This window comes from Kribbella sp. WER1, from assembly GCF_054189145.1.
The window spans coordinates 8,419,435-8,476,848 of sequence record NZ_CM135186.1; the positions used below are offsets into that span (position 1 = coordinate 8,419,435).

A 57,414-nucleotide genomic window follows, 5' to 3' on the forward strand; every position below is an offset into this window, starting at 1 on the left:
GCCCGATCCACGCCGGCCTGATCGAACCCGGGCATTTCCGGTTCTCTGTCGTCGGCGAGACCGTCCTGAAACTCAAGGCCCGCCTGTGGTTCGTCCACAAGGGCATCGAGAAACTTGCCGAGGGCAATCTACCGGCGGACGTACTGCCGCTCGCCGAACGGATCTCCGGCGACACCACCGTCGGCCACGCGCTCGCGTTCTGCCTGGCGGTCGAGGAGGCCCACGGCTGGGCCGTCCCGCCCGAGGCGCAGACCGTCCGCGCCGTCCTCCTGGAACTCGAACGCCTCTACAACCACGTCACCGATATCGGTGCCCTGTGCAACGACGTCGGCCACGGCATCGCGAACGCCCACGCGCAACGCATCCGCGAGCAGCTCCTCCGGCTGAACAAGACCACCACCGGCCACCGCCTGCTCCGCGGCGCGATCACGCCCGGCGCCGTCCGCGTCGACAGCCTGCCCGCGATCGACGAACTCACCGCGATCACCGCCGACATCCAGGAGGTCGTGGACCTCGCGCTCGCCAACAGTGTTGTCCGCGACCGGATGACCGGTACCGCGATCCTGACGCCGGACCAGGCCCGCGACCTCGGCACCCTCGGGTACGTCGCCCGCGCCAGCGGACTGGACCACGACGCGCGCCGCGAGCACCCGTTCACCCCACTGACCACCGGCGTACGACCGGCCGCCCAGACCGGCGGTGACGTCCTCGCGCGGCTCCTGAGCCGCGTGGACGAGATCCACGCGTCCGTGGCTCTCATCGAAGAGCTGCTGGCCACCGGCCCACAGCTGAACGCCGAAGTCGCGACTACCCGGCGCGACGCCGGACGATCGTCCGGCGTCGGGCTGGTCGAAGGCTGGCGCGGCACGATCGCGCACCGCGTCGAGTTCGCCCCGGACGGTACCGTGTCCCGGCTGAAGATCGTCGACCCGTCGTTCTTCAATTGGCCGGCACTCCCGGTTGCGCTCGCGGACACGATCGTCCCGGACTTCCCGCTGACCAACAAGAGCTTCAACCTCTCCTACGCAGGGAACGACCTATGAAACGCCGCCAGCCCAGGCCGATGAAGATCGAGACCGTCCAGAAGTGGGTCGCGTCGGTGATCCTGTTCCACGTCGGCAGCGTCCCGGCCGTATCGCTCGCCGTCTACAGCATCGGTTTCGCCCGGCACGACCGCGGCCGGGGGATCGGCCTCTGGCTGATGTCCGCGGTCATCGGGCTGGTCACGATCGCCGGTATGCGGTTGATCCACCGGCGCAACCCGCTCTCGCTGTGGCTGCTCGTCGGCATCCTCCCGACCGTGGTCACCGGTTTCTGGATCTTCTGACGCTCAGGCGAACGCGGACAGCCCGGTGATCGAGCGGCCGACGATCAGCGTGTTCATCTCGCGGGTGCCTTCGTAGGAGTAGATGGCCTCGGCGTCGGCGACGTACCGGCCGACGTTGTGTTCGAGGAGGATGCCGTTGCCGCCGAGGAGTTCGCGCGCGTAGCCGACGGTCTCGCGCATCCGGGTGGTGCAGAACGCCTTCGCGAGCGACGCGTGTTCGTCGTACGCGACGCCGCCGTCCTGCAGCTGCGAGAGTCGCGCGCAGAGGGTCGCGGAGGCGGTGGTGTTGGCGAGCATCCGGACCAGCAGGTCCTGGACGAGCTGGAAGCCGGCGATCGGGCGGCCGAACTGCTGCCGGTCGCGCGCGTACGCCAAGGCGTGCCGGTACGCACCGCGCGCGCAGCCGACCGACATCCACGCGACCCCGGCGCGCGTCATCAGCAGTACCTTCGCGGTGTCGCGGAACGAGTTCGCCCGAGCCAACCGGTTCGCCTCCGGGACGCGTACGTCGTCCAGCGTGATCAGCGCGTTCTGTACGACGCGGAGCGCCATCTTGTCCTCGAGCTTCGACGTACTGAAGCCAGGCGTGTCCTTCTCGACCACGAACCCCTTCACCTGACCGTCCTCGACGTCGCGCGCCCAGATCACGGTGAGGTCGGCGAACGTCGCGTTCCCGATCCACTTCTTCTGCCCGTTCAGCACCCACGTGCCGCCGTCGCGCCGGGCCGTGGTCTGCAGCCCGCGGGACGCGCCGGACCCGACCTCGGGTTCGGTCAGCCCGAACGCGCCGATCAGCTCCAGCCGGGCCATTGCCGGCAGCCAGCGCTGCTTCTGCTGCTCGGATCCGCACAGGTAGATCGACCCCATCGACAGCCCGCTGTGGACGCCGAAGAACGTCGCGATCGACGGGTCCGCGGTGCTGAGCTCCATCGCGATCAGCCCGTCCAGCAGGAAGCTCCGCCCGGGGCAGCCGTACCCTTCGTACGGCGTACCGACGATGCGGAGGTCGCGCAGCGCCGGGATCAGCTCGAACGGGAACGCGGCCCGGCTCCAGTAGTCGTTGATGATCGGCGCGACCTGCTTGTCGCCGAACTCGCGGACCGCGTGCAGCCGCTCGCGGTCGCGCTGGTCGAGCAGCAGCTCGAGGCCGTAGAAGTCGATCGGGTCGGTGGTCATGAGCTGTCCTATCGGTCCAGGAAGTCGGTGATGATCGGCACCAGCGCGGGTGCCTCGGTGACGAGCTCGACGTGCCCGCCGCGGTACACGTGCAGTTCGGCGCGCGGGATCAGGCCGGCCAGGATGCGGCCGTTGACGACCGGGACGATCGGGTCGTCGTCGCCGGTGAGGACCAGCGTGGGCTGCCGGATCAGCGGCAGGAACGGCAGACTCGTCCAGCACGCCCCCGCGGCCAGCTGGTAGAGGTACCCGCGCCGCGACCCGGCCCTTACCTGCCGCCCGAACGCGGTCCGGATCGCGTCCGAGTGCTGCCGCGCACTTCCGCCGTACAGGTACGCCGCCATCCCGGCCGCGTACGACGGATCGCCGAAGCGCCGCGGTGTCACCATCTTGAACAGCGTGCTCGGCCGCCCGGGCACCATCAGCACGCCGGTCCCGGTGCTGACGAGCACGAGCCGCCGCGCCAGCCGCCGATGCTGGAACGCCAACTGCTGCGCGAGCGCCCCGCCCCAGGACAGCCCGAGTACGTCGACCTCCCGGTACCCGAGCTCGGCCAGCATCCGGTCGACGATCCACGCGAGCCGCGGGATCCCGTCCGGCAACAACCCCGCCGGCGACCCGCCGACCCCCGGTACGTCGAACCGGATCACGGTCCGGTCGAGCTCGTCCACGACCGGCTCCAGTACTTCGAGTCCCGCCCCGATCCCGCAACAGAGCACGAGCGGGGTACGCCGGGGATCGCCGACGCGCACGTCGTACCGGATCAGCCGTCCCGCGACGGCCAGCCGCTCCACGTCAGGACTCCCGCACATAGGTGCCCGGGGCATCGTCCAGCGGCTCCAGCCCCGCCCCACCGGGCGTCTTCGGCGCCTCCTTCATCCGCCCACTCCGCTCGTTCAGCCACCCCATGTAGTCGACCCACCATGACCCCTGCTCCGTAGTTGCCGTCCGCAACCACTCGTCAGGGTCCTGGGGATTCGAATGGTTCACCTGGTACGTCGCCTTCGGGTTCCCCGGCGGATTGACCATGGACGCGATGTGCCCCGCCGTGGACAGGACGAACCGGCTGTCGCTGCCGAGCAGTTGCGTACTGCGGTAGCACGACTGCCACGGGCAGATGTGGTCCGTGATGCCCGCGACCACGTACGAGGGAGTGGTGATCTTGCTCAGGTCGACGGGTGAGCCGAGCATCGTCGCGGCGCCCGGTTCGGTCAGCGCGTTCGTCATCGCCTGCTCGACGAAGCCGCGATGCAGCGCCGCCGTCATCCGCGTGGTGTCGGCGTTCCAGAACAGCACGTCGAAGGCCGCCGGCGTCCGGCCCTGCAGGTAGTTGTTCACCCAGTAGTTCCAGATCAGGTCGGACGGCCGCAGCCACGCGAACACCTCGGCCAGCGCGCGCCCGTCCAGGAACCCCTTCGACGCCGACGACGCGATCGCGGCCGCCGCCATCCGCTCGTCGAGCGCCGCCGACGCGAACCCGGCGCGGCTCTGGTCGAGCACCGAGACGGCGAGCGTGAACGTCGCGACCCGGTCGAGTTCGCCGCGGTCGGCGAGGTACCCGAGCAGCATCGACGCGAGGATCCCGCCCGAGCAGGTCGCGAACAGGTGCGTCGCCTCCGTCCGCGTGATCCGCCGTACGGCGTCCATCGCGTCGAGGATCGCGGCGCCGTACGTGTCGAAGTCCCAGCCCCGGTGCCGGGCGTCGGGGTTCCGCCAGGAGATCGTGAACACCTGCTGGCCCTGCTGGACGAAGTACTCGACCATGCTGCGGCGCGGGGCGAGGTCGACCACGTAGTACTTGTTGATCACCGGCGGGACGATCAGCAGTGGCACGGTGCGGACCTTGGCCGTCTGCGGGGTGTACTGGATCAGCTCCAGGACCTCGTTGCGGAACACGACCGCGCCGGGCGTGACGGCGAGCGTGCTGCCGACCTCGAAGGCGCCCGGGTCGACCATACTCGGGACGCGCGGTGCGGTGGACAGATCGCGGACGAGGTTCCGGGCGCCGGCGACCGTACTCAGGCCGGCCGTGTCGATCAGGGCCTTCCAGGTGGAAGGGTTGATCACCGGGTTGTTGCTCGGGGCAAGGGCCTCGACGAGGTTGTCGACGACGAAGGTCATCCGTTGCTCGTCCCGCCAATCGAGTTCGGCGTCGGACGGGAGGGCTTCGGCGGTTTCGGCGGCGGCCAGGTAGGCCTGGACGATGCGGCGCAGGACCGGGTTCTGGGTCCAGGCCGGGTCGGTGAAGCGGCGGTCGCGGTGGGACGGGGTGCGGTCGGAGTGGCCGATCGCGATCTGCCCGAGTTCGCCGGCCAGGTGGGTCGCCCGGTGGCCGAGAGTGCGCGGCCGGGCGGCCAGGCGGGTCACCATCCGCGCCCACGCCGCGTTCGGCGCGAACCGCCGCAACGGCCCGACCGCCGCGCTGGTGAGCAGCAGGTCGAGTGGCGCAGCCAGTTCGTCGGCGGCGGCACTCATTGGAGGGCTCCTTCCGGGACCACCACGTCGCGGCGCTGGATCTTGCCGGTCGGGCCTTTCGGCAGGCCGTCGACGATCCAGACGGCGCGCGGGTACTTGTACGCCGCGATCCGGCCCCTCACGAAGTCGCGCAGCTCCTCGGGCGTCGCCGTGGCGCCGTCCTTCAGCGCGACCGCGGCGCCGATCTCCTCGCCGAGCGACGGATGCGGGATCCCGACCACCGCGGCCTCGGCGACCGCCGGGTGCTCGTACAGCACCTCCTCGACCTCGCGCGGGTACACGTTGTAGCCGCCGCGGATCAGCAGGTCCTTCTTCCGGTCGACGATGTAGAAGTACCCGTCGTCGTCCTGGCGGGCCAGGTCGCCGGTGCTCAGCCAGCCGTCCGCGTCGATGGTGGCCGCGGTCTCCGCGGGCTTGTTCCAGTAGGACTTCATCACGTTGTGGCCGCCGATCTGGATCTCCCCGATGTCACCAGGCTGCACCGGCTTGCGCTCCTCGTCGACGACTCGCATCCGGACGCCCTCGATCGGGGTCCCGATCGACCCGGGCTTGCGGACCGCGTTCGGTTGGTTGAACGACGCGACCGGCGAGCTCTCGGACAGCCCGTAGCCCTCGAGGATGATGCAGCCGAACGCCGCCTCGAACCCGCGCAGTACCTCCACCGGGAGCGCCGCGCCCCCGGAGATACACGTGCGCAACGTACTCATGTCGTACTTCCCTGGGGCGCTCAGCATCGCGGCGTACATCGTGGGTACGCCCTCGAAGATCGTCACCTTGTCGCGCTGGATCACCTCCAGCGCCTTGGCGGGGGAGAAGCGCGGGATCAGCGTGAGCGTGGCGCCGTTCGCGATCGACGCGTTCAGCCCGCAGGTCAGGCCGAACACGTGGAACAGCGGGAGGCAGCCCATCACCACGTCGTCCGGTCCGACCATGATCAACGTGCGCGCGGTGACGGCCTGGTTCGTGTTCAGGCCGGCGTGCGTGAGTTCGGCGCCCTTCGGACGGCCGGTCGTGCCGGAGGTGTAGAGGATGACCGCCGTGTCGTCGCCGTCGCGGCTGGCCGGGTTCGCGAGCGGGCGGCGTTCGGCGACCTGGGCGCGGAACTCGCCGGGTGCGACCGGGATCAGCTGCGCGCCGGCGTCCGTGGCCTCACCGGTGACCTCGTGCCAGGCGAACAGCACCTTCGCGCCGGAGTCGCCGAGGTAGTACTCGACCTCGCGGCGCTTCAGCAATGGGTTCATCGGTACGGCGACCGCGCCGGCCCGGAGAATGCCGTAGAAGATCATCGCGAACTCCGGCAGGTTCGGCAGCATCAGCCCGACCCGGTCGCCGGGCCGGACGCCGTACTCCTGCAGGAGCGTGGCCACGCGGGAGGCCGCGTCGTCGAGGGCGGTGTAGGTCAGGACGTCGTCGTCCAGGCGGATCGCGGGGTGGTCCGGGTACATGGCGGCGGACTCGGACAGATTCAGGCTCAGGTTGGTCATCGCGTACTCCGGGTGGTCGGCTTGCTGTACGTCCACGATCGGGCGGTTGTCGCGGGCAGGCGATGGGGCGGCGGCCAACGTCACGGCGCTGCGGGTGTGCGCACGGACAACGGGGCTCTTATGCTCCGAAGATGAGTGCACTCGACGGGCTGGTGGACCGGATGACTGCGCAGGCCGACGAGCTGAGCGAGGCGATGGCCTCCCGGATCGAGGCCGAGATCGAGTTCTACCGGACGGGCGGCCTGGTGCCGCACGAGGCGCTGCGGGCTTCCTGCGCGGCGAACTTCCGGTACATGCTCGAGTCGCTGGGCGGTGCCAGTTCCGATCCGGTGTCGGCGCGCGAGACGGGCCGGTTGCGGGCCGAGCAGGGTGCTCCGCTGGCCGACGTGATGGCGGCGTACCGGGTCGGCACGCGGTACTTGTGGGACGCGGTGCTCGCGGAGGCGGCATCGGCCGGGCTGTCGGACCAGATCGTCGTGGAGGCGTCGAGCCGGCTGTGGCAGGTGCAGTCGTCGTACACGGATGCGATGACGGATGCCTACCGCGACGTCCAGTCGCGACGATTGCTCGCGCAGGACCAGGAGCGGTCGGCGCTCGTCGAGGCGCTGCTCGAAGGGCGGATGCCGGGTGGCGGGACGGTCTGGGAGGCGGCCGAGTTGTTGCGGCTCCCGTACAAGGGGCCGTTCGTCGTCGTCGCGGCCGCGGTACCGGAGGTCGGGCGGCAGGCGCTGCCGGCGGCGGAGGAGCGGTTGCGGTCGCTCGGGCTCGCGTCGGCGTGGCGGCTGCTGCCCGAGCTGCAGATCGGCGTCGTCGCGGTCCCGTCCGGGCGGCTCGGCGTACTCGTGGAGCTGCTCGAGAAGTCGGCGACCGGACGCGTCGGGATCAGCCCGCCGTACGACGAACTCGACGGCACCGGCCAGGCCGTACGGTTCGCCCGGGTCGCGCTTGCGGGATCGACGGCCGTCACGTTGTTCGACGAGTCGCCGTTGACGATGGTGGCCGCCGCGGCGCCGGACGTCATGCAGTACTTCGTCCACAAGGTGCTCGGCGGGCTCGACGACCTCGCGCCCGACGACCGCGAAGTACTGCTCGAAACCCTCTCGTCGTGGTCGACGCACAACGGTTCCGCGACCGAGACCGGCGAACACCTGTACTGCCACCCGAACACGGTCCGGCACCGCCTGCACCGGATCGAGGAACGCACCGGCCGGTCGCTCACCGACCCGCGCGCCGTCGCCGAACTCCTGCTCGCGCTGGAGGCGTCCAAGGCCACGCCGTGATCGCGCTCCGCATCAGCTGCGCGGCCGTCGACAGGTTCGCGTCCGCGCTCCACAGCAGTGACAGCGTACGGCGGCACTCCGGGTGGTCGACCGGGATCGCCGCCACCGGGTAGTCGGGCATCGATCGGCGCGCGAAGTCCGGGTTGAAGCCGATGCCGAGACCGGAGCGGATCAGCTCCTGGATGGCCGCGGCCTCGTCGCTCTCGCAGACGATCCGCGGCGTCAGGCCGGTCTCCGCGAACAGCCGATCCAGCAACCACCGCTGCCACTGTCCCTTGCGCGCGATCACGAACGGCTCGTCGGCCAGGTCCTCGACCCGCAGCGACGTGCGCTGCGCGAACGGATGATCGAGCGGCGTCACCACCAGCACCGGCTCGTCGAGCAGTACGGCGGACTCCAGGCCGGCGTTCGGGATCGGCTGGGAGGCGACGCACAGGTCGACGTCCTGCGCGCGCAGCCGGCGTGGCATGTCCTCGGCGGGCAGCTGCTGCAGCTCGATCTCGATCCTGGGGTGCTCGCGTTTGAACGCTGCGATCGGCTCGGTCAGCGCCAGGAAGGTCTCGGCCGCCAGGCGGACGCTGCCTGCTCCTTGCTCGGTGGCCTCGGCGACGGCGCGTTGCCCGGCGTCGAGTTCGCCGAGCGCGCGTTCGGCGTACCCGCGGAAGAGGGCGCCGGCCTGGTTCAGCCGGAGGCGGTTCGTGCGGTCGAAGAGCGGCGTACCGAGTTCGTTCTCCAGGCGGGCGATGCTTCGGCTCAGGGACGGCTGGGCGACGTGCAGTTCGTCGGCGGCGCGGCTGAGGTGTTCGAGGCGCGCGACGACGACGAACTGGCGGAGCGTGGTGAGGTCCATCATGCGTCCCCGGTCATAACGAGATAGCGATATTGGTCTTGGACTCTCATAACTCCAGAATCATAGTGTCGAACCATGATCAGTGGGTGGGTGTTACGTGGACTCGTCGCCGCGCATCTGGTGGCGATCTTCGCTCAGCCGGTGTTCGCCGGCGTCTATCTGAGCGGCGACTTCGACGGGCTCCGGATGCACGCGATGGGCGCGAACATCGCGACGTCGATCGGCTATCTGCAGCTGATCGCGGCCGTGGTGGTGTGGGTGCGGTTGCGGCAGGTGTGGCCGTTCGTCGCGACGCTCGGCGTGGTGGCCGCGGAGACCGTGCAGTACTTCGCGGGGCAGGACGGGGCGCTGTGGCTGCACATCCCGCTCGGGGTGGTGACCATCGCGGCGGTCGTGCTGATGTTCGTCGCGATCTGGCGGCAGCCGGTGAAGGCGGTCGAACATGCCTGAGCGGATGAGTCGCAGACAGATGCTCGGGATCGGCGGAGCGCTCGGCGTGGTCGCGGCCGGCGGGTTGTCGAGCGCCGCCGCGCTGGCACGGCGACCGGCGATGACGGGGGCCGTACTGCGGAGCGGCGTACCGTTGCCGCCGGCGTACCAGGTGCCGCTGCCGATGCCGCCGGTACTGTCGGGCTCGGATCGGTACGAGGTCGTCCAGCGGGTGGTGGACGCGGAGATCCTGCCCGGCGTGAAGACCCGGCTGTGGACGTACGGCGGGACGTTCCCGGGGCCGACGATCGAGTCGCGGCGCGGGCACGCGATCACGGTTGCCCACCGCAACGAACTGCCGGTGCCGTCGGTGGTGCACCTGCACGGCGGGCGGACACCGGCCGCGTCCGACGGGTACCCGACCGATCTGGTCAACCCGGCCGGCTGGTCCGGCATGGGGCACGGAATGGGGCAGGGAATGCACGATCCGCGCGCGGTCACCAGCGAAGTGAGCCGTGTGTATACGTATCCACTCGACCAGCGGCCGACGCTGCTCTGGTACCACGACCACCGGATGGACTTCACCGCACCGGCCGTCTGGCGCGGGCTGGCCGGGATGCACATCGTCCGCGACGACGCCGAGGACGCGCTCGGGCTGCCGTACGGCGTCCGCGAGCTGCCGCTGATGATCGCGGACCGGGCGTTCGCCGCGGACGGTTCGTTGGACTACCCGTCGATCGATCCGTCGTTGATGATGCAGCCCGGGGTCAAGGAGCCTTATATTGCGGGCGTTCTGGGTGATGTCGTGCTCGTCAACGGCGCGCCCTGGCCGGTGCACGAGGTCGACGCGGTCCGGTACCGGCTGCGGATCCTGAACGCGTCGAACGCCCGGCACTACGACCTCGAGGCGGTCCTCGACGACGGGCGCCGCCTCGACCTGATCCAGATCGGCGCCGACCAGGGACTACTCGGTCAACCGGTCACGCATCGGAACCTGCCGATCGCGCCGGCCGAGCGGTACGACGTGATCGTGGACTTCGGCCGGGTCCCGGTCGGCAGCCGGGTACGGATCATGAACCGGCTGGGCTCCGCGCGGACGCGGGACGTGCTCGCGTTCCACGTCGTACGGAAGGCTGCTGACCCGAGCCGGATCCCCGACGTACTGTCCGACGACCTGCCGGAGTGGAAACGGTCGGAGGCCGTGCGGGTGCGGGACTTCTCGTTCCGGGCCGGGCAGATGGGAGACGGGCACGGGTGGCTGATCGGCGGGCAGCCGTTCGCGCCGGACCGCACCGACGTCACCACGCGGCTCGGCGATGTGGAGGTGTGGCGGCTGGTCGCGGACGTGCATCATCCCGTGCACCTGCATCTGGTCGGATTCCGGATCCTGTCCCGCGGCGGCGGCGACCCGCTGCCGCACGACGCCGGGCTGAAGGACACGGTGTCGTTGCGGCCGGGGGAGTCCGCCGAACTCATCACCCGCTTCGACGGCTACCGCGGCCGGTACCTCTTCCACTGCCACAACGCCGAACACGAAGACATGGGCATGATGGCCAACCTCGAGGTCACGTGATCACTCGCGCCAGCCGGTGAGGTCGACGGCCTTTGCCGTGTCGACGCGGAAGCCGAGTTTGACGACCGACTCGGCGCCGGGCTCGAGGTCGAGTTTCCAGGTCAGGACGCCGAGGTCGGTGCTCTCGGCCGGCTGCGGGTCGGCGGTCACCGGCTTCACGCTGATCTCGTGGTCACGGGCCACCGGGAGCTGGTCGAGGACCGTGATCTTGGCACGGCGGGGCGTGTGGTTCTCGATGCGGGTCTCGTACTCGACCTGCCGCCGCCGCGTGGAACCGAGCGTCGCCTTGGACGCTTCCCGGCGGACGAGTTTGCGCTCGACGCGAATGCGGTCGTCGAGGCCGAGTGCGAGTTCGACGTCCTCGCCCGGCGCCCACAGCGGCAGCGCCGCCGAGCCGACGAAGTCCGCGTCGTGGAAGACCGCGGCCTTGCCGCCCGGGAGTGTGTGGTCCGACGAGTTCACCACGGTCGCCCGGAGGTGGACGTCGGTGGAGCGAACCGGCGCGGTGACGTAGTCCAGGTCGGCGTCGAGGTCGAACGCGGCGATCGTCGCGCGGTGCAGCCCGCCGTCGGCAGGGACAGCGACCGGACGCGGCGGGGTGTACGTCGCCGCGGTCACGCCCTGCTCGACCGTCGCGGTGAGGTCGGCCAGCAGGGCCGACTGCTCGTGGACCGCCATCGGATCCTCATCGAAAACCGCGCGGTCACGTCGATCCGCCTGCATGCCGTAGCTCGCGACCGCGCCCGGCGCTCGCGGCGCCGCGACCACCGGCACCGGCGGGCGGAAGCGGTCGAGGTACCACGGGTCCAGCTCCGGCACCTTCGCCGTCACGGTCGGCCGGGCTGTCGACAGCGTGAGGTCGCACTCCGGCCAGTCCTCCCCGGAGTACTGGTTGATCATCGCGAACCACGTCAACGTCAACCGATCGCCCTGCAGCCGCACGTCGTACGAACTCGTCCAGCCGGCCAGCGGGACGACGTACGACAGCTCGATCTCGACCTCCGCCTCCGCGGGCAGCTCAAGTGCGACGGCGGCCGCCTGCCGGTCCGGGACCCGCTGCTCGCGCAGGGCCGCGAGCCGCCGGTCCACCGCCGCGAACTCCTGCTCGGCCTCGCGGCGTTGCGCGGCCAGCTCCCGGCGCTTCGCCCGTACGGCGGACAACCGGCCGGCGAGCGACTCCGTGAACCCGCCGAGCTCCGGGTCCGACTCACCCGCGGCCAGCGCCCGCGCGAAACTCCCACCGGCCCGCTTCGCCAACTGCCCGAGGAACGTGTCCAGCTGCGCCTGCACGTCGTCCGCGTCGGCGAGCGCCGCGACCGCGTCCTGCGCCTCGTACCACGACCGCTCCACCGCCGCGACCGACTCGTCCGGCGCCTGCGCATGATGCTGCATCGTCAGGTCCACCCCGAGCACAGTCGCCGAACCGCGCCCCGACACCCGCACACTGTCCGGCTCCAACTCCATCGGCAGCGGCCCGACGTACACGGTCCGATCCCCACCCGGCACGGTAACCACACCACGCCGAGTCACCCGCGCCCGCTCCGGATAGACGGTCACGGCCACAATCGGAGCATCCACGACAAGTTCAGTCATGCCTTCGACAGTAGGACATACCACCCAGCCCCACGCCTACTGCGCGACGCTCGCTACGGCGTGGGGCCGGGCGGTATGTCCTAGCCCTGTGGTGAGGGCTCCAGCTTGTACTTCGGTGGTGTGACGCGGGCCGTCGCGGCCGACGTGTTCGCCGGGACGCTGATGGTGCCGCGCGACACCCATTCGGTGACGTTCGCGATCATCGTCGCGACGGCCTGCTGCGACGCGGCGTCCGGCTCGGGGACGGTCCAGTTGGACGGGCAACGCCGTACCAGGAAGCAGCCGAACGCGAAGGTGGACGCGTTCAGGACCCGGGCACCGGACGGCGCGGTGTAGACGGTGGTGTCCATCGGCGCGGCGCGGCCGTTCGTGTGACAGGTCGCGGTGCCGCTCACCAGCGTCGTCTGCCCGGGCTGCTTGTAGAGACCGGCCCAGACGTTGTCGACCTCGCCGGCGATGAACCCGGGCAGCTTGGAGCCGACCGGGAGGCCCTTGAACAGCCAGTTGCTCGTCGTGGTCAGCGTCCCGGCGTTCACCGCACACAAGTAGTCCGCGCCGAGCAGCGGCTGCGACGCGTACGCGTCACCCTGATACCGCCAGGTGGTGGAGTTGTACCCGTCGGTGTACCGGTCGATGTCCCACGACCGCCGGCTCTCGTCGGTGAAGGTGATCAGCCGGTACGCCGTGTTCGCGCCGAGGTTGGCGACGTTCACGCCCTGCTTGATGCCCTGGCTGATCGCGGCGCGCATCCGCGTCGAGTAGTACTCGTCGTGGCCCGGCAGGAACAACGTCCCCGCACGGTCCTTCAACTGGCCGCCGTACAGGTCGAGGTCGTTGTCGGTCCAGTAGGTGACGTCCAGGCCCTTCGACTCGGCCCAGAAGATCAAGCCCTGCTCGAGCGTGAGGTACTGGCCGGAGCCCTGGCCCTCGTCGTACGGACGGTCGAAGGTGAGACGGCCCGAGCCCGCCGACAGGCTGGTGTAGAAGCTCCTGCCGCCGTAGGCGTTGTACGCCTGCCAGGTCGCGGTCGCCTGCTGGATCAGCAGGTCGTGCTTCGCGCCGGTGTCGTCCCGGACGGTCAGCGGCACGTACGTCGCGAGGGTGCCGTCGCTGATCTTGATCAGGTACGTTCCGGGCACCCAGTCCTTGTCGACCGGGATGCTGAGCGTCTTGGTCCAGTCCGCCGCCGACACCATGTTGAGCGGCTTGCCGGCCGCCGTCGTACCGCCGATGGTCGCCTTCGGCTGCACCACGGTCGGTACGTCGTCCTGCCGCCAGACCTCGCGTGCGCCGAGACCGGCGTAGTACCCCATCCGGTACGCCACGACGCTGACGTTGTTGCCGGACGTGACCTTGAGGTCGACGGTGTCACCGCAGGTCGCCGAGACCTTCGTCAGGTACGCGGCGAAGTCCGGGCTGGTCGCGGTCGCCGGGATGACCCAGTCGCCGGTGCCGGTCTTCGCGTTCTCGGCCGTGGTGGCCGGCCAGGTCTGGGGGCATCCGGCCGGAACACCGGCGAACGCTTCGGCTTCCAGCATCGGCATGTCGGCCGGCGGCGCGATGAAGGTCCGCGTGGTCGTGCCCGAGGTGAGCACGGTTCCGGTCGAGGTGGTCGCGGACACGCTGAACGTCACCGTCCCGCCGAACCTGGACAGCTTCACACCGTTGACCGGGATCCCGAGCCGGGCGCCGGCCGCGACATTGATCGGCGCCTTCGGCGTCCAGGTCGCGTACCCGGCGCTGACGGCGAGCGTGCCGTTGACGGTCGTGTACGGACCGGTCGCGTCGGTCGGCAGCTGCAGCCGTACGGCGGCCAGCGTTCCGGCGCGGGTGACGGTCGCCTGGTAGACCAGGTTCGTCGTCTGGGCCGGGATCGGGTTGGACGCGACCACGGCGACCTGCGGCGTGTAGGTCCGGATCGGCTGCAGGACGCCGGCGCCGGAGGTGATCACCTGGTTCGCCGTACCCAGCGACTTGAAGCCGAGCGTCCACGGACCGCCGGCGGGCAGCTTGATGCCGTACATCGGGATCGCCAGCTTGGCGCCGACGGCGACGTTCGTGACCCGGGCCGGGCGCCAGCGCAGCACGGTCCGGGTCACCGAGCTGACGGTGCCGTTGACCGACGTGATGTGCCCGCTGGTCCCGTCCGGGATCGCGACCGTGATCTCGCGGATCGTGCCGGCCTTCAGCACGGTGGCGCGGTAGGTGAGTGTGGTGGTCCCGTTCGTGGCTTGAGTCGCGGTGACCGAGACACCGGCCGCGGCCGCATCGGCGGCCCGGTCGACGAAGACGAAAGCGACGACGGCGAGAACGAGAGCGAGCGCTGCCACAAGCAGCTTGCGGAACATTTGTTTCCCCCAGGGAAGGGCGGACGGCGGATTCCCCCAGGCGGAAGAGTAGAGAACAAAACGATTTCGGTCCAGACCGTAACCGGCCGTGCTGATGCCACTGCGGAGAGCGCTGGAATTCCCTTGTATTGCAGGTTGTTGCAGCGGTTTCGCACTAGCGGGGGAACGGCGGCTGTGGCAAGCGGAAACTGTCGGTGGACGTCCTCATACTGGAAACCGTGAAGACACTCGAGCGTGTCATCGTCGGACTGCTGTCCACGTTCGTGCTGCTCGTGACGGCGGTCGCCGTGACCGGCACCGCCCAGGCGTGGCGGCTGCACGACCGGCCGCTGCCGTTCTCGGACGTCCGGGTCCCACACGGCGGTGACGCGGTGCTGCCCCCGGCGGACTCGTCGGCCGGCAGCACCCTCGCCGTCGTACTCATCGTCGCGATCTGGATCGGCTGGTGCGTGCTGCTGCTCGGCGCCGTCGGCGGCGGCCGCTACCTGGTCAGGAAGCTCGCCCGATAGGCGCGCGGGCTGCTGCCTTTCCACCGACGGAAGGCCTGCGAGAAGCTCGACAGCTCCACATAGCCAAGGCTTTGGGCGATCTCGGTGACCGGCACGCCCTTGAGCAGCAGCTCCTCGGCAAGCCGCTCGCGGATCTCGTCGAGGAGCCCGCGGAACGACGTACCCTCGGCGGCCAGGCGTTCGCGGAGGGTCCGGTCGCTCAGGTACAGCCGGGCGGCGACCTGGCCGGCGTTCGGCGGGTGGGCGATCTCGGCGAGGAGCAGGTCGCGGACCCGGCCCGCGAGGCCGGCCCGGGCGCGGCGCGACTGGACGAGCTCCCGGCATTGCGCGGTCGCCATCGCGAGGGTCGCCGCGTTGGCCTGGGGGAGTGCGGCGTCGAGCAGGGCCGCGTCCCAGGCGATGACGTTCTGCGCCGCGCCGAACTGCGGAGTACCGCCGAACACCTCGCGGTACGGCGCGATCTCGGCCGGCGCCGGGAACGCGAACGTCACCCGCGCCAACGGCAGCGGGGTGGCGAACAGGTCCCGCTGGATCGTCTGCACGCCCGCCATGTCCCGCTCGACCAGGAACCGCTCGGCTCCGTCGACCACCAGCTGCATCTCGCCCGCCGTCCGCCGCGCGGTGATCTCGCAGAACGCGAACGTCAGCTCGAGGAACTGCAGCGCCACATCGATTGCCGAGCGCAACGTTCTGCTGCTGAGCAGCGCGAAGCCCCAGATCCCGTACGACGTCAGCCGGAACCTCGCGCCGGCCTGCAACGCGAGCCCCGGCACGTCTCCGGCCGCGGCGAGCAGGTTGTGCACGATCCGCAGCTCCTGCTCCGCCCGGACGACGGCCTGCGGATCGTGCAGTTGCTCGAGGTCGAGCCCCGATCCGCGCAACGCGGTCGGGGCGTCCACCCCGTGGTCCTCCGCCAGTTGCACCATCAGCAGTGCACCGGTCGGCGACCGTGGTATGTCGGTCCGCGCCATCCGCCGATCCTAGTAACTCTTCCGCCGCCGGTCATCTGTGGCGCGACCGCGGAACTTCAGAGACTGAAGTCATGAGCAACTACACCGAACAGACTGCTTGGCGGGCCATCCAGGAGTTCCTGCCCGCCGGCTACCGACTCACGCCGGACAGCGAGCCGGCCGAAGAGTGGTGGCAGCACCGCGGCCACCGCATCCACCTGGACACCTACCGGAACGCCGCTGCGCCGGTGAAGGTGATCCTGTTCCACGGTGTCGGCACCAACGGCCGCCAGATGACCACGATCCTCGGCCGTCCACTCGCCGAGCACGGGTACGAGGCGATCGCCGTCGACATGCCGACGTACGGCGTCAGCGAGGTCGCCGATGGTGCGGTCGTGACGTATGACGACTGGGTGCGGATCGGGTCCGACCTGGTCGACGCCGAACTGGCGAAGGACGACCGGCCGATCGTCCTGTACGGCCTGTCCGCGGGCGGCATGGAGACGTACCACGTGGCGGCGCTGAACAAGAAGGTCGCCGGGATCGTCGGTATGACGTTCCTCGACCAGCGCTCGCTCCGGGTCCGGGTCGAGACCGCCTTCGACCCGCTGACCGGCCTGGTCGGCGCCCCGTTGATGAAGGCGCTGGCGAAGACTCCGGTACGCGGGCTGCGGGTGCCGATGCGCTGGGTCAGCAAGATGCGCGCGCTGGTGAACGACCAGGACGCGAAGCGGGTCACGTACGCGGACCCGACGTCGGCCGGAAACAACGTGACCATCGCGTTCCTGGACTCGTACCTGAACTACCAACCGGTGACCGAACCCGAGGACTTCGACGTCTGCCCGGTGCTGCTCACCCAGCCCAGCGCGGACCGCTGGTCCCCGCTGCACCTCTCGACCCCCTTCCTCAGCCGGATCACTCAGGTCCCGGTGACCACCACCCTCCTCACCAACGCCGGCCACTACCCGCTCGAGCAGCCCGGCCTCGACCAGATGGTCACTGCGATCGCCGCCTTCTGTGCCGAGCGGCATTAGCGTTAAAACTCCGAGGGTGGGCTGAGCCCTTGACTCCATCGCTTCTGACTCAGTAGCTTGCGGTCAGGTCTTTTAACGTTAATATTCAGGAGTCCGCCGATGCAGCACACCAATCGTGGGCCGGTCCCGCACGGGCACGTCACGCTTGCCCAGGTGGCGCAGCGCGCGGGAGTGTCGGCGCAGTCGGTGTCGAACGCGCTGAACAACCCGGACCGCGTCGCGGCGCAGACCCGGAAGCGATCCTGGCCGCGGTCGAGGAGCTCGGGTACGAGCCGAACCTGTCCGCGCGGGCGCTCCGCAACCGCAGTTCGTCGCTGATCGCGTTCAAGATGCGCCCGGCCCGCCCGGACAAGGCGTCGATGCTGATGGACGACTTCCTGTACGTCCTGAACGCGTCCGCGGTCGACGCCGGGTACCACCTGATCCTGTGTCACGCCGAGGGCGGCCAGGCCGGCGAGATCAAGGCGTACCGCGATCTGCTGAAGAAGACCTCGATCGACGCGTTCATCCTCGCCGAGACGCACCGCAACGACGACCGCGTCGCGGCGCTGCGATCGTGGGGTGTGCCGTTCGCCGCGTTCGGCCGGTCCTGGGACGGCGACGACGACATGGCCTGGGTGGACGTCGACGGCCGCGCCGGTACCCGCGCCGCGACCGCACATGTCGCGGCCCAGGGACATACCCGGATCGGCCACATCGGCTGGCCCGCGGAGTCGGAGCTCGGCGAGGACCGCCGTACGGGCTGGCTGGACGCCTGCCGGGAACGCAACCTGGACACCGATCTGCAGGCCGCCGTTGTCGACTCGCTCGAGAACGGCCGCCAGGCCGCGCACCGGATGCTCGACGCGGCCCGCCCCGCGACCGCGCTCGTCTGCGCGTCCGACACGCTCGCGCTCGGCGTCATGCGTGCCCTGCACGAACGCGGCCTGCGCCCGGGCGCCGACGTCGCGATCACGGGGTACGACGACTCGCCGACCGCCGCGCTGGTGAGCCCGGGACTGACCACGCTGCGGCAGCCGATCGACGAGGTCGGACGGCAACTGATCCAGGCCGTCGACAACCTGATGGCCGGGGATCCCCGGATCCCGCACCACGTACTGCTCGAACCCGAACTGATCGTCCGCGACTCCAGCCTGTCAGGCCGAAGGGACACACGATGAGGCACCGAACCAGATTGCTCGCGGCGTTGACCGCCGGAGCACTCGTGGTCACCGCACTGCTCTCCGCACCGTCCGCTCCGGCGGCCACCCCGGCCGCCGACCCGTTCGTCGTCACTGTCGAGAACCTCCCCAGCGGCCGCGGCGTCGCGGGCGCGATGGACCTCCCGTCGTACGGCGGCGTCGACTGGGTGCACGTCACCGGCACCGCGATCGACCGCAAGCCCGGTACGCCGACGCTCGCCGTCGACGACCTGAACCCGTCCGGCGGCCGCACCACCCTGGGCGACAGCCCGGTCGCGTTCGGCTGGCCGGGGACGACCGGTGTCACGACGGGCGGCGTCTTCAACTACGACACCACGACCGTCGGCGACGCGACCGCGCACGCCGCCGGGTACCGGATCACCGTGCCGGCCGCCGACTCGCCACGACGCCTGGTGTTCGTGGGTGGGATCTGGCAGGCCACCGGCTCCGTGACGGTTGCCTCAAGCAACGGCAGCTACACGACCCCGGTCACCGCCGGCGGTACGGCGGCCGTGAAGCGGTACACCGTGACGATCCGGCCGGGGGAGGGCGTCGTCGTCACCGGCCGGTACGCGACCAAGCTGCAGGCCGCCGGCAACCTGTCATTGTCTGCAGTCGGATTGTCAACAATCGACAGCGCACTGACGCCAACTGCCGCGCCGGTCTCGATGAACCTGACCGCGGACGGTACGTCGGACTGGCTGCACCTCGACGGCACGACCGTCAACCGGCGCGCCGGCCAGCCGCAGCTCGCCGTCACGAACCGGCAGACCGGCGGCACGATCGGCGCCCAGAACGACAACGCCGTCAGCTACTCGTGGACCGACGGCACGCCGACCGCGTCGCAGACGGGTACGCACCACGGCGGGATCTTCTTCGCCGACGGCGCGAACACCGGCGTCGACCTCACCGACCCGTACGGGTACGACCTCACGGTGCCGGCCGCCGCCGAGCCGCGGACGCTGCGCTTCGTGTCCGGGGTGTGGCGGGCCGCGGCGACGATCTCGGTGTATCTGAACGGTTCGACGGATCCGGTGGCGGTGAACACCGACCTGGTGAGCTCCGATCCGTCGGTGACCAAGTCGTTCGAGCTCAACCTCGCGGCCGGTGACTCGGCGCGGATCAGCGCCCAGGTCACCCGCAAGACGAATGCCTCCGGCAACGTCACGCTGGCCGGCGTCGCGCTGGCGGGTACCTCGGCCGACGGCTACCGGCAGCTGACGAAGAACGTCCTCGACGAGGCCGCCACGGCAGACGTCGCCGCCGCGACTGAGGCCGCTCAGAACCAGCTGGACCAGGAGATCGCGGCGGCTCGCGCAACGATCGGCAACACCTCGGCGTCGCGGGACGAGCTACGGCTGGCGTACGTGCTGGTGAAGGCCGCGTACGACGAGGCCCTCTCGTCGGCGGCGAACGCGCAGTACACGTTCGTCACCAACCCCGGGCTGACCTCGTCGTTCGGGTGGGAGGGCGACCTGAACGCGCCGATCGCTTTCATCGACGGGAGCTACCGGCTGCGCAGCCGGGGCGACGCGATGATCACGTTCGGTGTCCCGAACATCCCGGGCAAGATCAAGTGGTCGAACGCCGAGGGCTACCTGCCGGCGTTCGTGAGCGAGTACGCGAAGGACGGGCTGCAGATCACAGTCGAGAACTTCGCCGACCTGGTCGTTGTCAACGGCAACCGCTTCGAGGTCGCGTACTCCCGGATGAAGGTCACGAACACCACCCAGCAGGAGGCGAAGCTCCCGCGGGTCTCGAACCTGCTGACCCCGCTCAACGCGGCACCGGCGACGGTCGGTGCCGGTCAGACGGTCGTCCGCGACTACGCGGTGGCGGCGGACCGGTTCGACGGGACGTACGATTGGCCGACCGCGGACCAGCTGGCCCAGCTCGGCGGGTTCGACCAGCACTACGGGCACATGCGCCAGTACTGGAACCAGCGGCTGTCGAAGATCGCGAACCTCACCAACCTCCCGGACAAGCGGCTGATCAACGCGTACAAGGCCGGCTACATCTACACGCTGATCATCCGCGACGACATCAACGGCACCAAGGAACTGCACGTCGGTGAGAACGGGTACGACGAGATGTTCGACCACGACACGATCGGGATCGTGTCGACGCTGCTCACGATCGGCGATTTCACCTACGCCAAGGACTACCTGACCTCGCTGCCGGCCCAGCTGCAGTACGACGACGCGAAGTGGAAGTACTCCTGGCCGTACGCGCTCTACCTGCAGCGCACCGGCGACAAGAGCTTCATCCGCGAGCGGTTCGAGACGATCAAGAAGAACACGCACACGATCGAGACCGACCGGATCGACGGTGGCAAGGGCATCATCAAGGCCACCAACGCGATCGACTCGCACGGGTACTGGACGATCGACAACTGGGCGGCGCTGACCGGCCTGACGACGTACCGCTATCTCGCCACCGCCCTGGGGGAGACCGGCGAGGCGGCCTGGGCGAAGGCGCAGTACGACGACCTGTTGCGGGTGGCAACGGACCGGATCAACCAGACGATGGCGCAGTACAACCTGGACTACCTGCCGATCTCGATGGTTGAGCCGAACGAGACCGGGCCGCGCAAGGACCCGCGGGACGCGAACTGGGCGTCGATGTTCCTGTTCGGCCGCTGGGCCTGGGACGGGTACCTGTTCGGCGCCGAGCAGAGCGGGTCGATGTTCACCATGATCGACGACACGTACACGCACGGGTTCGAGCGGCGCAAGGACATCTCGGACACCATCTACAACTTCGGCGGGTACCCGCACGGGTACTTCTCGAGCGCGTACAACGCCGGGTACGGGAGCGCCGCGCTGCGCGGTGAGCAGTACCGCGACCTCGGGATCAAGGCGTACCAGTTCATGATCGACAAGAGCCAGAGCGGCCCGTTCGGCTGGTGGGAGGGCGTCGACTACCCGAGTGCGACGTCGCCGTGGAACATCGACCACGCGGCCGGCGGTGGCGGGTCGAACCAGCACATGTGGGGCCAGTCGACGGCGACCAAGGTGCTGTTCGACTCACTGATCGCGGAGAAGTCGGACGGCACCGTGATCGTCGGCCGCGGCGTACCGGACGAATGGCTGCGGGGGAACGGCGAGAAGATCGGGCTGGACGACTACCCGATCACCGGCGGCCGCCTCGGCTACAGGCTGTCCGTCGCGGGCAAGACGGTCACGATCCAGTTCACCGGCAACACCCCGGCGGCCAGCATCGAACTACCGGGACTCCGCAACAACATCGCGAACGTGTCGGGCAGGTCGACGGTGGACCAGACCGCCGGCACGATCGAGGTCCCGCGCGGCACCTCCCGGGTGACGATCGTCCTCAAGCACACCCTGTAGACCGAGTCCTGACGGCCGGGGCCGGCTCCCCGGCCGTCAGGCGAAGGTCAGTTCGTTGAGCAGCCACCGGTCGCCCTGGTGCTTCAACTCGACCCGCAGCCGGAGCTTGTTCACCGCCGCCGGACGGGCGGACGACTTCGTGGTCACGTCCGCGAACACCAGCAACTCGGCCGTGTCACCAGAAAGCGTGCCGACGGCAACGTCCGACACCTTCCCGGTGGCGCTCGGTCGCTGCGAGACCTGCTGCTTGATCGCCGCCACCGACGGCGTGAACTTGCCGACGAACGCCTCCGTCGACCCAGCCTGCACGTTCGCCACGAACTCCCCGAGGTGCGCCCAGTCGTAGGTGAACGCGGCCTCCACGTCCTTCCGCCCGGCCGCGAGCACCGGTGCCGGGTCAGGAGCGGGCGTCTGCTGCGAGAGCCGATCGGCACGCTCCCGCTCCGAGTCGGCCTTGGTCCGCATGCCGAAGTACCCGAACACGCTCACCGCGGTGGTTGCCAGCAGCAACGCGATTACCAGCGCGCCGGCCACCGCCACGGCAACGAGGGGAGAACGCCGCGCAGGCGGAGGAGGTGTCATGCCGGGGAATTGGCTCACGCCAGGACACTAGTCCTCCGCGGGGTGATCAGCTGCCTGTGAGTTGGTTGACGAAGGCTGTGGCGGCTTCGTAGGTGAGGGGTGGTTCGGGATTCCAGGGCAGGACCCGGCCCTTGACCTCGGACCAGGACGGGATCTCGGCCAGCTTGCCGGGGCTCAACGAATTCGGCCGCTGGTCGTACAGCAGGACGTCGGCCGCGTGGTTGGTCGGGAAGTCGGTCCATTTCACGACCTCCCAGCCACCCGCGGTGGTGGTCGGCGTGAACGGGACGCCCGCGTCGCGGAGCAGGCGGAGTGACGGCCAGTACGCCGGGTTCGCGACGTACGCGTCCGTCGGGGTGCCTCCGGAGAGCGCGACGAACTGCTTGTCCGTGGGCAGCTTCTCGAGGGCTGACGTGAGCGCCTCGGCGGGGTCGCGGACGTCGGCGCCGAGGGCGGTCGCGAGATCGTGGAAGCGGTCGATGACCGACGCGAGCGTACGGTCCCCGGCGATGCCGATGAGGGCGACCGGTGCGACGTCGGCGATCGCGTCGGCGGGGATGCCGTACACCTCGCCGCCGTACGTGACGCTGACGATCAGGTCCGGGCGGAGCTCCGCGATCAGGGCGGTGTCGACGGCGTCGCCGGCGCCGACGGACGGGGCGTCCACGCCGGCGAGCGGTGCGGATCCGGCGTCCGCGTGGTGCTGCGAACCGAAGTACCCGACGACCGGTACGCCGAGGGCCGCCAAGGTCTGCGCGGCCTGTGCGTAGGCCAGGATCCGGGTCGGGCGGGCGGCTGTGGTGACGTGCTCCTGCCGGTCGTCGTCGAAGGACCAACCGTCGACTGCCATGCGGTCTCCTACCTTCTCGCGAGCATCGGAATGTCCGTTGCCATCATGACCGAGAGGTCGTCTCAGGAAACGTTGCGTGACCACCCTGTGGAACACACGACCGTGCAGCCGAGGCAGGTCAGCGCGACGGCGGTGAGCATCGCCGGCAGCCCGAACCAGCGACCGAGGAACGCCAGCACCGCGGGCAGCAGGAATCCGACGTACGCGAGCGCGTAGTACACGCCGGTCAGCCCGCTGAGCTCCTCCGGGCTCGCCATCCGCTGTACTTCGAGCAGCCCCGAGACGACCGCGATGCCGTACGCCGCACCGAGCACCAGCGCGACCGGTACCGCGAGCCACGGCCGGCGGACGACTGCGGTCACCGCCGCGAGAGCCATGCCGAACGTCATCAATGCCATCGACACCACGACCGCGCGGGCCGTGGAGAGATCGTCGAGGCGCCGGGCGATCGGCTGCACGAGAACGCCGGTGACGAGCGTGGCGACGGTCAGCGCGGCCGTGAACAGCAAGGCCCAACGCCCGAGCGAGTCGTCCAGAACCTGCGGGATGATCGCGTACGCAACACCGGCCGATCCGAAGATCCACGGCGCCATCGGCAGCACGACGTGGAGGAACCGGCCGTGCACCCGGAGCCGGACGCGGTGCGTGTGCTCGCTCCGGGTCTCGACCGATCCGGTGAGGACGAGCCAGATCGCGGGCAGGCAGAGCGTGAGGTGGACGACGTACGGCCAGACGAGCGCGGGCGTGGTCCATTGTGCGAGGACGCCGGCCGACGCGGGGCCGGCGGCGAAGCCGGTGGTGAGCAGGATCGCCGACCGGCGGGCGCCCGCGCCGGGGACCGACAGTTCGGTGACCCAGGCGGTGCCGACGGCCATCGCGATGCCGACCGCGATCCCGGACAGCGCGCGGCCGGCGAACAGGGCGGGATAGCCGGCGACGTCGCCGAGGAGAAGGAGTGCGCTGCCGAGGAACGACGCGGCGAGCCCGATCAGCATCAACGGGCGGCGGCCGTACCGGTCGGACAGCCGGGAGGCGATCAGCAGTCCCGGGACGAGGCCGACGACGTACGCGCCGAGGAAGACGTCGACGTCGAGCTGGGAGAAGCCGCCGTGCGCGCGGTACACCATCAGCAGCGGTGTGAACTGGTTGCCGCCCCACCCGATCACGAGCATCGCGAGCCCGACCGGCCACCACGCGCGGGTCAGCTCCCGGGCCGGCGCTTCGTCGAGGGTCGTCGCGGTCACAGGGCGCCGCCGAGCAACGCCGCGTGGGTCGCCCCGAGATGCGCGGTCAACGTCCGGTCGAACCCGTCCACGTCGCCCGCGTCGACCAGGTCGGCGAGATCGCGGTGCTCGCCGACCAATGTGGTCAGATGCCCGGTCCGGGTACCGATCGAGCTCAGCGCCATCCGTCGCTGCCGATCCGCGAGCGTCGCGTAGAACCGGATCGACAATGCGTTCCCGCTCGCCTGCACGATCGCGCTGTGGAACTGCTCGTCCGCCACGACGAACCCCGGTACGTCCCCCGCGCCGGCCAGCGCCTGCTGTGCGTCGAGCAGCCGGACGAGCGTGTCGCGCAGCGCGGACCGGTCCGCCCCGGCGAGCCGGCGTACGGCGGCACTCTCGAGCGCGCGGCGTACCTCGAGGACGTCGGTGGCTTCGCCCGGCTCGACCGGGACGACGACCGCGCCGCGGCGGGGGACGAGCCGGAGCAGCCCCTCGGCCTGCAGTCGCAGGAACGCCTCGTGCACCGGCGTCCGGCTGATGCCGAGCGGGGTGCCGACCTCGACCTCGCTGAGCAGGTCGCCACCGCGGACCTCGCCGGTCAGGATGCCTTCCTTCAACGCCAGGTATGCGCGCTCGGCGGCGGCAAGCTCGGTCATGGTCAGTAAGCATACAAGCTTGCATGCAAGGCGGACTGACCGGGGCCGGCGTTACGGTCTGATCCATGAGCGACGGTTACGCGGTGCGGATGCTGACCGAGGAGACCTGGCCCGCCTTCGCCGAACTGGTGGAGGCGAACAACGGGGTCTGGGGCGGCTGCTGGTGTCTGGGGTTCCACGTCAAGCTCGGCAAGGGCCGGACCGCCGAGCAGAACCGGGCGGACAAGGAGCAGCTCGTCCGCGAACGGCGTACGCACAACGCGCTGGTCTTCGACGGCGACCGATGCCTCGGCTGGTGCCAGTTCGGTGCGCCGGACGAGGTGCCGCTGATCAAGAGCCGGCGGCTGTACGAGAAGGAGCTGGTCGCGCTGCCCGACTGGCGGATCACGTGCTTCTTCACCGGTAAGGGCTTGCGTGGACGCGGCGTCGCGCACACGGCCCTCGGCGGGGCGCTCGCCGAGATCACGCGCAACGGCGGTGGCGTCGTCGAGGGGTATCCCGAGGAGGCCGACGACCGCAAGGTGTCCGGGTCGTTCCTGCACACCGGGCCGATGGCCGCGTTCGAGGGCCACGGGTTCACCCGGACGCGGCAGATCTCACCGCATCGCTGGGTTATGACGCTGACCGTCTAGGCCTTGTTCTCCTGCTTCTTGTCCTCTTCGACGGCTGCCCCGGCCGGGACCGGCACACGTTCACGTCGGCGGGGGAGCATCAGGGCCGGGATGAGCGTGAGCAGCACCAGCCCCCACGCCACCCAGTAGGTGTGCGCGAACGACGACGCCGCGTCCACCAGACCACGTCCGATCGCGGCCGGGTCGAGGTGCAGCTGGGCGATGTTCTCCGGACGGGTGTTGTGCAGGATCGCGGCCTGGGTCTCGCGGAGCCCGCCGTTCAGGCCGGGGATGTTCTGGGTGCCGGGGATGATCGGCGAGTTGTTCAGGTGGTTGGTGAGGATCACCGACATCGTCGCGACGCCGCACGACGACGCGATCTGCTGGGTGATGTTCAGCAACGTCGAACCGCGGGCGACCTGTGGTCCGGCCAACGTTCGCAGCGCCGACGTGAACAGCGGCATCATCGTCCCGCCCATCCCGAGCCCCATCACCACCAGCATCGCGATGATCACGCCGTACGGCGTCGTCGAGGTGATCTGGGTGAGGCCGAACATGCCGATCACGATCAGTGCGATCCCGAACGGGACGATCCGCCCGATCGGGATCTTGTCCACCAGCCGGCCCGCGATCGGCATCGTGATCATCGCGCCGAGGCCCTGCGGCGCGACCAGCAGGCCGGCATGCAGCGTCGACTCGCCGCGGATCTGCTGGTAGTACGTCGGCACGAGCAGCAGCCCGCCGAAGAACGCCGCGCCGAACAGGAACATCGTCGCGATCGAGACCGTCAGGTTCCGGTTCCGGAACAGCCTCAGGTCGAGCAGCGGATGCTGCGGGCGGAACGAGTGGAACACGAACGCCACCATCAGGACGACGCCCGCCAGCATCGACACCCAGACCCGGGGCGCGCCGAAGTCGCCGTTCTCCGCGGGCAGCGACGAGACGCCGAACAGGAACAGCGCCAGACCGGGCGACATCAGCGCGACACCGAGGAAGTCGAACGACTCCGCCCGCTCCGCATGGTCCTTCGCCAGCGCGAACCACGCGTAGATCAGCGCGATGATGCCGAGCGGCACGTTGATCAGGAAGATCCAGTGCCAGCTCGCCACCTGGATCAGCCAGCCACCGAGGATCGGCCCCAGGATCGGGCCGAGCAGCATCGGTACGCCGAGGATCGCCATCAGCCGGCCCATCCGGTGCGGACCGGCGGCCCGGGTCATGATCGTCATCCCGAGCGGCATCAGCATCCCGCCACCGAGCCCCTGCAGCACCCGGAACCCGATCAGCATGTCGATGCTGGAGGCGGTCGCACACAGCGCGGACCCGGCCGTGAACAGGAAGATCGCGGCCATGTACAGCCGTTTGGTGCCGAACCGGTCGGCCGCCCACCCGGTCAGCGGAATCACGGTCGCGAGCGCCAGGGTGTACGCCGTCACGGTCCACGCCACGGTGGAGTACGCGACCGGGCTCTGCGGCGTACCGAACTCGTCCTGGAACGTCGGCAGTGCCACGTTGACGACCGTGATGTCGAGGATCGACATGATCGCCCCCAGCACCACGACGCCGGCGATCTTCAGCACGGCCGCGTCGATGTTGTCGGGATACTGCGGAACGTCCGGCTGGGTCGCGGACTGGCTCACGATCGGTCCCCCCTCGGGCACGCTTCTCGTCACTCCCGAGAGTACGCGCCGTCAGAGCGCGATAGAGCGCGATCGACCATTCGATCCTGATCGAATCCGCTGCGTCAGCAAACCTTTGCGGACGGTGAATGCATCTGTCCTGGTGAACCAATCACCAGCGGGAGGGAACAGATGAGAATCCGACTGAACCAGAGCGGCCGGCGCATGGCGGTGGCGTCCGGCGTGCTCGCGATGGCGGTCACCGGCGCGACTGCGACGACCGCGTCGGCAGCGTCGGCGGGGACCGACGACATCGGAGTGAACTGCTTCATCACCGAGAACAACGTCAACTACCGGTCAGGGCCTGGCACGCAGTACCCGTCGTACGGGCAGGTGAACAAGGGCCAGGGCTTCTACATGTACGGGTCCAGCGGCCAGTGGTACTACGGCGACATGTGGGGCGGACGCAAGGGCGTCTGGATCTACCAGGACTACTGCCACACGCCCTGATCGGCATCCGACGAGCACTGGAGTTGATATGACCACGAAGATGTTCCGTGCGCTCGCGGTGGCAGCGGTGAGTACCGCCGCGGCGACGGTGACCGGCGGTGTCGCGCAGGCAGCGCCGGCTCAGGCGCAGTACATCTGCCATGTGAACACGAACAACGTGAACTACCGCTCGGGTCCGGGCACGCAGTATCCGTCGTACGGGCAGGTCCACGCCGGCCAGGCGTTCGACGGAAGGCTCTCGACGACAGGCGGCTGGATGCTCGGGAACCTCCCGGGGATCCGCAACGACGTCTGGATCCAGGGGTCGTACATCACCTGCTGACCGACAGCGGTTCCGGGGACGGTCGTCCCCGGAACCGTTCAGCGGGGGAGGAGGTCGGCGTCCTGGAGTTGTTGCCAGATCTCGGACTGGTCGACGACCGCGACGCCTAGTTTCTCGGCTTTGGTGAGCTTGGAGGCCCCGACGTCGGCGCCGGTGATCAGGAAGTCGGTGCTGGCCGAGACCGACGACGCGATCGTGGCGCCGGCCTTCTCGCACAGCCGCTGGAAGGCTGGGCGGGCGACCTTCTCGCCGGAGCGGGGGTCGCTGATCGCGCCGGTGACGACGACCGTCTTGCCGGCCAGTGGTGCGCCGGCGGCGACGACCGGGGGAAGGTCCTCCTCGCGGACGTCCAGGGAGACGCCGGCGGCGCGAAGGCGTTCGAGCTCCGGGCGGAGCCGGGTGAGGTGTTCGATCAGCGAGGCGGCGACCTTGGGGCCGATGTCCTCGACCGCGACCAGGCCGTCGACGCCCGCGTCCGCGACCTCCTCCAGCGAGCCGAACCCGGCGCGGCACAGGCGGGCCGCCGTACCCTCCGAGGCCATTGGGATCGCCAGGCCGATCAGTGCGCGGCGGAGGCCGACCTGGCGGCTGCCGTCGATCGACTCGATCATCCGGGCCGCCGACACCTCGCCGATCCGGTCGAACTCGAGCAGACGCTCCGCGGTCAGCTGGTAGAAGTCGGACGGGTGCTCGAGGATGCCCGCGTCCGACAGCCGCTCGATCCAGACGCCGCCGATCGCGTCGATGTCCGCGGCCGCGCGGGACGCCCAGTGGATGAGTCGCCGGACCGTCTGGGCCGGGCAGGACACGTTCGTGCAGAACAGCTCGCGGCTGTTGCCCTGCTCGATCAGCGGCTGCTCGCAGGACGGGCACACCGCCGGCGGCTCGATGTCGCGTTCCTCGCCGGTGCGCTTCGAGGCGTCGAGTACACCGGCCACGAACGGGATCACGTCACCGGCCCGCCGGACCAGGACCGTGTCGCCGATCTTGATGTCGCGGGCGCGGATCACCTCCTGGTTCGCGAGCGTCGCCCGGGTCACCGTCGTACCGCCGACGAAGACCGGCTCGAGCCAGGCGACCGGCGCGACCTTGCCGATCTTGCCGACGTCCCAGACCACGTCGAGGAGCAGCGTGGTCTTCTCCTCGGCGGCGAACTTGTACGCCAGCGCGCCGCGCGGTGAACTCGACCGGGTGCCGGCCGCGGCGTACGCGTCCCGGTCGGCGAGCCGCAGTACGGCGCCGTCGAGGTCGTAGTCCAGCTCGTTGCGCTGCTGCTCGATCGCGGTGATCGCGTCCTGCGCCGCGGCCGCGTCGGAGCAGTGCCGCATGTCCGCGACCGTGAAGCCCATCGTCTGCAGGGCCCGCTCGAGGTCGGCGTCGGTGCTCTCCCGCTCGGTCAGCAGGTCGAACGCGAGGAACTGCAGCCGCCGCTCCGCAACCGTGGCCGGATCCTTCGCCCGGAGCGTGCCGGCCGCCGCGTTCCGCGGGTTGATCAGCGGCTTGTCCGGATGCGCGGCGTTGTACGCGGCGAACGTCGACCGCAGCATCACGGCCTCGCCGCGGACCTCGATCCGGTCCGGTACGTCGAGCCGGTCCGGGACGCCGTCCGCGAGCGCGCGCACCAGCGGCGTGACGTCGTCGCCGGTGGTCCCGTCGCCGCGGGTGATCGCGCGGGCGAGCTGGCCGTTCTCGTACACGAGCGCGAGCGAGAGCCCGTCCAGCTTCGGCATCACCACCACCGCCTGCCCCGGGAACCGCGCGAAGAACGCCTCCACCTGCTCCGGCTTCGTCGCCTTCTCCAACGACAGCATCGGCCGCGAGTGCCGCACCGGCGCGTGCAGCACCGTCGGCGCACCGACCTGGTCCAGCGGATTCGGCTCCGGCGCCAGCTCCGGGTGGCTCTCGATCAGCCCCCGCAGCTCGTCCTCGACCGCGTCGTACTCCGCGTCCGCGACCACCGGCGCACCGCGGTAGTACGCGTCCCGCAGCTCGACGATCCGCGCCGCCAACTCCTGAATCCGCTCACCGACATCCACGTCCAGGACCCTACCCGGCCCGGCCGACAATCCGTTGCGCGTAACGCCGGACGCCCCGGCACCGATTGTCCGCACGAGGAAAGGAACTGCCGATGACTGCTGTCGCCCGTCTGGTGTCTGCGCTCGGGGCCGTCGCGGTGCTCGCGATCGTGTTCGGCGTGGTCGCGATCGTCTCCACCCGGCAGCACCGGTCACTCGCCAGGGACTTCCTTGCCACCGGCACCCGAACCGTGGCGACCGACGTCGTAGTGCACGTGGAGACGAGCAAGGGAGGTGACTACGTCGGGTGGGTGGATGTGGAGTTCGCTGGTCAGCGGCTGCCGTTGATCGAGAATCTGCACGATGCGGAGGGGAACGACGTCGGCGAACATGCGCCGAAGGCCGGCACGCGCTACGCAGCGCCGCTGGCGGTGCTCTACAAGCGTGACGACCCTGCGCAGGTGATGGCCGTCGTGGACGCGGACGAGTTCGCGGCGTCCCCGGACCTGCCGCCGTTCGCGGCCGGGGCGCTCGGGCTCGGCGGGACCGGGGTGATCGGGCTCGGGGCCTTGTGGTGGGTGACGGCGCGGGTACGGCAACCGGCCGAGTGAGGTTGCTGGCGGCAACCAGGTGTCCGGGGCGCAAGACTTCGGTTGCCCGGGCGGCTGTCGTCGCCTATCGTTGCGCAAACGATTGAGCAGGCCGGAGGGGGACGTGGTGGAGCTGCCGTTGGACGGGGTGCTGGTGCTGGACTTCAGCCAGTTCCTGGCGGGGCCGGTGGCGGCGCTGCGGCTGGCGGACCTCGGGGCGCGGGTCGTCAAGGTCGAGCGGCCGGTGACGGGGGAGATCGGGCGGACGCTCGCCTTCGCGGGGCGCTGGGCGGACGGGGACACGGTGTCGTTCCACGCGATGAACCGCAACAAGGAGGCCGTGGTCGCGGACCTGAAGGACCCCGCGGACCTCGACGCGGTACGCGGGCTGGTCGCGCGCGCCGACGTACTGCTGCACAACTTCCGGCCGGGGGTGATGGAGCGGATCGGCCTCGACTACGAGTCCGTACGGGCGTTGAACCCGGGGCTCGTGTACGCCGCCGCGTCCGGGTACGGCGCGACCGGCCCGTGGGCGAGCCGCCCCGGGCAGGACCTGCTCGCGCAGTCGATCTCCGGCCTGACCTGGGCGCACGGCACCGACCGTCCAACCACGGTCGGCCTGTCCCTCGCAGACCACCTGCTCAGCTGCCATCTCGCCGAAGGCGTGACCGCGCTGCTCGTCCGCAAGTTCCGCACCGGCCGCGGCGGCCTGGTCGAGTCGAGCCTGCTCGAATCCATGCTCGACCTCCAGTCCACCCGCCTCACCACCCACCTCAACCCACTCCCGAACAAACCGCCCCGCGACGCGAACCTCAACCCGCCCTGGGAGCAGGCGGCGGGCGGTGGGTACCTCTGGGCGACGGCTGATGGGTATCTGGCGGTTGTGGGGGAGTTGGACGCGGGGTGGGTGGAGCGGTTGCGGGGGGAGCCTACGGCGTACTGGGTGAAAGTCCTGCGGGCGAACGGGGTTGAGTGTGTGCCGTTGCGGACGTTGGACGAGTTGCTCGCCTCGCCGGAGTTCGCGGCGGCGGACATGACGCAGACCGTGGAGCGGGACGGGCTCGAGCTGCGGACCACCCGCAGCCCGATCAGGATCGACGGTCAGGTGTTGCGGAGTCGGCGCGCTGCGCCGCGGTTGGGCGCTCAGGGCAAGGTTGGTCAGTAGGGTGGGTCGCATGGCGACCTTGGGTGATGTCGCGGCGCGGGCCGGTGTCTCGATCTCCGCCGTGTCGCGGGTGCTCAGCGACGCACCGGACTCCCGGGTCAGCGCGGCCACCCGGCAGCGGATCGTGGACGCCGCGACCGCGCTGCACTACCGCCCGAACTTCGCCGGACGGGCGCTGAAGTCGGCGCGCACGCAGGTCGTCGGGCTCGTCGTACCGGACATCACCAACGCGTTGTTCACCGAGCTGATGCACGGCGCCGAGGACGAGGCGACCGAACGCGGGTACACCGTGCTGCTCGGCCGTTCGGACGACGTGCGCCCGGGCGGCGAGGTGATCGCCCGGCTGATCGGCGAGGGGCGCGTGGACGGGATGGCGTTGCAGGTCGGCGACGGCGTACCGCCCGCCGGGCTGAGCGACCTGCTCACCACCCAGGCGCCGATCGTGCTCGTCAACTCGTCCACCCCGGGACACTCTGGATCGGTGACGCTCGACGACCATCGCGGCGCGCTGATCGCGACGGAGCATCTGCTCGGGCTCGGTCACGAGCGGATCGCGTTCGCGAACGGGCTGCCGCGGTCGTTCACCGCCAAGCGCCGGCGGACCGGGTACAAGCTCGCCCTGGAGAACGCCGGCGTCGTCGTCCCCAGGCAGTACGAGACCCGCGCCGGCTACACCGTGGACAACGGGCGTACGGCGTTGCGCCGGCTGATGGCGCTGACACCGCGGCCGACCGGGATCGTGGTGGCGAACGTGAACGCCGCCGTCGGTCTGCTCGGGGAAGCCCGCAAGCTCGGGATCAGGATCCCGGAGGAACTGTCCGTCGTCACGGTCCACGACTCGTGGACCGCCGAGAACACCTGGCCGCCGTTGACCGCGGTCAAGATGCAGTTCTACACGGTCGGCCGGACCGCGGTCCGCAGCGTCATCCGCCGGATCGAGACCGGCGAGACCACTGACGAGGTCGTCACCGATCCGCCGCCGGAGCTGATCGTGCGCGAATCCACCGCGCCGCCGCGCTGACCGAACGCCGAGGTTCTGCCGCGGTTGATCAAAAGTCCGTGCGCAAACGATTGACCATGAGGGGATCGGCGGTCTAGCGTTCCTGCTCTAACGTTTGAGCAGATGATGACGGAGTCCGCCATGAAGTCAGTTCGTTTCGGGACAGCGCGGGTGCTCGCGGTCCTGGTGTCCGCCGGCGCGTTGCTGACCGCCTGCGGTTCGTCGGGCGGGGGAGCCGGCGCGGATGTCAAGCAGACCGACTCGGGTGGCGCGATCACCGTCTGGGTGGATCCGCCGCGGGTGCCGGCCGCGAAAGCCTTCCAGCAGGCGCATCCGGAGATCAAGACCACGATCAACCAGATCGACGGCACCGTCGGCGGCAAGTCGCTGCAGCAGCAGTTCGCGCAGTTCAACCAGGCCGGCAAGGGCTGGCCGGACGCGATCTTCTTCCCGTCGAACGACGACATCGCGTGGGCGTCCGGTGCCCAGGTCAACTACACCGCGGACCTCACCGACCAGGTCCCGGACGTGATCAAGGGCTACGAGGAGTCGGTGATCGCGCCGTGCAAGATCGACGGCAAGATCCGCTGCCTGCGCAACGATGCCGCGCCGGACGTCTTCTGGTACAACAAGGCGTTCTTCACCCAATACGGCTACCAGGTCCCGAAGACCTGGGAGGAGTACGGCGACCTGGCGGTCCGGATCGCGAAGGAACACCCGGGCAAGTTCGCCGGCTTCACCGGTGACGCGTACGCGCCCGACCGGTACCTGTGGGCCTCCGGCTGCCCGACGAACGCCCGGAAGTCCGAGACCGAGGTGCACATCGACCTCACCGACCCGAAGTGCACGCGGGCCAAGGACCTGCTGTCGAAACTCGTGCAGGCGAAGGCGATCTCGGCGCTCGGCATCTTCGACGCGGACGCCGCGAAGGTCGGCAAGGACATGGTGATGAGCCCGGGTGCCGCCTGGTGGGGCGACTACCTGTTCCGCCAGTCGTGGAAGATCCCGGCAGGCCAGATGACCGCGGTCGCGCCGCTGACCTGGAAGGGCGAGGACAAGCCCGCGACCGGCGACGAGGGCGGCGGCCTGTGGGGCGTCTCCCGGCACATCACCGGCAAGGAGCTCGAGAACACGCTGACGTTCGCGAAGTTCGTTGCCACCGACCCCAAGTGGCAGGTCGAGCTGTCGACCGGCCTCCCGGCGTACGGGCCGGTCCAGGACGCCTGGGTCGCGAAGCAGACGAAGACGCAGTACTTCGCCGACAACGCCGCGACGTTCGCCGCGATGAAGGGCGCGAACGCGTACGTCCAGCCGGACCACGCGTACATGCTCTACAACACCGGCAGTGTGTGGACCGAGACGGTGGCCGCGGGCCTGGCGTCCGGCAAGACCGTCGACCAGGTCTGGAGCGGGTTCAACGACGAGCTGCTCAAGCAGGCCAAGGCGATGGGCTACACGGTCAAGTGAAGCCCGCGAGGTCGAGTGAGGCCAGAGGCGCCTGGATCCTGCTCTCGCCGTACGTCGTCCTGCTGCTGGTCGGCGGGATCATCCCGGTGGGATACGCGCTCAAGACCGCCCTGGAGAAGCCGCCGACGCCGCTGGACCCGAGTGCCGGGTTCGGCGGGGTGGCGAGCTTCCGGACCGTGTTCACCGACTACCGGTTTCTCGGCACGTTCCAGAACGTGTTCGCGACGCTGGTGATCTGGCTGCCGATCATGATGCTCGGCATCGTCGGGCTGGCGCTGCTGATCCACGCCAGCCCGGGCCGGTTCGGTTCCGCGATGCGCTTCGTGTACTACATCCCGGGCGCGCTCGCAGGCATCGCGAACTTCGTACTGTGGGTCTACCTGCTGAACCCGGGACAGTCGCCGATCGAGGGCTTGTGGCACGCGGTCGGCGTGGACACGATCAAGCAGGCGGTCGCGACACCCGGGCACCTGCCGTTCGTCCTGACCGCGATGATGTTCTTCCAGGGTGTCGGCTCCTGGATCGTTGTGGTGAACGGCGGCTTGAACGGCATCCCGGACGACACGCTCGAGGCGGCCGCGCTGGACGGTGCCGGTGCGTGGCAGCTCGCCTGGCACGTGAAGCTCCCGATCATCCGCCCCTGGATCGGGTACGCCGCGTTGATGAACCTCGCGTACGGCTTCCAGCTGTTCCTCGAGCCGCAGCTGCTCGACCAGGTCGCGAGCAACGCGCTGCCGGACCAGTGGACGCCCACCCAGCTCGGCTATGCGTTTGCCTTCAGCAACTACAACTTCCCGGCCGCGGCGGCGATTTCGCTGATCCTGCTGGTGATCACGCTCGGCATCGGGCTGCTGATCGTCTTCCGCAGCGGGCTGTTCGGCAAGGAGGACAGTTGATGACCAGGATCGAGAACTGGAGCGCCGGCCGGCTGGCGCGGGTGGTGACGATGCTGTTCGTGGCGGCGATCTTCCTGCTGCCGATTGCCGGCTTCGTCGCGATGGCGTTCCGGTCGAACGACGGCGTCGACGCCGGCCACGGCGGGTTCCTCGGCCTCGGGGACATGGCGTGGAGCAACGTGAAGTACAGCTGGTCGCAGGTGAACGGGTTCGGGCCGCAGGGCGGGCTGTTCTCGCGCTGGCTGACGAACTCGCTGATCGTCGCGGCCGGCGGCGCGATCCTCGCGGTGATCGCCGCGCTCCCGGCCGGGTACGCGATGGCGCGGCTGCGGTTCCGGGCGCGGCGGGCGGTGCTGCTGATCACGCTGGTCACGATGGTAATGCCGAACACGGTGCTGGTGATCCCGCTGTTCCTCGAGGTGAACGCCGTCGGCGCGGTCGGGCAGTTGTGGCCGGTCGCGCTGATCATGGGCTTCTTCCCGTTCGGCGTGTACCTGTCGTACATCCACTACCTGACCACGATGCCGAAGGAGCTGGTCGAGGCCGCGCGCCTGGACGGCCTCGGTGAGGTGTCGGTGTTCTGGTGGATCGGGCTGCGGATCTCCAAGCAGGTCGTGGTGCTGGTCGCGTTCTTCGCGTTCGTCGCGAACTGGACGAACTTCTTCCTGCCGCTCGCGCTGCTGTCGTCGAACCAGAACAACCAGACCGTCTCGATCGGCCTGCAGCAGCTGATCGGCGCCAGTCCGCTGTTCAACCCGACCGTCGCGGCCGGCCTGGATGTGAAGCTGTACATGCCGCAGCTGGCGTTGGCGACGTTCGTGTCGATGCTGCCGCTGCTCGCCGTGTTCCTCGGTGCGCAGCGCTTCCTGATCCGTGGCGAGACCGTAGGAGCGGTGAAAGGCTGATGACCACCGAGTTCACCCCGCACCCGGGGTACACCCTGGCGCTGCCGTCCGCGCCGCGGCCGATCGCGATCGTCGGCGCGGGCGGGATCGTCCGGGACGCGCACCTGCCGGCGTACCGCAAGGCGGGCTTCGAGGTCGCGAGCATCACCGACCTGCGCCGTGACCGCGCGCAGGCGCTGGCCGCCGAGTACGGCATCCCGCAGGTGTACGACGATGTCGCCGACGCCGTCGCGGCCGCCCCGCGCGACGTCGTCTACGACATCGCCCTGCCGCCCGAGGCGCACGTCGACGTCCTCGAGCAGCTGCCCGACGGCGCCGCCGTACTGCTGCAGAAGCCGCTCGGCAATGTGCTTGCCGAGGGCATCCGGACCCGCGACGTGTGCCGCCGGAAGGGACTCGTTGCCGCGGTCAACACCCAGCTCCGATTCGCGCCGTACGTCGCGGTCGCCCGCCGGCTGATTGCCGACGGCATCATTGGCGAGCTCTACGACTTCGAGATCCGAGTCTCGGTGCGGACGCCCTGGGAGATGTTCCCGTACGTGCTGGAGCTGGACCGGCTCGAGATCAACATGCACAGCGTCCACTACCTGGACCTGGTCCGCTCGTTCCTCGGCGATCCGACCGGCGTCTCCGCGGTCACCGTGAAGCACCCGGAGAAGACGCACGCGAACAGCCGGTCCGACATCGCGCTGACGTACGGCGACCGGCCGGTGCGGGTGGTGGTGTCGACGAACCACGACCACCACTTCGGCGCGAAGTACGAGGAGAGCTATGTCAAGTGGGAGGGCACGAAGGGGGCGGTCCGGGTGCAGCTCGGGCTGCTGCTGGACTACCCGCGCGGCGGCGAGGACCGGCTGGAGCTCGTCACCGACGACCGGCTCGCGGAAGGCTGGCGGCCGGTGCCGTTCGAGGGATCGTGGTTCCCGGACGCGTTCATCGGGTCGATGAGTGTCGTCCAGCGGTACCTCGAGGGGTCGATCCCGTCGCTGCCGACGTCGGTGGAGGACGTCTTCCGGACCATGGCGGTGGTCGAGGCTGCGTACACCTCCGCCGCGAAGGGTGGCGAGCCGCCGCCGTACGACACTTCGAGAGGACCGGTCCTGTGACGGAACTTCCCCTGACCGGGGTCACCGTGCTCGACTTCAGCCAGTTCCTGGCCGGTCCGGTGGCCGCGCTCCGGCTGGCCGACCTGGGCGCCCGGGTGATCAAGATCGAGCGCCCCGGCAGCGGTGACGCGGGCCGGCAGCTGGCGTTCGCGGGCCGGTCGGCCGGCGACGACAGCATGTCGTTCCACGCGATGAACCGGAACAAGGAAAGCCTGGTCGCGAACCTGAAGGACCCGGCCGACCTCGCCCGCGTCCGCTCGCTGGTCGCCCAGGTCGACGTCGTCGTGTCGAACTTCCGCCCGGGCGTGATGGAACGCCTGGGCCTCGACTACGAAACGGTTCGCCGGATCAACCCGAGCATCGTGTACGGCAGCGTCAGCGGGTACGGCGACACCGGCCCGTTCAAGGACCGCCCCGGTCAGGACCTGCTCGCGCAGTCGATCGCAGGCCTCCCGTGGCTGAACGGCTCCCGCGACGATCCGCCGGTCCCGGTCGGCCTCGCGGTCGCCGACCACCTGGCCAGCTGCCACCTCGCGCAAGGCATCACGGCATTGCTGGTACGCCGGTTCCGCACCGGCCAAGGTGGCCACGCGCAGACGAGCCTGCTCGAAGCGCTGCTCGACCTCGAGTTCGAGCTGCTGACGACCCGGCTGAACGACCCGACGATCGAGGTACGCCGGAAAGGAATCCGTTCCGCGCACGCTTTCCTGCCCGCTCCGTACGGGATCTATCCGACCAGCGACGGCTACCTGGCGATCGCGATGAACCCGGTGCCGGTGATCGGCCGGCTGCTCGACCTGCCGGAGGTCGCCGCGATGACCGACCCGCAGTCCTGGTGGGACCGGCAGGAGGAGATCGAGGACCGGCTGTCCGAACGCCTCCGGACCCGGACGCGCGACGAGTGGCTCGCCGTACTGGACGCCGAGGACGTGTGGTGCGCGCCCGTGCTGACGCTGGACGAACTGGTCGCGCACGACGGGTTCCGGGCGATCGCGATGACGCAGCAGATCAGCCGCGACGACCTCGACCTGATCACCACCCGCAGCCCGATCCGGATCGACGGCGAACGGCTGACCAGTCCCCGCCCGGCGCCGCGACTGGGCGAACACGAGCCGCTGGAGGAGACCGCATGACTGTGTTGCGGGGTATGACGTGGGAGCATCCGCGCGGGTACGACTGCCAGGTCGCGGCGGCCGGCGAGTACGCGCGGCTGACCGGGGTCGACGTGCAGTGGGAGTACCGGTCGTTGCAGGCGTTCGCGGACGAGCCGATCGACGGGCTGGCGGCGCGGTACGACCTGCTGGTGATCGACCATCCGCATGTTCCGCTGGCGGCGGAGCACCTCGCGCCCTTGGACGGGGCTGGGCAGGACGTGGAGCTGGCGGCGCTGGCCGATGATGCCGTGGGCAGCAGTCATGCGTCGTACGCGCATGCCGGGCACCAGTACGGACTGGCCACGGACTCGGCAGCGCAGGTCGCCGTCCATCGGCCCGATCTGCTGGCGGAGCCGCCCCGCGATTGGGACGCCGTACTGGAGCTGGCCGCGGAGGGACGGGTGGTGTGGCCGGCGAAGCCGATCGACGCGTACTCGTCGCTGTGCACGCTCGCCGCCAATCGCGGTACGCCGGTCGCGGCCGAGCCCGGGCGGTTCCTCGCCGAGGACGACGCGGGCGCCGTACTCGAGCTGATGCACCGGCTCGCGGAGCGGGTGCCGCAATGGTGCCTCGCGGCGAACCCGATCGAGGTGGCGGAGGCGCTGGCGGGGCAGGACGTCTGGTCGTACGCGCCGCTGGCGTACGGGTACACAAACTACTCGCGGCGCGGGTTCCGGGCGCAGCGGCTGAAGTACGTCGACATCCCGGGCGTGGTGGGATCGCAGCTGGGCGGCGCGGGGATCGCGGTCTCGGCATACTCGCGGGAGGTCGACGCGGCCCGTGCGTACGCGATCTGGCTGGCGTCGCCGGCCGTGCAGTCCGGGGTGTACTACGACGCCGGCGGGCAGCCCGGGTACGCCGCCTCGTGGGACGACGACCGGCTGAACGAAGACTCGTGGGACTTCTTCCGCGGCACCCGGCAGACGCTCGAGCACGCGTGGGTGCGACCGCGGACCGCCGGCTACATGGAGTTCCAGGACGTGGTGTCGCCGTGGGTCACCGCGACCCTGCGCGGTGAGCTGACCGACGCGGAGCTGGTGAAGCGGGCGAGCGAACAGGCCGAGCGGCTGCTGGGGGAGCGATGAAGATAGCGGAGCGCTGGTACGAGGACTACGCGATCGGCGAGCGCCGGACGACGGTCGGGCGGACGATCACCGAGGCCGACATCGTGCTGCACGCCGGGCAGACCGGCGACTTCTTCCCGCACCACCTGGACGCCGAGTGGATGGCGACCCAGCCGGCCGGGCAGCGGATCGCGCACGGGACGCTGATCCTGTCGGTCGCGGTCGGGATGACGGCCGGGGACATCAACCCGTGCGCGATGTCGTACGGCTACGACCGGATCCGGTTCATCAAGCCGGTGTTCATCGGGGACACGATCACGGTCACCGCCGAGATCACCGAGAAAGCCGAACACAAGCGGCCGACGCACGGGTACGTGCACGAGCTGGTCAGCGTGACGAACCAGCGGGGCGAGACGGTGCTGGTGCTCACCCACCTCTATCTGGTCGACAAGCGAGGTACCGAATGATCATCGACGCGCATCAGCACGTGTGGGACCTGGCGCGGTCGCCGTACCGCTGGCTGGGTCCGCAGGTGCCGGAGTGGAACCGGACGTTCACCTTCGACGAACTGCGACCGCAGCTGGCGCGGAACGGGGTGGACGCGACCGTTCTCGTGCAGTCGGACGACGACGATCGCGACACCGACCTGATGCTGGAGGTGACGGCGCCGGAGGTGGTGGCGATCGTCGCGTACGTCCCGCTGGATCAGCCGGAGCGCGCGGCGGAGCGGCTCGCGGAACTGCGCCAGGACCCCCGGGTGGTCGGCATCCGCAACCTGATCCACGACCTCCCGGACCCCGACTGGATCCTGCGGCCCGAGGTCGACGAAGGCCTGAGCGTGCTGGAGGAGGCGGACGTCACCTTCGACTACGTCGCCGTACTCCCGCGGCACCTGGAGCACGTCCCGACCCTGTCGGAACGCCACCCCGACCTGCGCATCGTCATCGACCACCTCGCCAAGCCCCCGATCCCCGACCGCGAACCGTGGTGGACCCTGATCGAAGCGGCTGCCCAGAACCCGCAGGTCCACGCCAAACTGTCCGGCCTCTACGGCGAGCCCCTCCAGCCGTACGTCGACCGCGCTCTGGACGTCTTCGGCCCCCGCCGGCTCATGTACGGCGGCGACTGGCCCATCTCGACCGCCTTCGGCGGCTACGACCACACCTTCCAGACCCTCGCCGCAACCCTCACCGGCCTGTCCGACACCGACCGCACCGAAATCTACGAGGGCACCGCCAAACGGTTCTACCGCATCCCTTGCAGTTGACACGGTGTCAGGTGGCAGAGTCCGGTCCGTGATGGAGATCGGAGAACTCGCCCGCCGGGGCGGCGTATCCGCACGAATGCTCCGGCACTACGACCGGATCGGGCTGCTGACACCCGCCCGGACCGACCCGAACGGCAGACGCTGGTACGGCGTCGATCAGCTCGCGCGACTGCATCGTTTGGTGGCGTTGAAGGGGCTGGGGTTCGGGCTGGACGAGGTCGGCGTGCTGCTGGACGAAGGCGTCGGCGCGGAGGAGCTGCGCGGGATGTTGCGGCTCCGGGAGGCCGAGCTGGAACGTCGGGTGCGGCACGACAGGCATGCGCTGGACCGGGTGACGGCGAGGCTCCGGCTGATTGATGAGGAGGACCGGATGAACGTACAGGTCAAGCACCTCGACGCGGTGACCGTTGCCGCGCTCACCACCACCGCCCCGCGCGACAGCGTGGACCTGGAAGCGGTGTTCGATCGGGTGATCGAGCGCATGGCCGGCGCCGACCGTACCGCTCCGATCGCGCGCATCGAACCGCTCGACGAGGCAACGGTCGAGGTCACCGCAGGGTATGTCGTACCGGCGGAGTCGGTGCCGGGCCTGGAGACGCGTCGGCTGCCGGCAGCGACGGTAGCCTCGACGATCCACCAAGGCCCGATGACCGACCTGCCATACGACGTACTGCGCGACTGGGCCGGAGAGCGCGCCGCAGGCTGCTGGCGCCAACTGTTCCTGGAGGCCGACGGCGACCAGGACCGCTGGATCGTGGAACTCCAACTCGAACTCGACCCCGCGAACTGATCAGGGAAGGAGCATCGGGTCGCCCAGAGCTACGCCCGGCAGGCCGCCGCCGTTGCGGCCCGCGGCGGAGTCGGCGCCTGCTTGGATGGGGTTCTTGAGGGGGCCTGGGGCGTAGAGCTGGACGCGGAGGCGGGAGATGCCGGTGACGTCGAGTTTGATGGGCTCGGGGTGGCCAGGCCTGACGGTGTAGACGCGTGGCGCCTGGCCGTCCAGCGTGATGTCGACGCGATGGCTGCCGTTGCTGGAGTCGAGTACGACGGCCGTGGCCGTGAAGCGTTTGAACTTCCGCCCGAGCGTCACCTCACGAACCTGCGGCGACGAGCCGTTGCAGAAGTCAGAGCACTGGTAGACCAGCGCCTGCCCGTACGTCGTACCGTCGATCTGCGTGGTGCCGGCGTCGTCGAGGTCGATGTCGTCATTGGTGTCTTCGGCGACCCGCGGCAAGGCGAGCAACGACGTGGCCTGAACGAGCGGGCGCTCCTTCGTCGGCGGCGGGACCGTTCTGTGCGTCGGCGCAGAGGTCGCCTTGACCGGTGCGGATGTCGCCGGCGTACTCGGCTTGGCCGGCGGGCTCGCGGTCGGCTGCTGACTGTGCTGCTGTGCGACCGCCTGGACGATCAGGAAGACGCCGCCTCCCAGCACCAGACCGACGAGGATCGCCGGCCTGAGCCGGTCCTTGCCGAAGATGTGATTGCCGAGTGCGCTTGCGGCGATGCTGACAAGAACGCCGGCCAGCAGGCCGGCGATGATCCACCCCATGCGGCAAGTGTGCGGTAGCGGCAGGCGCCACGCCAGATGCGGCGCGGGAGATCGAATGCTTGACCTCGGACCTGGGTAACGTCGTGAACAGACAATTCCATCACGGAGGAAGCCGCCCATGCTGAAAGTTCTTCGTGTTGTTCTGGTGTCGTGTGTGTTGGTGTCCGGCGTGAGTGTGCCGGCGATGGCGTCGACGAGTGCGGCGTCCGATCCGGCGCGGGCCGCGCTGCGGGGGCTGGTGGAGGACGTGGCCGGCGCGACCGGGAAGCGGTACGCGGTGAAGGACGACGCCGGTCATGTGATGGACACGGTGAAGATCATCCAGGACACCACCGGTGGGTACCTGGCGGTCTCGCACCACCTCGCCGCCGACGGTCACTTCCGGGTGAACCTGGCGACCTCGACCGACCTGCTCAACTGGCACTGGGTGCGCGAGCTGGCCGGCAGCAACACCGGGCCGGCCTCGCAGCCGACCATCATCCAGGCGTCCAACGGCGGCTTCGTGCTCGCCTGGGAGCAGGAACAACCGGGCGGTGGCAACAACCACCTCGCCTTCCGGTACTTCGCCAGTCGCGCCGACCTGCTGGCGGGTAACGTGAGTCGTTCGTACGACGCCCCGCGCCGGCTCTCGTCCTGCGCCGAGGGGACGCCGAACATCTACAGCGTCACGTTGTCGCCCGACATCGACCACTCGACGATCGACATCGGCGGCCACTACTGGTGGAACTGCGACCGCGACCGCCAGCAGCGCGGCACGCTCACGAACTTCAGCTCGTGGTCCACGAGCGCGCAGCCGAACTTCGACAACGCGCTGCTCTACTGGGGTGTCGGCGGCAACATCGGCGACCGCGACAACACGACGTACGACGGGTACAAGTTCGGGCTGATCGAGGGGCAGTACACGAAGGGCGACTTCGGCTCCTGGCGGACGTTCGTCTACGACTATCAGACCGGTAATGCCGACCGCACCGCGATCACCACCGACGGCGGCAGTACGGCGTTCGCGAACCCCACGATCACGAACCTGAAGGCGCCGGACGGAAAACCCGCGATCGTCGTGACGCTGTTCATCCCGGGGGAGGAGGCGGCCGCGGGGGAATCCGGCGAACTGATCTACTACCGGACATACTGAGGGCTCTCAGCGTTCTCTCATCGCTCGCTCGACAGGATGAAGCTCGTCCTGCTCAGCGACCGCACCGAGAGAGGCAGATTGCATGGGTGGGCCTAGATTCAGTGTGGTGATTCCTGCCTTCAACGAAGAGCGGTTCATCGCGGAGTGTCTGCAGTCGCTGGCCCGGCAGGACTTTGCCGGTGGGTACGAAGTGATTGTCGTCGACAACAACTGCACCGACCGGACAGCCGAGATCGCCCGTAGTTGCGGGGCGATCGTCGTGCAGGAGGAGAAGCCGGGCGTCTGCGCGGCGCGGCACCGGGGGACGTTGTCGGCGCGCGGTGAGATCGTGGTGTCGACCGACGCGGACACCGTGTTCGGGAGCGGCTGGCTGGCGGGGATCGACCGGACGTTCCGGCAGGGATCCGGGCGGGTCGCGGTCGCCGGGCCGTGCCGCTATCCCGAAGGACCGTGGTGGGGGAAGCTGTACGCGCGGATCCTGTTCGAAGGCGTGTACCTGACGTACCGCGCGACCGGGCGGGTCGGGTACGTGACCGCGACCAACATCGCCTTCCGCAAGGACGCCTGGTCCGGGTACGACCTCACCGGAACCCAAGGCGCCGACGAGCTCGGCCTGCTCCGGCAGCTCCGGTCGCGCGGCAAGGTCGCGTTCGACCGCGCCAACCCGACCCTCACGTCAGCGCGCCGGCTCGCGCAGGGGCTGACGTACAACGTGGTCGTGTCGTTCCTGTACTACTACGCTCTGGCCGTCATGCTGAACCGGCTGGCCGGCCGGACCGTGATCGGCACCGCGCCGTGTTTCCGCACCGACAAGCGGTGGCCGGCTCCGCGGCGGTACCGGACCCGGTTGCTCGCGATCGGCTGGCTGGTGGCGGCCGCGGCGGCCACGGTACTCACGGACCGATTGATGGACGGTTGATGCATCGAGCAACGAAAACCCTGGCAGGTGTCGCGGCCGGCGTCGGTGCGGCGTACTGGCTGATGATGTCGCCGTACTCGCAGCTGTTCGGGCCGTTTCCGTACCGCGGGCGGGGTGGTGCGCGGACGGTCGCGCTGACGTTCGACGACGGGCCGAACGAGCCGTACACGTCGCAACTGGTGGACTACCTGGACGGCGAGGGCATCACGGCGACGTTCTTCCAGGTGGGCCGCGCGGTCCAGCGGTACCCCGAGGTCACGGCCCGGCTGGCGGAGGCGGGACATGTGATCGGGCTGCACGGCTACACGCACGACTTCACGCAGTACCTGCGCCGCGACACGCTGGCGGACGAGTTGGAGCGCGGGCTCGACGCGTTCGCCGAGGTCGGGATTCGGCCGGCGCTGTACCGCCCGCCGTGGCTGCTGCGGATCCCCGCGCTGCACGGCCTCGCCCGGCAGCACGGGCTGCAGCTGGTGTCCGGCGAGTTCTGCCACCCGCTCGAGGTCGCCCAGCCGAGCCCCGAACGCATCGCGCGGCTCGCGGTCCGCGTCACCCGTCCCGGCTCGATGTTGATCTTCCACGACGGCCGCGACGGCAAGGGCGGCCCGCGCGCGGCGACGGTCGAGTCGGTGAAACTCGTCGTCGAAGGCCTCCGCGCAAAGGGCTACACCTTCACGACGGTCGACCACCTGCTCGGCGTCCCGGCGTACCACTGAGCTGAAAATACTTCACGTTGACCCGGTGTCACCGATTGACTACCGCGAGGTAACAACGTTAGCGTCGTGATCAGCAGCTGCTGCGATTCAACCGCCCCCCACTTTGGAGATCGCAATGCACTTGCGCAGATCAGTCCTGTCCGCCCTGGTCGTTGCCTCGACCCTCGGACTCGGCATCGCCCCGGCCTACGCCGACGCGAGCGGATCCGGGACCATCACGTTCCAGGGAACGTCGTGTGACTTCACGTTCACCTACGCCGGCGGTCCGCCGCCGGCGTCCGTCGAGATCCAGTCCATCACCATCGCCGACGGGTGCGCCGCCGACGGTACGGCGTCCGGGACGCTCGCGTTCGGCGCGGACGGCGCGGCGACGCTGACGCTGAAGGTTGCCGTCAGCAAGCCTCTCAGCTGCGGGTACTCCGGCTCGCTGACCGGCACCTACTCGGGGACGGCGGCAACGTTCCCGGAGCAGAGCGTCCCGAAGGAGAGCGGCAGCATCCTCTGCCCGAACCCGGCAAGCATCGCCATCCAGGCCACCCTCTAGCCCCGACCGGCACCTGCAGACCCCGGAGCTTTCCGGGGTCTGCAGGTGTTGTGCATTACTGCGTGAACCGACAGGATTGGTGCCACAATCACGCAGGAAGGGGTTGGTCGGCAGTGGCCGCATCGTGGGAGTTCGTGCTCTGTGACGCGCTGGTGAAGGTGCACCCGGTCCGGGAGCCGCGACCGGTGGCCGCGGAGACGCGGTTCCAGGCGTTCCTGGGGGAGCCGGCGTCGTTCCAGCTCGCGTACCGGCCGCCGATGGTGCCGGAGTTCCGGGACCCGAGCCCGCTGCAGGTGCGGGTCGAGGGCGCGGCGGCGGACCTGGTGTCGGTGTCGGCCGTGGAACTGGTGCCGTGCTCGTTCGTGGCGCTGCCGGGGCACGACGACGGGTACGAGTTCGACGAGCCGGGGCTGTACCCGGACGTGCTGCGGCCGGTCCCGGGCGGCGAGGCGCCGGTGCGGTTCGGCGCGTGGGCGGCGTTGTGGTTCGACGTCCGGACGACGGACCCCGCGCGGGCCGGCGTCCACGAGCTCGAGATCGTGATGCTGGACCCGGAAGGCGACGAGCTGCATCGGCAAACGGTGTCGGTCGAGCTCACCGGGATCGAGCTGCCGCCGCTGGACATCGTGTCGAGCCACTGGATGCATCTCGACTCGCTCGCGGACCACTACGGCGTCGAGGTGTTCGGCGACGAGCACTGGGCGATCGTCGAGCGGTTCATGGCCTCCGCCGCGGAGATGGGCGCGACGTCGCTGCTCGCCCCGGTCTGGACGCCGCCGCTCGACACCGCGGTCGGCTCGTACCGGACCACCGTGCAGCTGATCGACGTCACCACGACGGCCGACGGGTACGCGTTCGGCTTCGACCGGTTGCGCCGCTGGCTCGAGCTGTGCCGGCGTACCGGGATCACCGGTGTCGAGATCGCGCATCTCTTCACCCAGTGGGGCGCGAAGGCGACGCCCGGCATCGTGGTGAACGGCGAACGCGCCTTCGGCTGGGACGTCCCGGCCACGGACCCGCGGTACCGCGAACTGATGGAGGCGCTCCTGCCCGCGCTGCAGGCGGTCCTGGACGAGGAATGGGAGCGCGAGTACGTCGTCTTCCACATCTCCGACGAGCCTTCGGGGGAGGACGGACTGGCGAGCTACCTCGACGCGAAGGCCGTCGTCGCCGATCTGCTGAAGGGCTGGACGGTCGTCGACGCGCTCAGCGAGCACTCCTTCTACACGTCGGGCGCGGTCGCGCTTCCGGTCGTCGCGACCAACCACGTCGAGCCGTTCCTCGCCGAGCGTCCCGACAAGCTGTGGGTGTACTACTGCGTGAGCCAGGACCGCGACGTCGCGAACCGCTTCATCGGCATGCCGTCGGCCCGCAACCGCGCGATCGGGCACCAGCTCTTCGCCTCCGGCGTCGACGGGTTCCTGCACTGGGGCTTCAACTTCTGGTACACCTGGCACGCGATCCGCCGCATCAACCCGTTCGCCGACACCTCGGCCGGCGGCGCCTTCCCGTCCGGCGACCCGTTCGCCGTCTACCCGGGCCCGGACGGTACGCCGTGGCCGTCGCTCCGGCATCGTGTCTTCGCTCAGGCGATGTGGGACCACCGCGCCCTCCAGGCCGTCCGTGCGGCGAGGGGCAACGCGGCCGCGGTGGAGATCGTGGATCCCGATCGCAGCCTGCGCTTCGACCGCCCCGTTCTGGAACCGGAGCACTACTACCAGGCCCGGCAGCGGATGGCGGAGGTGCTGACAGAGGTGTTGACAGCGGGGCGGTGACAACCTCCGTGGCCGCGGCGGAGTCCTTCAGTTGTGAGGGACTTCGCTGATCGGCGTCGTCAACGCTCCACACCTGTCGTGCTGGTACTGACGGTGATCGGGGCGCTGCTTCCCGGCGTCGGATTGATCGTGGGTGGGCGGCGGAAGCTCGGCGCTTTCGTGCTGGTGGTGACGGCCGCGCTCGTCGGCGCCGCGGCGTACGTGTGGATCAAGCGGCCGCCGGCGGTCCTCGCGCTGGTGGTGTCGCCGCACAAGCTGCTGATCGTCGCGGCCGGGCTGGTGGTTCTCGGACTCGCGTGGGTGTGGGTCGTCGTGGCGTCGCACGAGCTGGTCCGGCCGCTGTCGATGAAGTGGGTGCCGCGGCTGGCCGGGGCGTTGCTGGTCGGCGTTCTGAGTTTCGCGATCGCGCTGCCGACGACCGCGGCGGTGACCGCCGTACTGTCGCAGCGGGACCTGATCGGCGCCGTCTTCCTGCCCGGCCTGGACTCCCGCAGCGCGACGCGGCCGAACGTGAACGTCCGCGACCCGTGGGCGAACCGCCCGGAGCTGAACATCCTGCTGCTCGGCGGCGACGGCGGCGCGAACCGGACCGGCATCCGGACCGACAGCGTGATGGTCGCGAGCATCGACACCCACACCGGCGCGACGCACCTGATCTCGTTGAGCCGGAACTGGATGCGGATGCCGTTCCCGGCGAATTCCCCGCTGCACAAGGTGTATCCGGACGGGTTCTGGGATCCGTCGCTCGGCGACGTCGAGCAGCCGGAGTACTACCTGGACGCCATGTACGACAACGTGACGAAGGCGCATCCGGGGATCCTCGGGCCGACCGACAACGAGGGCGCCGACGTCCTGAAGGAGTCCGTCGGTGCGGCGGTCGGGCTGCCGATCGACTACTACGTCCAGCTCAGCGTGACCGGGTTCGAGAAGATGATCGACGCGCTCGGCGGCGTGACCGTGAACATCAACTACCCGGTGCCGATCGGCGGCGACTACGGCGTCGGCCCCGGGACCCGCGGGCCGCGCAAGCCGACCGGGTACCTCGAGCCGGGACCGAACCAGAAGCTCGACGGCTACCACGCGATGTGGTTCGCCCGCGGCCGGTACGGGCTGGACGACCCGTCGCGGCAGGCCCGGCAGCGGTGCACGATCCAGGCGCTGGTGCACAGCGCGAACCCGGCGACCGTGGTCACGCGGTACCAGCAGATCGCTGCCGCAGGCAAGCAACTGCTCCGCACCGACATCCCGCAGGAACTGCTGCCGGCGCTCGTGCAGTTGGCCGTGAAGATGAAGCACGCCGCGGTCACGAACGTCGACCTCGACGCGGCCAAGAACTTCCCGACCGGCCGCGACCCGAACTACGCGGGAATCCGCGCACTGGTGCAGCAGGCACTGCACCCGGTGAGCCACTCGAGCAGCCACGCGGTGAGCACCCGGCACGCTTCCACGGCGAGCCCGAGCGAAAGCCTCGCGCAACTCTGCGCGTATCACCCGAGCTGATTTCACAGATTGTCACTGCTCCGTGCCGTACTGTAACAGTACTGTTCACTTAAGGAGGCAGTCGTGGAATCACCCAGTCCTGCTGCTCGAATCGGTGCGGAGTTTCTCGGAACGTTCTGGTTGGTGTTCGCCGGGTGCGGCGCGGCCGTCCTGGCCGGCGTCGTGCTCACCCCGGACAAGGTGCCGGTCGGCATCGGCTATCTCGGTGTCGCGCTGGCCTTCGGCCTGACCGTGCTGACGATGGCGTTCGCCGTCGGGCACGTGTCCGGCGGGCACTTCAACCCCGCGGTGACGATCGGCCTCGCGGTGGCCAAGCGGATCGAGTGGAAGTGGGTGCCGACGTACATCGTCACCCAGGTGGTCGCCGGGACGGTGGCCGGCGCCATCCTGCTGGTCATTGCCAACGGCAAACAAGGCTTCAGCGCCGTCGACAGCGGCTTCGCCAGCAACGGGTACGGCGACCGGTCGCCCGGCGGGTACTCGCTGCTTGCCTGCGCGCTCGTCGAGATCGTGCTGACGGCCTTCTTCCTGTACGTGATCCTCGGGGCCACCGACGACCGGGCGCCGAAGGGGTTCGCGCCGATCGCGATCGGGCTCAGCCTGACGCTGATCCACCTGGTCGGCATCCCGGTCACGAACACGTCGGTGAACCCGGCGCGGTCGCTGGGCGTGGCCTGGTTCGCGGGCGGTTCGGCGCTCGGGCAGGTCTGGTTGTTCATCGTCGCGCCGATCGTCGGGGCCGCGATTGCCGGCGTCAGCTACGCCGCGATCACCGGCGCCCGCGCGGAGGAGGAGGTGGACCTCGGGGTCGCGAACAACCCGTAGGTTCGCGTCAGTCGAGCCTTGTCCACTGCTCGAGGACGACGAGCGTCTTCGTTCCGGCGATCGCCTCGCCGGAGCGGAGCTTGCTCACCACCCGGCGCAGGTCGTCGACCCCCTCGACCCGGATCCGGACCAGGGCGTCCGGGTCGCCGGCCAGCGTCAGCACCTCCTCGACCTCCGGGATCTGCGCGACGAACTCCATGATCTGCGCGAGGTCCAGGTCGTCGGCGAAGTGCAGCTCGGTCATCGCCTCGATACCGGTGGCGATCCGGCCGTGGTTGATCTTCACCGTGTAGCGCTCGATCACGCCGAGCTTCTCCAGCCGCGCGATCCGGCGCTGCACGGGCGCCACGGTGAGGCCGACGGCGGCTGCGATCTCGCGCAGCGGCCGACGGGCGTTCTCCCGGAGCAGGTCCAGGATCACGCGGTCGGTACGGTCCAGGGTCGCCTGATCGGTCACGCAACAAAATGTACGCCGCTCGGCGGGTTTGTTGCGCCGGTGTGCCGCGAATCGGCGTACCGGTTGCGAATCGTCGCCAAACTGGACGACCGGTGTTGTGACCCGGCCCACCAAGCCTCACGCTCGGGGCAACCGTCGCCGATCCTGGGAGAACCCATGACCGAGTTGCTCGATCGCCCGGTCGCCCCGCCCGCGCCCTACGACCTCGACGACCGTTACCGGACCGCGGCGCCGCCGACGCTGCTCACCGGCGTGCAGGCGATCGCCCGGCTGCTCGTCGAACATCGGGCGCTGGACCGGCGGCGCGGCCTGCGGACCGCGTCGTTCGTGTCCGGGTACCAGGGCAGCCCGCTGGGCGGTCTCGACAAGCTGCTCGGCGGGATGCCGGACGTCCTGGAGGAGAACGACATCCGGTTCGTCCCCGGCCTGAACGAGGAGCTCGCCGCCACCTCGGTGTGGGGGAGCCAGATCGACCTCCCACTCGGTACGGCGACCCACGACGGCGTCACCGGCTTCTGGTACGGCAAGGGCCCCGGGGTCGACCGCGCCACCGACGCGCTCCGGCACGCGAACATGTACGGCGTGCACCCGCGCGGCGGCGCCGTCCTGCTGGTCGGCGACGACCCGGCGTCGAAGTCCTCGACCGTACCCGCGGTCAGCGAACGTTCCCTGGCCGCGCTCGGGATCCCCGTACTGTTCCCGCGGAACGCCGCGGAGATCGTGACGCTCGGCCTGCACGCGATCGAGCTGTCCCGGACGACCGGCTGCGTGGTCGCGCTGAAGATCGTCGCGGACGTCGCCGACGGCGCCGGGGTGGTCGACGCGGCGGCGGCCGACGTACGCCCGGTGGCGCCCGCGATCGAGTGGGACGGTACGCCGTACCGCTATCAGCAGCGTCCGATGATCATCCGGCCGGACGCGATCGTCCGCGCCGAGGCGGATCTGGTCGGCCCGCGCACCGAACTCGTCCGGGCGTACGCCGTGGCCAACGTGCTGGACGTGCTGGACGTCGACCCGGCCGGCGCGCGTATCGGTTTCGTTGCCTCGGGCAGCTGTTACGACTCGATGCGGCAGGCAATGACCGACCTGGGTGTCACCGACGAAGCGCTCGCCCAGGCAGGGATCCGGGTACTCCGCCTCGGCCTCATGAGCCCCGTTGCCACCGGCACCATTCGCTCGTTCGCCGAAGGCCTCGACCGGATCGTGGTGGTCGAGGACAAGACCGCGTTCGTCGAGACCCAGCTCCGCGAGATCCTCTACGGTACGCCGGACGCCCCGCAGATCGTCGGCAAGCGCGACGCGGCCGGCCGGATGGTGATCCCGGCCGACGGCGAGCTCACCTCGGGTCGCCTGCTCGGCCCGCTCCGGCAGCTGTTGCAGGACCTGGTCACGATCACCCCGCCCGCCCCGCGGCGGACGCAGCTCCCGCTGCTGTCGACGAGCCGGTCGGCGTACTTCTGCAGCGGCTGCCCGCACAACCGCTCGACGGCGCTGCCCGAGGGCTCGATGGGCGGCGGCGGGATCGGCTGCCACGCCATGGTGACGATCTCCGACCGCGAGGACAGCGCGGTCACCGGCGTCACCCAGATGGGCGGCGAGGGCGCGCAGTGGATCGGGCAGGCGTGGTTCACCGACGCCGGGCACATCTTCCAGAACGTCGGCGACGGGACGTTCTTCCACTCCGGGCAGCTCGCCGTCCAGGCGTGTATCGCGGCCGGGGTGAACATCACGTACAAGCTGCTCTACAACGAGGTCGTCGCGATGACCGGCGCGCAGGACGCCGAGGGCGCGTTGACCGTGCCGCAGCTGACTCAGAAGCTGCGGACCGAGGGCGTCGAGAAGATTGTGGTTTGCGCCGAGGACCCGAGCAGGCACCGCCGTCGCGACCTCGCGCCCGGCACGCTGCTGTGGGACCGCGACCGCCTCGACGAGGCGCAGCGCATGCTCCGCGAGACCCCTGGCGTGACGGTGCTGATCTACGACCAGCACTGCGCCGCGGACGCGCGCCGGCAGCGCAAGCGCGGCAACCTGCCGGTCCGGACCGAGCGGGTCGTGATCAACGAGGCGGTCTGCGAGGGCTGCGGCGACTGCGGCGTGAAGAGCAACTGTCTGTCGGTGCAGCCGGTCGAGACGGAGTACGGGCGGAAGACCCGGATCGAGCAGACCTCGTGCAACACCGACTACAGCTGTCTCGACGGCGACTGCCCGTCGTTCGTGACCGTGGAAACGGCCGGGAGCCGCAAGCGGGCGTCGTTCCCGGAGCCGCCGCCGGTCGTGCCGAGCAGCGCCGAGGAGCGGATTACCGGTACCCAGAACGTGTTCATGACCGGGATCGGCGGCACCGGCATCGTCACGGTCAACCAGGTACTCGCGACCGCCGCGCTGCGGGCCGGGTACGCCGTGGAGTCGCTCGACCAGACCGGGCTGAGCCAGAAGGCCGGGCCGGTCACCGGTCACCTGCGGTTCGCCGAAGGCGAGCTGGAACCCGCGAACCGGCTCACCCCCGGGTCCGCGGACTGCTTCCTCGGCTTCGACCTGCTGACCCTCGCCGAGGACCGCAATCTTGCCTACGGCAACGTTGGGGCAACCCGCGGCGTGGTCTCGACCAGCCGGACGGCGACCGGCGCGATGGTGTACGACCCGGCCGTCCGGCACCCCGACGAGGCCGGCCTGCTGGACCGCGTCCGGACCGCCACCGCCGAGCTGTTCGACGTCGACGCGCTCGAAGCGGCCGAGCGGATCTTCGGCAACACGCTGGCGGCGAACTTCCTGCTGGTCGGCGCGGCGTACCAGACCGGCGCGCTGCGGCTGCCGGCCGCCGCGATCGAGGAGGCCATCGAGATCAACGGCACCGCGGTCGCGGCCAACATCGCCGCCTTCCGCTGGGGCCGGACGGCCGTCACCGACCCCGCGGCCTTCCGCGCACCCGATGTACCGCCGGCGGTCCGCGAGGTCCCCGCCTCGGTCGCCGCGTCCGGTCTCGACGGCGAAGTACTGCGGCTGGTCATCCGGCGCGCTACGGACCTCGTCGGCTACCAGAACGTGAAACTGGCCGACGCGTACGTCGACGTCGTCACGCGGGTCGCGGCCGCCGAGCGGGCCGTGACCACTGAGACCAGGTTCAGCGAAGCCGTTGCGCGCAATCTGTTCAAGCTGATGGCGTACAAGGACGAGTACGAGGTCGCCCGGCTGCTGACCGACCCCGAGTTCCTGGCCGCGGCGGACGGCCCGGTCTCGTTCAAGCTGCACCCGCCGGTCCTCCGCGCCCTCGGCCGGACGAAGAAGCTCACCTTCGGCCCACGCACCCACGGAGCCCTCCGCCTCCTGGCCCACCTGAAGCCCCTCCGCGGCACCCGGGCCGACCTCTTCGGCTACGCCCACGTTCGCAAACTCGAGCGCGCCCTCCGCGACCACTACCGCACCCTGGTCACGGACCTCGCCGCCGCACTCGACACGACGTCGTACGAACACGCCGTCCAACTGGCCGAACTCCCGGACCTGATCCGCGGCTACGAGACGGTCAAGCTCCGCAACATCGACCGGTACGTCGTCGCTCTCCGGGAGTTGGGCGTCACTCTTCGTCTCTGATGGAAATGGTCGCGGGCAATCGATTCCTCCCTCACTCTCGGAGCACCGCCCTGATGAGGAGACCCGATGACCGCCCAATCGGATCGACGTCAGCTGTCCCGACGTGCTCGTACCCAACTCACCCTCGCGCTCACCGTTGTGCTCGGCCTCGCCCTGGTGGTCGGCGCGCAACAGCAGGGCTTGACCGCGGCAGCCGCGACCAAGCCCGACCCGACGATCACCTTGCGCCGGGACAAGTCCGTCCCCGGCGTGGAGGCGAAGCCCGCGGCCCAGGCGGGCGATCCGGCGATGGCCGACGCGCTGCGTCCGCACACGCCGCAGACCACCTGGCCGGCCGCGGCCGCCGCGGAGGTCGCCGTACCGCAGCCCGGTGGCGGCACCACGCTCGGCCGCTGGAACGCCGTCCTGTCGGGTCAGCCGAAGGAGACCAAGCAGCGCGCCGGTGACCTGCCGGTGTGGATCGCGCCGAGTACGGCGGCCGCCCGTGCCTGGATGTCCACCGGTACGCCGAGCGGCCCGTCGAAGGTCCGGGTCTCGATCGGCGGCCGGCACGGCGACCGGATGCCGCTGGACGTACGCCGTACCGCCGGTGGTCCCGGCACCGTGAAGCTGACGCTGGACTACTCGGCGTTCGAGGACACGTACGGCGGCGGCTGGGCGAACCGGCTGCGGCTGTACGACGCCAAGTCCGGGAAGTCCCTTGCCACCAGCAACAAAGGTGACGGCACCCTGCAGGCCGAGGTGCCGTCCGACGCCGCGCTGACCCTGGCCGCCGCGGACTCCGGCGGTGGCGGCGACTACGCGAAGGGCGACCTGTCCGGCGGTGCCGCGAAGTGGAGCATCGGCGGACCGGCCGGCGCGTTCGAGTGGTCGCTGCCGATCGACGCGCCGCCCGGCATCGGTGGACCGCAGCCGGCTGTCGCGCTGCAGTACTCCTCGGCCGCGCTGGACGGCCTGACCTCGTCGTCGAACAACCAGGTGTCGGCGGCCGGGCAGGGCTTCGACATCGGCGGCGGTGGCGCGATCGAGCGCCGGTTCAAGAGCTGCGCGAAGGACAGCGGGAACAACGGCACCCGGAAGACCGGCGACATGTGCTTCGCGACCGAGAACGCGAACCTGTCGATGGCCGGTAAGGCGGGCGACCTGTTCCTGGTCTCGAAGACCGCCACCTCGGAAACCTGGCGCCTGCGCGGCGACGACGGCACTGTGGTCGAGAAGCTGTGGGGCACGGCGAACGGCGACGACGGCGTCGCGGACAACGAGAAGGGCGAGTACTGGCGGGTCACCACCAAGGAGGGCACGAAGTTCTACTTCGGCCTGAACCGGCTGCCGGGCTGGACCACGGGACGCCCTGAGACCCGGTCCGCGATGACCATGCCGGTGTTCGGCAACAACGCCGGCGAGCAGTGCAACCGGGCCGCCTTCGCGGACTCGTGGTGCCAGCAGGCGTACCGCTGGAACCTCGACTATGTCGTCGACCGGCACGGCAACACGATGAGCCTGTACTACGACCCGGAGACCGGTAACTATGCCCGCAACCTGACCGCGACCAGCGTCAGCAGCTACGTCCGCGACACCACCCTGCGGAGCATCGAGTACGGCCAGCGGGACGGCCAGGTCTACACGCAGGACCCGGTCGGCAAGGTGCAGTTCAGTACGGCCGAACGCTGCGAGGGCGCGAACTGCGGTCCGTCGCAGCCGTCGACGTACCCGGACACGCCGTGGGACCTGAACTGCGCGAGTACGACGAACTGCGACTACCACTACACGCCGACGTTCTGGACCCAGAAGCGGCTCAGCCAGATCACCACGCAGGTGTGGAACGGATCCGGCTTCAGCGACGTGCAGACCTTCACGCTGCGGCACGCATACACGAACGGCGCCGGCACTGGGCGGTCGCTGTGGCTGGAAGGCGTGACGACGGCCGGCAAGGTCGGCGGCGACCTGCAGATGCCGGAGACCAACTTCGACGGCATCGGCCTGGACAACCGCGTCGACCCGTCGAACCCGGACCTGCCGAGCATGGTGTGGTACCGGATCCAGGCTGTGCACTACGGCACCGGCGGCGATCTCGCGGTCACCTATTCCGACAAGGACTGCACGGCGACCACGCTGCCCGACCCGGCGAACAACGACAAACGGTGCCGTCCGCAACGATGGACGCCACCGGACCAGGGTGAACGGCAGGACTGGTTCCACAAGTACGTCGTCACCGCCGCCTCCGAGGTGGACCGGAGCGCGACGTCCTCGGTCCCGGCCGCACCGGTCCCGGTCGTCAGCAAGGTCGAGTACGTCGGTACGCCGGCCTGGCACTTCGACGAGCAGGACGGCCTCCAGGACACGACCACGCACACGTGGAACCAGTGGCGCGGCTACCAGCGGGTCCGGGTGATCAACGGCGGCACGACCGACGCGCAGTCGATCACCGACACGCTCTACTACCGCGGCATGAACGGCGACCCGAAGGCCGACGGTACGCCGCGCTCCGTCCAGCTCACCGACTCCACAGGGGTCTCGGTCGACGACCAGGACGAGTTCTCCGGCCAGGTCCGCGAGCAGATCACGTACAACGGCGCGAACGTCGTCAACAAGACGATCACCGACTACTGGCGGTCCGATCAGCCGACCGCGGTCGAGTCCCGCCCGTGGGGCACCCGGTACGCGTACCTCACCGGTCAGAAGGCGGTCACGCAGTACCAACCCGTCGACGGCGGCACGATGCGGATCGTGAACCGGCACCAGTACGACGTCCGCGGCCGGCTGCTGTGGAAGGAGCTGGCGAACGACGGGTCGACCACGGCCGACGACAGTTGCACGCGGTACGAGTACTCCGACAACCCGGCCACCGGGATCCAGGAGCTGCCGACGCGGGAGCAGACCGTCGCGGTCGGGTGCGACAAGACGTGGACGAACGACCAGGTGCTGAGCGACGAGCGGGTCTACTACGACGGCAACACGTCGTACTCGGCGACACCGACGCGGGGCGTGCCGACGAAGGGGGAGCGGCTGGCCGGATTCGATGCCGCCGGCAACCCGCGCTACGAGACCGTGTTCACCGCGACGTACGACGAGTACGGCCGCCGGACCAGCATCACGAACGCGCTGAACAAGACGTCCCGGACCAGCTACGAACCGGCGTACGGCCCGACCACCAAGGTGATCGACACGGCGCCGAACGGGATGGTCGCGAGCGACGAGTACGACCCGGCGTGGGGCGCGAAGATCGCCGCTACCGGACCGGACGGGCTGCGGTCCGAGGCCACGCTCGATCCGCTGGGCCGGACGTCGAAGGTCTGGAAGCCGGGCCATTCGAAGGCGACCACGCCGGCCGACGTCGAGTACGAGTACCTGCTGCGCGGCGACGCCTCGTCGGCGGTCACCACCCGGACGCGGCTCGGCGACAATCGCTACGACGTGGTCTACGAGCTGTACGACGGGCTGCAGCGGCTGCGGCAGACACAGGAGGGCACGCCCGCGGGCGGCCGCCTGGTGACGGACTACCGGTACGACAGCCGCGGCAAGCAGAGCATCGTGTCCGGTGCGTTCTACAACGACGCCCCGCCGAGCACGGAGATCCTGTACGTCGACGACGCCGTGGTCCCGAAGCAGGAGGTGACGGTCTGGGACGGCGGCGACCGGCCGCTGGCGCAGATCTTCAAGACCGACGGCCAGGAGAAGTACCGGACCAGCTACGAGACGACCGCGAACCGGCAGAGCATCGCGCCGCCGCAGGGCCAGGCGCCGACGACCCGGATCACCGACGCCCGCGGCCGGCTGGTCGAGCTGCGGACGTACCAGGGGAGCGGCTGGACCGGCGCGTACGACAGCACGAAGTACACCTACAC

The 57,414-nt window shown here is 69.7% G+C and carries 50 protein-coding genes (2 of these 50 cut by a window edge); 34 read left to right on the forward strand and 16 right to left on the reverse strand.

What is annotated here, in order from left to right; genetic code table 11:
- Together ACXJJ3_RS40930 and ACXJJ3_RS40935 are read left to right on the forward strand one after the other, a co-directional pair.
- A protein-coding gene (locus ACXJJ3_RS40930) for a hydrogenase large subunit (RefSeq protein WP_458167441.1) crosses the window boundary here: on the forward strand, positions 1-1,043 show its 3' portion. 397 nt of this gene lie to the left of the window's left edge; only the last 1,043 of its 1,440 coding nucleotides appear in the window; its start codon lies beyond the left edge, outside the window; its stop codon occupies positions 1,041-1,043.
- A gap of 20 nt (positions 1,044-1,063) precedes the next feature.
- Complete coding sequence (locus ACXJJ3_RS40935) at positions 1,064-1,327, forward strand: hypothetical protein (protein WP_458167442.1); 264 nt, start codon at positions 1,064-1,066, stop codon at positions 1,325-1,327.
- A 3-nt stretch (positions 1,328-1,330) separates the two neighbouring features.
- Here ACXJJ3_RS40935 and ACXJJ3_RS40940 read toward each other — a convergent pair whose 3' ends face one another.
- Genes ACXJJ3_RS40940 through ACXJJ3_RS40955 form a run of 4 tightly spaced genes read right to left on the reverse strand, consistent with a single transcriptional unit; the run spans position 1,331 to position 6,546 of the window.
- Positions 1,331-2,503 (reverse strand): acyl-CoA dehydrogenase family protein, encoded by a 1,173-nt coding sequence (locus tag ACXJJ3_RS40940; protein ID WP_458167443.1) that lies wholly within the window; start codon positions 2,501-2,503, stop codon positions 1,331-1,333.
- An 8-nt stretch (positions 2,504-2,511) separates the two neighbouring features.
- Positions 2,512-3,297: an alpha/beta fold hydrolase gene (locus tag ACXJJ3_RS40945; RefSeq protein ID WP_458167444.1), complete on the reverse strand. Its 786-nt coding sequence runs from the start codon at positions 3,295-3,297 to the stop codon at positions 2,512-2,514.
- 1 nt (position 3,298) lies between these two features.
- Positions 3,299-4,978: a PHA/PHB synthase family protein gene (locus tag ACXJJ3_RS40950; RefSeq protein WP_458167445.1), complete on the reverse strand. Its 1,680-nt coding sequence runs from the start codon at positions 4,976-4,978 to the stop codon at positions 3,299-3,301.
- On the reverse strand, positions 4,975-6,546 hold the full coding sequence (locus tag ACXJJ3_RS40955; protein ID WP_458167446.1) for a long-chain-fatty-acid--CoA ligase: 1,572 nt from the start codon (positions 6,544-6,546) through the stop codon (positions 4,975-4,977). Before ACXJJ3_RS40955 ends, ACXJJ3_RS40950 begins: the two co-directional genes overlap by 4 nt.
- A gap of 47 nt (positions 6,547-6,593) precedes the next feature.
- On the opposite strand from ACXJJ3_RS40955, the gene ACXJJ3_RS40960 reads away from it, so the two are divergent.
- Positions 6,594-7,742 (forward strand): PucR family transcriptional regulator, encoded by a 1,149-nt coding sequence (locus ACXJJ3_RS40960; protein ID WP_458167447.1) that lies wholly within the window; start codon positions 6,594-6,596, stop codon positions 7,740-7,742.
- Here ACXJJ3_RS40960 and ACXJJ3_RS40965 read toward each other — a convergent pair.
- Positions 7,678-8,595: a LysR family transcriptional regulator gene (locus ACXJJ3_RS40965; RefSeq protein WP_458167448.1), complete on the reverse strand. Its 918-nt coding sequence runs from the start codon at positions 8,593-8,595 to the stop codon at positions 7,678-7,680. The two genes, ACXJJ3_RS40960 and ACXJJ3_RS40965, sit on opposite strands and share 65 nt — an antisense overlap.
- Before the next feature lie 72 nt (positions 8,596-8,667).
- Here ACXJJ3_RS40965 and ACXJJ3_RS40970 point away from each other — a divergent pair, with 72 nt between their 5' ends.
- Entirely contained in the window at positions 8,668-9,042 is a 375-nt protein-coding gene (locus tag ACXJJ3_RS40970; protein ID WP_458167449.1) for a hypothetical protein, read from the forward strand.
- A 4-nt stretch (positions 9,043-9,046) separates the two neighbouring features.
- A complete protein-coding gene (locus ACXJJ3_RS40975) occupies positions 9,047-10,594 on the forward strand; it encodes a multicopper oxidase family protein (protein ID WP_458167450.1) in 1,548 nt (515 codons plus the stop codon).
- On the opposite strand, the gene ACXJJ3_RS40980 is transcribed toward ACXJJ3_RS40975, so the two are convergent.
- Complete coding sequence (locus tag ACXJJ3_RS40980) at positions 10,595-12,187, reverse strand: DUF4139 domain-containing protein (RefSeq protein ID WP_458167452.1); 1,593 nt, start codon at positions 12,185-12,187, stop codon at positions 10,595-10,597. It lies immediately after the preceding gene.
- Between the two features lie 80 nt (positions 12,188-12,267).
- Entirely contained in the window at positions 12,268-14,535 is a 2,268-nt protein-coding gene (locus ACXJJ3_RS40985; protein ID WP_458167453.1) for a N,N-dimethylformamidase beta subunit family domain-containing protein, read from the reverse strand.
- A gap of 218 nt (positions 14,536-14,753) precedes the next feature.
- Here ACXJJ3_RS40985 and ACXJJ3_RS40990 point away from each other — a divergent pair, with 218 nt between their 5' ends.
- Complete coding sequence (locus ACXJJ3_RS40990) at positions 14,754-15,044, forward strand: hypothetical protein (protein ID WP_458167454.1); 291 nt, start codon at positions 14,754-14,756, stop codon at positions 15,042-15,044.
- Here ACXJJ3_RS40990 and ACXJJ3_RS40995 read toward each other — a convergent pair.
- Positions 15,017-16,015, reverse strand: coding sequence for an AraC family transcriptional regulator (locus ACXJJ3_RS40995; protein ID WP_458167455.1), 999 nt, complete (start codon positions 16,013-16,015; stop codon positions 15,017-15,019). The genes ACXJJ3_RS40990 and ACXJJ3_RS40995 overlap by 28 nt on opposite strands.
- A gap of 71 nt (positions 16,016-16,086) precedes the next feature.
- Here ACXJJ3_RS40995 and ACXJJ3_RS41000 point away from each other — a divergent pair, with 71 nt between their 5' ends.
- The 4 genes from ACXJJ3_RS41000 (at position 16,087) to ACXJJ3_RS41015 (ending at position 21,559) form a co-directional block, all read left to right on the forward strand.
- A complete protein-coding gene (locus ACXJJ3_RS41000; protein ID WP_458167456.1) occupies positions 16,087-17,028 on the forward strand; it encodes an alpha/beta hydrolase in 942 nt (313 codons plus the stop codon).
- Between the two features lie 99 nt (positions 17,029-17,127).
- The gene (locus ACXJJ3_RS41005; RefSeq protein ID WP_458167457.1) at positions 17,128-17,346 is read left to right on the forward strand and encodes a LacI family DNA-binding transcriptional regulator; all 219 of its coding nucleotides are present in this window, start codon (positions 17,128-17,130) and stop codon (positions 17,344-17,346) included.
- Positions 17,347-17,357: 11 nt separating this feature from the next.
- Entirely contained in the window at positions 17,358-18,188 is an 831-nt protein-coding gene (locus tag ACXJJ3_RS41010) for a substrate-binding domain-containing protein (RefSeq protein ID WP_458167458.1), read from the forward strand.
- A complete protein-coding gene (locus ACXJJ3_RS41015) occupies positions 18,185-21,559 on the forward strand; it encodes a sugar-binding protein (protein WP_458167460.1) in 3,375 nt (1,124 codons plus the stop codon). The genes ACXJJ3_RS41010 and ACXJJ3_RS41015 overlap by 4 nt, the downstream gene beginning before the upstream one ends.
- Before the next feature lie 36 nt (positions 21,560-21,595).
- On the opposite strand, the gene ACXJJ3_RS41020 is transcribed toward ACXJJ3_RS41015, so the two are convergent.
- The 4 genes from ACXJJ3_RS41020 to ACXJJ3_RS41035 form a co-directional block, all read right to left on the reverse strand.
- Complete coding sequence (locus ACXJJ3_RS41020) at positions 21,596-22,159, reverse strand: hypothetical protein (RefSeq protein ID WP_458167461.1); 564 nt, start codon at positions 22,157-22,159, stop codon at positions 21,596-21,598.
- A 28-nt stretch (positions 22,160-22,187) separates the two neighbouring features.
- Positions 22,188-22,991 carry a hypothetical protein gene (locus ACXJJ3_RS41025; RefSeq protein WP_458167462.1) on the reverse strand — a complete coding sequence of 268 codons (804 nt, stop codon included), beginning with the start codon at positions 22,989-22,991 and terminating at the stop codon, positions 22,188-22,190.
- A 62-nt stretch (positions 22,992-23,053) separates the two neighbouring features.
- Positions 23,054-24,235 (reverse strand): MFS transporter, encoded by a 1,182-nt coding sequence (locus tag ACXJJ3_RS41030; RefSeq protein WP_458167463.1) that lies wholly within the window; start codon positions 24,233-24,235, stop codon positions 23,054-23,056.
- Positions 24,232-24,873, reverse strand: coding sequence for a GntR family transcriptional regulator (locus tag ACXJJ3_RS41035; protein ID WP_458167464.1), 642 nt, complete (start codon positions 24,871-24,873; stop codon positions 24,232-24,234). Before ACXJJ3_RS41035 ends, ACXJJ3_RS41030 begins: the two co-directional genes overlap by 4 nt.
- 65 nt (positions 24,874-24,938) lie before the next feature.
- Between ACXJJ3_RS41035 and ACXJJ3_RS41040 the strand changes: the two genes are divergently transcribed.
- Positions 24,939-25,505 carry a GNAT family N-acetyltransferase gene (locus tag ACXJJ3_RS41040; protein ID WP_458167465.1) on the forward strand — a complete coding sequence of 189 codons (567 nt, stop codon included), beginning with the start codon at positions 24,939-24,941 and terminating at the stop codon, positions 25,503-25,505.
- Here the strand turns inward: ACXJJ3_RS41040 and ACXJJ3_RS41045 are convergent.
- Positions 25,502-27,124 (reverse strand): DHA2 family efflux MFS transporter permease subunit, encoded by a 1,623-nt coding sequence (locus ACXJJ3_RS41045; RefSeq protein ID WP_458167467.1) that lies wholly within the window; start codon positions 27,122-27,124, stop codon positions 25,502-25,504. The genes ACXJJ3_RS41040 and ACXJJ3_RS41045 overlap by 4 nt on opposite strands.
- Positions 27,125-27,295: 171 nt before the next feature.
- Between ACXJJ3_RS41045 and ACXJJ3_RS41050 the strand changes: the two genes are divergently transcribed.
- Positions 27,296-27,613: an SH3 domain-containing protein gene (locus tag ACXJJ3_RS41050; RefSeq protein WP_458167468.1), complete on the forward strand. Its 318-nt coding sequence runs from the start codon at positions 27,296-27,298 to the stop codon at positions 27,611-27,613.
- Between the two features lie 28 nt (positions 27,614-27,641).
- The gene (locus tag ACXJJ3_RS41055) at positions 27,642-27,935 is read left to right on the forward strand and encodes a hypothetical protein (protein WP_458167469.1); all 294 of its coding nucleotides are present in this window, start codon (positions 27,642-27,644) and stop codon (positions 27,933-27,935) included.
- A gap of 38 nt (positions 27,936-27,973) precedes the next feature.
- Here ACXJJ3_RS41055 and ligA read toward each other — a convergent pair whose 3' ends face one another.
- Positions 27,974-29,971: an NAD-dependent DNA ligase LigA gene (ligA, locus tag ACXJJ3_RS41060; protein WP_458167470.1), complete on the reverse strand. Its 1,998-nt coding sequence runs from the start codon at positions 29,969-29,971 to the stop codon at positions 27,974-27,976.
- A 92-nt stretch (positions 29,972-30,063) separates the two neighbouring features.
- Between ligA and ACXJJ3_RS41065 the strand changes: the two genes are divergently transcribed.
- The 12 genes from ACXJJ3_RS41065 (at position 30,064) to ACXJJ3_RS41120 (ending at position 41,354) form a co-directional block, all read left to right on the forward strand.
- Positions 30,064-30,561: a hypothetical protein gene (locus ACXJJ3_RS41065; RefSeq protein WP_458167471.1), complete on the forward strand. Its 498-nt coding sequence runs from the start codon at positions 30,064-30,066 to the stop codon at positions 30,559-30,561.
- A gap of 106 nt (positions 30,562-30,667) precedes the next feature.
- Entirely contained in the window at positions 30,668-31,705 is a 1,038-nt protein-coding gene (locus ACXJJ3_RS41070) for a CaiB/BaiF CoA transferase family protein (RefSeq protein WP_458167472.1), read from the forward strand.
- Positions 31,706-31,715: 10 nt separating this feature from the next.
- The gene (locus tag ACXJJ3_RS41075) at positions 31,716-32,726 is read left to right on the forward strand and encodes a LacI family DNA-binding transcriptional regulator (protein ID WP_458167473.1); all 1,011 of its coding nucleotides are present in this window, start codon (positions 31,716-31,718) and stop codon (positions 32,724-32,726) included.
- Positions 32,727-32,846: 120 nt separating this feature from the next.
- Positions 32,847-34,172: an ABC transporter substrate-binding protein gene (locus ACXJJ3_RS41080; RefSeq protein ID WP_458167474.1), complete on the forward strand. Its 1,326-nt coding sequence runs from the start codon at positions 32,847-32,849 to the stop codon at positions 34,170-34,172.
- Entirely contained in the window at positions 34,169-35,068 is a 900-nt protein-coding gene (locus tag ACXJJ3_RS41085) for a carbohydrate ABC transporter permease (protein ID WP_458167475.1), read from the forward strand. Before ACXJJ3_RS41080 ends, ACXJJ3_RS41085 begins: the two co-directional genes overlap by 4 nt.
- Positions 35,068-35,973 (forward strand): carbohydrate ABC transporter permease, encoded by a 906-nt coding sequence (locus ACXJJ3_RS41090; RefSeq protein ID WP_458167476.1) that lies wholly within the window; start codon positions 35,068-35,070, stop codon positions 35,971-35,973. Before ACXJJ3_RS41085 ends, ACXJJ3_RS41090 begins: the two co-directional genes overlap by 1 nt.
- On the forward strand, positions 35,973-37,079 hold the full coding sequence (locus ACXJJ3_RS41095) for a Gfo/Idh/MocA family protein (protein WP_458167478.1): 1,107 nt from the start codon (positions 35,973-35,975) through the stop codon (positions 37,077-37,079). The genes ACXJJ3_RS41090 and ACXJJ3_RS41095 overlap by 1 nt, the downstream gene beginning before the upstream one ends.
- The gene (locus tag ACXJJ3_RS41100; protein ID WP_458167479.1) at positions 37,076-38,212 is read left to right on the forward strand and encodes a CaiB/BaiF CoA transferase family protein; all 1,137 of its coding nucleotides are present in this window, start codon (positions 37,076-37,078) and stop codon (positions 38,210-38,212) included. The genes ACXJJ3_RS41095 and ACXJJ3_RS41100 overlap by 4 nt, the downstream gene beginning before the upstream one ends.
- Positions 38,209-39,318, forward strand: coding sequence for an extracellular solute-binding protein (locus ACXJJ3_RS41105; RefSeq protein ID WP_458167480.1), 1,110 nt, complete (start codon positions 38,209-38,211; stop codon positions 39,316-39,318). The genes ACXJJ3_RS41100 and ACXJJ3_RS41105 overlap by 4 nt, the downstream gene beginning before the upstream one ends.
- Positions 39,315-39,764 (forward strand): MaoC family dehydratase, encoded by a 450-nt coding sequence (locus tag ACXJJ3_RS41110; protein WP_458167481.1) that lies wholly within the window; start codon positions 39,315-39,317, stop codon positions 39,762-39,764. The genes ACXJJ3_RS41105 and ACXJJ3_RS41110 overlap by 4 nt, the downstream gene beginning before the upstream one ends.
- Entirely contained in the window at positions 39,761-40,564 is an 804-nt protein-coding gene (locus tag ACXJJ3_RS41115; RefSeq protein ID WP_458167482.1) for an amidohydrolase family protein, read from the forward strand. The genes ACXJJ3_RS41110 and ACXJJ3_RS41115 overlap by 4 nt, the downstream gene beginning before the upstream one ends.
- A 31-nt stretch (positions 40,565-40,595) precedes the next feature.
- On the forward strand, positions 40,596-41,354 hold the full coding sequence (locus tag ACXJJ3_RS41120) for a MerR family transcriptional regulator (protein WP_458172001.1): 759 nt from the start codon (positions 40,596-40,598) through the stop codon (positions 41,352-41,354).
- Here the strand turns inward: ACXJJ3_RS41120 and ACXJJ3_RS41125 are convergent, their stop codons facing one another.
- Positions 41,355-42,113, reverse strand: coding sequence for a hypothetical protein (locus ACXJJ3_RS41125; protein ID WP_458167483.1), 759 nt, complete (start codon positions 42,111-42,113; stop codon positions 41,355-41,357). It lies immediately after the preceding gene.
- Positions 42,114-42,282: 169 nt separating this feature from the next.
- On the opposite strand from ACXJJ3_RS41125, the gene ACXJJ3_RS41130 reads away from it, so the two are divergent.
- The 7 genes from ACXJJ3_RS41130 (at position 42,283) to aqpZ (ending at position 49,524) form a co-directional block, all read left to right on the forward strand.
- Positions 42,283-43,245, forward strand: coding sequence for a hypothetical protein (locus ACXJJ3_RS41130; RefSeq protein ID WP_458167484.1), 963 nt, complete (start codon positions 42,283-42,285; stop codon positions 43,243-43,245).
- A gap of 82 nt (positions 43,246-43,327) precedes the next feature.
- Complete coding sequence (locus ACXJJ3_RS41135; RefSeq protein ID WP_458167485.1) at positions 43,328-44,164, forward strand: glycosyltransferase family 2 protein; 837 nt, start codon at positions 43,328-43,330, stop codon at positions 44,162-44,164.
- Complete coding sequence (locus tag ACXJJ3_RS41140) at positions 44,164-44,880, forward strand: polysaccharide deacetylase family protein (RefSeq protein ID WP_458167486.1); 717 nt, start codon at positions 44,164-44,166, stop codon at positions 44,878-44,880. Before ACXJJ3_RS41135 ends, ACXJJ3_RS41140 begins: the two co-directional genes overlap by 1 nt.
- Positions 44,881-44,995: 115 nt before the next feature.
- Positions 44,996-45,424, forward strand: coding sequence for a hypothetical protein (locus tag ACXJJ3_RS41145; protein ID WP_458167487.1), 429 nt, complete (start codon positions 44,996-44,998; stop codon positions 45,422-45,424).
- Positions 45,425-45,537: 113 nt separating this feature from the next.
- On the forward strand, positions 45,538-47,199 hold the full coding sequence (locus ACXJJ3_RS41150) for a DUF4091 domain-containing protein (RefSeq protein ID WP_458167488.1): 1,662 nt from the start codon (positions 45,538-45,540) through the stop codon (positions 47,197-47,199).
- A 78-nt stretch (positions 47,200-47,277) separates the two neighbouring features.
- Positions 47,278-48,699 carry an LCP family protein gene (locus tag ACXJJ3_RS41155; protein ID WP_458167489.1) on the forward strand — a complete coding sequence of 474 codons (1,422 nt, stop codon included), beginning with the start codon at positions 47,278-47,280 and terminating at the stop codon, positions 48,697-48,699.
- Between the two features lie 63 nt (positions 48,700-48,762).
- Positions 48,763-49,524 (forward strand): aquaporin Z, encoded by a 762-nt coding sequence (gene aqpZ / locus ACXJJ3_RS41160; RefSeq protein WP_458167490.1) that lies wholly within the window; start codon positions 48,763-48,765, stop codon positions 49,522-49,524.
- 7 nt (positions 49,525-49,531) lie between these two features.
- On the opposite strand, the gene ACXJJ3_RS41165 is transcribed toward aqpZ, so the two are convergent.
- The gene (locus ACXJJ3_RS41165) at positions 49,532-49,981 is read right to left on the reverse strand and encodes an Lrp/AsnC family transcriptional regulator (protein WP_458167492.1); all 450 of its coding nucleotides are present in this window, start codon (positions 49,979-49,981) and stop codon (positions 49,532-49,534) included.
- Between the two features lie 156 nt (positions 49,982-50,137).
- On the opposite strand from ACXJJ3_RS41165, the gene ACXJJ3_RS41170 reads away from it, so the two are divergent.
- Positions 50,138-53,569, forward strand: a complete 3,432-nt coding sequence (locus ACXJJ3_RS41170) for an indolepyruvate ferredoxin oxidoreductase family protein (protein ID WP_458167493.1) — start codon at positions 50,138-50,140, stop codon at positions 53,567-53,569.
- 66 nt (positions 53,570-53,635) lie between these two features.
- On the forward strand, positions 53,636-57,414 hold the 5' portion of the coding sequence (locus ACXJJ3_RS41175; RefSeq protein WP_458167495.1) for an RHS repeat-associated core domain-containing protein. Its footprint extends 2,449 nt past the window's final position; 3,779 of the gene's 6,228 nt are visible here — the first part of the coding sequence; it begins with the start codon at positions 53,636-53,638; its stop codon lies off the right edge, out of view.

Bases quoted from the DNA above. Each gene is read 5' to 3' on its own strand.
- ACXJJ3_RS40935 (WP_458167442.1), top strand. From the start codon at position 1,064: ATGAAGATCGAGACCGTCCAGAAGTGGGTCGCGTCGGTGATCCTGTTC.
- ACXJJ3_RS40940 (WP_458167443.1), bottom strand. From the start codon at position 2,503: ATGACCACCGACCCGATCGACTTCTACGGCCTCGAGCTGCTGCTCGAC.
- ACXJJ3_RS40950 (WP_458167445.1), bottom strand. From the start codon at position 4,978: ATGAGTGCCGCCGCCGACGAACTGGCTGCGCCACTCGACCTGCTGCTC.
- ACXJJ3_RS40960 (WP_458167447.1), top strand. From the start codon at position 6,594: ATGAGTGCACTCGACGGGCTGGTGGACCGGATGACTGCGCAGGCCGAC.
- ACXJJ3_RS40965 (WP_458167448.1), bottom strand. From the start codon at position 8,595: ATGATGGACCTCACCACGCTCCGCCAGTTCGTCGTCGTCGCGCGCCTC.
- ACXJJ3_RS40970 (WP_458167449.1), top strand. From the start codon at position 8,668: ATGATCAGTGGGTGGGTGTTACGTGGACTCGTCGCCGCGCATCTGGTG.
- ACXJJ3_RS40975 (WP_458167450.1), top strand. From the start codon at position 9,047: ATGAGTCGCAGACAGATGCTCGGGATCGGCGGAGCGCTCGGCGTGGTC.
- ACXJJ3_RS40980 (WP_458167452.1), bottom strand. From the start codon at position 12,187: ATGACTGAACTTGTCGTGGATGCTCCGATTGTGGCCGTGACCGTCTAT.
- ACXJJ3_RS40985 (WP_458167453.1), bottom strand. From the start codon at position 14,535: ATGTTCCGCAAGCTGCTTGTGGCAGCGCTCGCTCTCGTTCTCGCCGTC.
- ACXJJ3_RS40995 (WP_458167455.1), bottom strand. From the start codon at position 16,015: ATGGCGCGGACCGACATACCACGGTCGCCGACCGGTGCACTGCTGATG.
- ACXJJ3_RS41000 (WP_458167456.1), top strand. From the start codon at position 16,087: ATGAGCAACTACACCGAACAGACTGCTTGGCGGGCCATCCAGGAGTTC.
- ACXJJ3_RS41005 (WP_458167457.1), top strand. From the start codon at position 17,128: ATGCAGCACACCAATCGTGGGCCGGTCCCGCACGGGCACGTCACGCTT.
- ACXJJ3_RS41010 (WP_458167458.1), top strand. From the start codon at position 17,358: ATGCGCCCGGCCCGCCCGGACAAGGCGTCGATGCTGATGGACGACTTC.
- ACXJJ3_RS41015 (WP_458167460.1), top strand. From the start codon at position 18,185: ATGAGGCACCGAACCAGATTGCTCGCGGCGTTGACCGCCGGAGCACTC.
- ACXJJ3_RS41025 (WP_458167462.1), bottom strand. From the start codon at position 22,991: ATGGCAGTCGACGGTTGGTCCTTCGACGACGACCGGCAGGAGCACGTC.
- ACXJJ3_RS41035 (WP_458167464.1), bottom strand. From the start codon at position 24,873: ATGACCGAGCTTGCCGCCGCCGAGCGCGCATACCTGGCGTTGAAGGAA.
- ACXJJ3_RS41040 (WP_458167465.1), top strand. From the start codon at position 24,939: ATGAGCGACGGTTACGCGGTGCGGATGCTGACCGAGGAGACCTGGCCC.
- ACXJJ3_RS41050 (WP_458167468.1), top strand. From the start codon at position 27,296: ATGAGAATCCGACTGAACCAGAGCGGCCGGCGCATGGCGGTGGCGTCC.
- ACXJJ3_RS41055 (WP_458167469.1), top strand. From the start codon at position 27,642: ATGACCACGAAGATGTTCCGTGCGCTCGCGGTGGCAGCGGTGAGTACC.
- ACXJJ3_RS41065 (WP_458167471.1), top strand. From the start codon at position 30,064: ATGACTGCTGTCGCCCGTCTGGTGTCTGCGCTCGGGGCCGTCGCGGTG.
- ACXJJ3_RS41075 (WP_458167473.1), top strand. From the start codon at position 31,716: ATGGCGACCTTGGGTGATGTCGCGGCGCGGGCCGGTGTCTCGATCTCC.
- ACXJJ3_RS41080 (WP_458167474.1), top strand. From the start codon at position 32,847: ATGAAGTCAGTTCGTTTCGGGACAGCGCGGGTGCTCGCGGTCCTGGTG.
- ACXJJ3_RS41090 (WP_458167476.1), top strand. From the start codon at position 35,068: ATGACCAGGATCGAGAACTGGAGCGCCGGCCGGCTGGCGCGGGTGGTG.
- ACXJJ3_RS41095 (WP_458167478.1), top strand. From the start codon at position 35,973: ATGACCACCGAGTTCACCCCGCACCCGGGGTACACCCTGGCGCTGCCG.
- ACXJJ3_RS41105 (WP_458167480.1), top strand. From the start codon at position 38,209: ATGACTGTGTTGCGGGGTATGACGTGGGAGCATCCGCGCGGGTACGAC.
- ACXJJ3_RS41110 (WP_458167481.1), top strand. From the start codon at position 39,315: ATGAAGATAGCGGAGCGCTGGTACGAGGACTACGCGATCGGCGAGCGC.
- ACXJJ3_RS41115 (WP_458167482.1), top strand. From the start codon at position 39,761: ATGATCATCGACGCGCATCAGCACGTGTGGGACCTGGCGCGGTCGCCG.
- ACXJJ3_RS41120 (WP_458172001.1), top strand. From the start codon at position 40,596: ATGGAGATCGGAGAACTCGCCCGCCGGGGCGGCGTATCCGCACGAATG.
- ACXJJ3_RS41125 (WP_458167483.1), bottom strand. From the start codon at position 42,113: ATGGGGTGGATCATCGCCGGCCTGCTGGCCGGCGTTCTTGTCAGCATC.
- ACXJJ3_RS41135 (WP_458167485.1), top strand. From the start codon at position 43,328: ATGGGTGGGCCTAGATTCAGTGTGGTGATTCCTGCCTTCAACGAAGAG.
- ACXJJ3_RS41140 (WP_458167486.1), top strand. From the start codon at position 44,164: ATGCATCGAGCAACGAAAACCCTGGCAGGTGTCGCGGCCGGCGTCGGT.
- ACXJJ3_RS41145 (WP_458167487.1), top strand. From the start codon at position 44,996: ATGCACTTGCGCAGATCAGTCCTGTCCGCCCTGGTCGTTGCCTCGACC.
- ACXJJ3_RS41170 (WP_458167493.1), top strand. From the start codon at position 50,138: ATGACCGAGTTGCTCGATCGCCCGGTCGCCCCGCCCGCGCCCTACGAC.